We start from the raw sequence: 43322 nt of genomic DNA on the forward strand, positions 1-43322 counted from the left end.
CTGCTCGACAGTCCAAGCTTAACCGCAAGTCGTCCTGGTTCCCTGCGCCTCGGCTCACTGTCGAATCATATCAAGCTGCCACTAATCCCTGAAGGTAGTCTCAGCAGCTTGCAGGCAGAGGCCGCAGCCGAAATACTTTGTTCATTCAGACAATTTAATCATTTCACGCCTGAAATATTGAACAATCTGCTCGAATGTATCGCTGAACAGAGATCATCCTTCCTCCTCTATTGGTTTAAACATTATGCCCGCCTGCCTGGAGCTCAAAAGCCATTAATCATCCTGATGAATATTCTCCCTGATTTTGCGGAACTCATGAGACAACTCGAAAATCCCATACGTGACGAGCTCCTCTCCAGGATCATTAACGCGCGTTTTAAGAACAAACTGCCTGATATACAGCACCCCGCCTCTTTGACGGGCTTATACAGCGGGGTTCATCTGGATCACTGTATTCACTTATACCTGCACCGAAATCAAAAAGAACCAGCGCTGGTTCAGTTTATTGGCGAGCTCATCTATTCCCTGAAGCAAAGAGAAGCTAAATTGACCAATCAGAGTATGCAACTATTACTCAGCCTCTATGAAGATAATCATTTTGACTCTCTCAAAGAATCAATTATTGAGATTACAAGAACCTATCGCTATAGCAACACCGTTTTTTCAGACTGCTCAATTTTCTATGAAGATGGACGAATTAATACCAAAAGAATGCTTGAGCCTGTTTGGCTTAAAGCAAAAAGCCAAGGCACAACAGCATCCAGCCCAGCCCAAAGACTTTGGCAAACCAGTAATCTCCCTGCAACAGAAACTACAGAAAGCGAATTCCAATCGCCTTGGGAAAATAAGACCTTATTAAGCGCAATTAGTCAGACTGAAGAAACCATCAGTTTTTTAAGTTATTTTCTGATTCATTTCCATGGCAAGCCAGAAATGCTGCAATTATTTCTGGAAGATTATCTGGACTCTCATCCTCAAAGCAAGATTCTATCAGATCAGCAAGCGCTGCTCGAAAAAGTCAGCTGGCTGTTAACACAGCCTGACTTAAATAAAGAGACAGGCAATGTGTTGTTCAACTGTCTGATTAATTACCCGCAGTTGTTAAATAACCGAATTAAATTTCATTTGCTCTGTTTTAATGCGGAAAAATACTTACAAATTCCAGGAATGCAGAAAAAATATGATGAGCTGGTTCAATTTTGTAAAGAAATGAAACCTTTCGCTAAAGCCAACCCCGAGGTTGAGGCTCATCTTCAATGCGCAAAACAGGAAGCAAAGTTTGAACGCAAATTAATGACTAAATCAGGATGGCTCTTATCGTTCCGATTATGGTGCAGGCGGTCATTTTTCTACGGTTGGGAAGGCTGGTTCAAACCGAGGGCACCCCGTTATGTGCTCCCATTTGAAAATCCAGTAGATTCATCCCGCTTTAGCTATCAGAAAATGGATGTCCTTGCTGAAGGTTCAGTCTTACCCAAGGATCTGGAGCAATTGCTGAAGCATAGCCGTCAGGACGTCTCACCGAGGAGCCTGAACGCCTTATACGAAGCATTGCGCCTGTTTGAATGGCAGTCTTTGCCATCCAATGAACTGGACCTGCGTGAGCAGATTGAAAAAACTTACCAGAAACTAGGCGCTCTAATGCCTGACAATCCAAAAATAGAGCGCTGGCTAACTAATCATAAGGAATTATTCATTGGCAATCGTCATCAATTACTTTGCTTGTATATACAAAATAATCAATTGGACGCTATGCAATCAATACTGGAACAGGAAAATGAGCTTTCCTCATTCGGCCCTGTGATCAGCCAGTTAAACCTTGTGCAGGATGTAACCCATAAAACAAGCTCAGGTGATCAACCAGCGCCGGTAAGGAGTTTCAGTCAGTCACGTTCTGGCAATCATTTGTTTGGCTCGGGTTCTTCTTTGCCGGCTATGGGTGATAATCTCCCAGCCACCGCAGATTTCGCCTTAAGCTGAGAGCGAAGTTTGATGCTAAGAATATTAATCACGAGGCCGGAGAGCACGAATAAAGCGGCCTTTATTTTCCAATCCTGAAAAGGCTCATCCAGGAACAAGGAAGAGCTAATCATTCCCACAACAGGGACCAGTAAAGTGTAGGGTACAATGACCGCAATGGGATAACGGCTTAATAGCCAGTTCCAAAGCCCATAGCCCACCCAGGTCGATACATAGACGATATAAAGTAATGAACCCAATCCTTTCCAGCTGAGATGATTGAGGGTATTTCCCAATGAATGAATGCCGTCAAAAGCCAGGGCCAGGATGAGCATGGGGATAAAGGCAACAAAACTGCCCCATACCACAACCGCCATCATATTCACTTTAGGACCTTTTTTGATAATTAAATTACCCAATCCCCAGGACGCGGCAGCACCGAGTAAACATAGAAATCCCCCCAGGGAGACTTGACTGTCAAAGTGCAAGGCAACCATGCCAATTCCAATAAACGATACCAGCGCCCCAATTATTTGCCAAATTCCCGGTTTTTCTTTAATAATCAGGAAGGCAAACAACATGCTGAAGAAAACCTGAGTCTGGATGATTAAGGAGGCCATTCCAGGCGTCATTCCCATATACATGCCTACAAAGAAAAAGGAGAACTGCAGAGCAAAGGTAATCAGCCCATAAGAAATAATAGAGCGCAGTGGAATGGCAGGCGGCCTGATGAAGAAAATCGCGGGTATACTGGCAAGCCCAAAGCGAAGCGCACAAAGCATGAGCGGGGAAATTTCCTGCAACCCCAGTTTGACAAAAAGAAAGTTGACTCCCCAAACTACGACAACTACAAGCGTAAATAACAAATGTAATGCAGGCATTTTTGGCTGTTCAAAGGCATTTAAAGAATCATTCTAGCTCAAATACTTTAGTTTGTACCTGTGAGTATATTTTTTTTTCAAATTTATTACATATAGCCCCATGTTGAAAACAAGGTAACTCTCCAGATTGTGGACTTTAATTCAATCAAATCGTCTCAACGTCATCCTGAACGCAGTGAAGGATCTCCTGAAGCTGGCTCAGCTCTAAGCAGTTTGAGATCTTCGCTACGCTCAGGATGACGTCTCAGGGGAGTTACAAAATAAGTCCTAAACCTGATCCTTCAGTTTCCAACGCTTATGCAGCCACAACCATTGTGCCGGATTGGCGAGAATTATTTTTTCCAAAGCCTGATTGTATGCCAAAGTATTTTGATAAAGTGATTCCTGGGTATTGCCATGATCCTGCCAGACGATAGGCTCATAGAACTCCAGAACATGCTTGCCATTCGGCAAACGATAACCAGCAGCCGGAACTACCGGAACGCCTGTATGGCGGGCAAAACTGGCCAGGCTGCGATAGGTTCCTGCCTTTTTTCCAAAAAATTCGGCAGCAATCCCATCCCGATTCACCAGCGACGCATGCTGATCCAATACAAAAATGACCGCATGGTTATTATCCAGGGCATCACAGACCTGCTGTAATGAATTCTTTTTAGGAATAACGTTCAATCCGGCACGGTAATATCTGCCAAACAGAATTCGCTCAATGGTTTTATTACCCAAGGTGCGTCGAATAAAATGAAATTGTCCCTGAAATTCCTGGAAATTAAGGATCCCACCAAGCGGCGCAAATTCCCAATTGCCAAAATGACCCGTTAAAACCAGCACCCCCTTTCCCTCACCGGCAACGGCCAGCATGCGCTCATGCCCTCTGACCTCTACACATTCCCTGAGTCTTTTCTGACTCATAAAGCGTAATTGCAGGCCTTCCTTAATTGAAAGCAGCAGATGCGAATAGAATGCCTTTGCCAGGTGCTGTTTTTCAGAAATGCTTAATTGCTCGCCATAAACCTGATCAATATTGGCCATTACTACCGCTTTCCGATAGGGAAAGTATCTGAACATTAAACGGCCTAAACGAGTCGTCGGCAAGTTATTGATTGTATGCGCTGATTCAGTCACAGGATTTAATCACCACGCAAGCATTCATACTGGCAAAGCCACGGTTGATGATCAGCGCAGTGCGCTGATTCGCAAACTCCCGCGTACTTGCGCTTAAGTTTAACTCAGCACACTGAGCGGCTGTCTCGGTCAGATTGGCAATACCAGGAATGCATTTTTCAGTAATCGCCCTGGTCGTTAAAACCGTATCCAGCAAGCCGGAGGCGGTCAGGGTATGTCCCATTGCCCATTTATAGGCAGTTACCGGAACAGGCGCTCCCTGAACCAGTTCCTGAATGGCAAATGCTTCACTCAGGTCAGATTTGGCATTGCCATTTCCATGAGCCACAATTAAATCGATATCAGCAGCACTCAGATTACAGGATATCAACGCTTGCTGCAGTAAGCTGGCAAGTGACGCCCCCTCTGCTTCGAGGGAAAACAGTCCTGCAGCCTCAGTGGAGGCCAGCCCGCCTGCGACTTCAGCCAGGCATACCGCACCACGCGCCCTCGCACTTTCTTCACTTTCAAGAATTAACGCGGTAGCGCCTTCCGCTAATACGGTGCCGTCATGTTCTTTATCAAAGGGCTTCAGATGACGCTCACTTAAAACACCCAGCTGGTTATAATAGAACAAGGCCTGCGGCTCAACACCGGCGTCATAGGCCACCACGACCGCTCTATCAGCCTGACCTTGCTGTATTGAATGATAGGCCTCAATCAAAGCCTGGATTCCGCCTGCCGCATGGTTGGTTATATTATGGTTCGGGCCTTTAAAGCCGTAGGTAATTCCTGAATAAGCGAGCACATTGTTTGGCAGTATGCGTAAGAGCCACATCGGATGGACTTCATTAAACAATTGTGCGGCGAATTCCTGCATATTGCCTTCTGACTTGGCAAGTAAGGGCAGAAAATCATACTGCTGGAAATATTTGTTTCCTGGCGAGCCCACAAAAACAGCAGTTTGCTCATTGAAGTGCTCAGCAGATTCGAGACTATCCCGATAGTCAATCATGCCGCTATGCTTAATCGCCTCCACAGCAGCATGAATGCCCATTGCATCATGTCTGGATATCACCTTCATTAATTTGCGATCAGGTAAGGCTCGGCCGGGTTGGAAATCTTTCAGCTCGCCGCCTAAACGAGCGGGCCACGAAGACAAGTCCCACTGGCGAATTTCTTCAATTCCTGTTTCGCCAGCTAAAATAGCATTCCAGGTTTTATCAAGGGTTTCACCGCAGGCGGTCAATGCACTCAGACCGGTTATAAAAACCCGTTTTTTTTCGTTATTCATGAACAGATCCGCCAAACTCAGGATGTTTAAATAAAAGACAACTATTGGAACCACCAAATCCAAATGAATTGGACAACACAACGCCAAGAGACTTCTCGCGAGGGCCATCACTTACATAATCCAGATCACAATCCGGATCCTGAGTGGTTAAATTGGCCGTCATGGGAACTTGTCCATGCTGTATGGCAAGTACGGATAATGCAGCTTCAAGCGCCCCTGCCGCAGCAATCAGGTGTCCGGTCTGGCTTTTGGTTGAACTGACAGGCAGGCTATAAGCTCTTTCTTTGAAAACAGCTTTAATCGCATTGGTTTCACTAAGATCGTTCATCTTGGTAGACGTACCGTGTGCATTAATATAATCCACATCGCGGGCTGTTACGCCAGCATCAGCTAATGCGCGTTCAATTGCCTGGCGGGCTCCATCACCATTTGGGTGAGAGTCTGTAATCCGGTAAGAGCTGAGCGAATTGCCTTCTCCGGCGAGTTCCGCGTAAATCCTGGCACCTCTGGCCTTCGCTCTGTTCCAATCCTCAAGGATAAGAAACGCGGCACCTTCACCAAGTACAAAGCCATTGCGAGTGCCATCAAAAGGCCTGCTGGCAGTTGCAGGATGCTCATTATAGGTAGACAAAGCCCCCAGAAGACAGAAACTGGATAAGCCCAAAGGATTAATCATCGAATCAAAACCACCGGCCAGCATATAATCGGCCTCACCTCGACGCAGTACCTGTAATGCCAGGCCAAGCGCCTGGCCTCCAGAAGCACAGGCAGTATGAACTGAATTCGCATAGCCTTTGATTCCAAATTGCTGAATCAAAAGAGAAAGCCCTGAGTTGGAGGTGGTTTTTCCAAAATCTGTCAGCTTATAGAAATCCTGCGTATTTTTGTTTAGCTCTGTCCAGTTGATATTTCCATCAGCAGCACAGGCTTTCTGGAAGCGTTGCAAGTATTCAAATTCAGCAGTCATCATACCGCTGCCAGTGACTACTCCCCAGCGCGCTGCAGTGTCAGCCTGCGGTTGAATTCCAGCATCAGCAAACGCCTGTCGCGCCGCCTCCAGTGCAAAGCGGGTAAATGACATCGCAAACCGGGTATCTTTGCTGCGCAGTGATTCGCAAAGCTCAAAGGATTTTACTTCGGCAGCGATATGTGCTGGAAATCCGGAGGCGTCAAATTGTTGAATTGTACTAATTCCCGACTGACCCGCCATTAGATTTTGCCATGTGGAACTCACATCGTTTCCCAATGGGGAAACAATGCCCAATCCGGTAATCGCTACTCGTTTTTTAGACATATTAATTTACCTTTCGCTGCCAAACCATTTCAAGAACACAGACCCTTTTCCCCTCAACTTCACTGCGGAAAACAAGTACCAGCTGCTCTTCATCCTGTTTTTTTAACTGAAGCAGGCATATCACAGTATCGCCAGGATGCACAAAATCATTCATCTTGATTTTACGGAGTTCTTTAATTTTGAATTGATTCAATAATCCCATTCGCTCAATGAAATACCTTGCCAAATGGATTTTACACTCCAGCAAGACGGTCATTGGTAGTACTGGATTGCGGGGAAAATGATCAGGGAACCAGGGAGCTGCTCTGGTAATGCGCTTCTCAGCAGTCAACGCCAGACCAGGTTCTTCCTTCAACACGCGGTCAAAAGTCATCGGATAGGCAATCGGTTGCCGAGTCGCATGAAAGAGACTCTCTTCAATAGCCTTGCTGCCAGCATTCCAGTCACCGGGGCGATTAATTTCAGCAAACTGTTCTCTTACCTCTTGTTCGGCAATAAACTCTCTCATAGGCAGCAATGGGCCCAAAGCGCCATCCACTGTAAACACCAGGTCATCATCCACACGTGCAAGGCTGTGATATTGAACTGCAGTATCATCCAGCGAGTCGATAAAAGACTCGAGATACAGGGTTTCTCCAAGATAGGCTGGACGATGCAGGCTGGCACTGGCAACTACCCCGGCAACCGGCCGATTGGCAAAGCCCTGGGTATGCATGACATTCCAGGCAGCAAGCTGCCCCAGGGTTTCGCCTATAAATGAAGCAGGAAACACAAAGCGTCCATTTTCATCTTGTTGTAAGTAGCCATCATCAGCAGTAATATGTTTTATACCGCGAATGAATTCACCCGGCGATAAGTGCAAGATCCTGTCGACAAATAGAAAACGCATCAGGCTACAGATTCGCTGGTTTTTTGTTCTTGTACTGCACTGACAACCAATTTGCAGAACGTTTCAACAGTAAATAACATTGGAATTTCATTTACTTTCATGTTCGCCTTGAAATGCTGGGCAGGAACTTCACTTAAATAATTTTTCAATGCCTGCATTCCCTTGACACTTAAGACACCGCCTTTCTCAAACTCGTCTTCAGGCAAGTCTCCCCGTGCGTTTTTTTCCAGTTGACCACGCGGAATCTTAATACCGAATTCCTTTTCCAACTGAAATACCAAATCGAGGAAGTCAATTGATTCTGCACCCAAATCGGCAATTAAACGGCTGTCAAGTGCAACATCTTCTTCATCAATAACCAATACATCAGCGATAATTTCCCGAACCTTGGGGTAAACGCTTTCTACATTCATACTTATTCCTCAGCAGTCTTCTAGCTTACAAATTTCAGGATTATAACATAAAATTTTCGCAATCAGCTACGAAATTGACGAAGCTCGGAGCTATCAGATAAATTTTACCTTTAAAGCCCAGGCTCCTCTAATCAACCGACCTTGCTGTAGCCCGCATCAACAAATAATGTATGCGCATTGATCATTTGTGCTTCAGGCAGACAGAGAAGATAAACCGCATTCGCCACATCCTCTGTCGTCAGAGGCCTGGAAGCCAGGGAATGAGCCTGATATTCATCAAGAAGTTGCTCACGGTTTGGAAAATGTTTCAGTGCATCGGTGTCCACTACCCCAGCGGAGACGGTGTTAACCGTTACCTCATACTCAGCCATTTCCAGACTCAGGGAGCGGACTAAGGCTTCCAGGGCAGCCTTTGAAGCACCAATAAAGGCATAATTAGGTATCGCACGATGAGCACCAAGGCTTGACAATGCAATTACCCGACCGCCGCGCTGCATCAGCTCACGTCCTTCAGACACTAAATGATTGAGGGCCAGAGCATTGGTTTCCATACACCAGCGCCAGTGTTTTGTAGACATTTTTAAGGCGGGTTTCAATACACCGCTGGCCGCATTACTAATCAGAAAATCAAGTTTGTCAAAATGCTCACGAAAAATTGCAAACATGTCCTTTACCGAGGCGTGATCAGCGACGTTCGCCTGAATGGCACAGGCTTTTCTCCCTAATGACTTAATCTCTTCAACGAGCTCCAGGGCTTCATCCGAACTGTTGTAATATACAATTGCTATATCACTACCCGATTTTGCCAATTTCAGGGCACAGGCTTTGCCAATACCTCTGGCACCGCCAGTAATTAGAGCAACTCGATCGCGAAACACTAAGGACATATTCAATTTCCCAAATATAAAAAATACGCAAGCTACCCTGATTAATGAATACTGTCAATCGTTCAAAGGGCTTGTGTCAAGGGCATCAAATTTGTACCATCTGTGCTTTGTAATCATTGGCTTTGTCCGAATGAACTATTCTCTGCCTAAAACTGTTGTTCCCATTGCCATGCTGTTTTCTTTTCGCATGCTTGGTCTTTTCATGCTCATTCCTGTATTTTCTGTTCTCGCAGTTCAATTGTCCGGAGCCACAGCGAGCCTGATTGGAATTGCTTTGGGCAGCTACGGATTAAGTCAGGGTATTTTGCAAATTCCCTTCGGCCTCCTTTCAGATCGCTATGGCAGAAAGCGTATGATTACTATTGGCCTGATTTTATTTGCCGCAGGCAGCCTCTGGGGCGCATTGACCCACTCTATTTTTGGAATGATTGGAGCACGCATTGTACAGGGTATGGGCGCTATCGGCAGCGTGCTGATTGCCTTGCTGGCTGACCTGACTGAAGATAAGGATCGTACCAAAGCCATGGCCATTTTAGGATTAACCATTGGCACCTCCTTTATTGCAGCAATGATAATAAGTCCCGTACTTACCCATCACTATGGGCTTTCGAGTATCTTCTATCTGACCTTTGTTTTATCGCTGCTTGGCTTGATATTTCTTTATACTATTGTTCCTTCTCCTGAACAGGAACGCTTTCATGCAGAAAGCGAAACCAATCCCCAATTGCTGCGTACTGTACTGAGAGATACCCGATTACAGCGCTTAAACGCCGGTATTTTTTTTCAACATCTGGTTTTAACCTCCACGTTCTATGTGGTCCCCATGCTTTTAAAAGCACAAATACAGCTAGGTAATCTAAGCCAGCAATGGCATTTTTATTTACCGGTATTACTTTTATCCTTTATTGTCATGCTTCCCTTCATTTATATTGCAGAGCGCATGAAAAAAATGCGTTTAATCTTTCTGACAGCAGTAAGCCTCACAGCCCTGGCACAGCTCTTGCTGGCAGTTGTTCCATCAACGCTTCTCGCATTGTTTATTCTGATTTTTATTTACTTTGTCGCCTTTAATATTCTTGAAGCGTCATTACCATCGATCATTTCCCGTCAGGCGAGTAAAAGCAATAAAGGCACTGCAATGGGTGTTTATTCAACCAGCCAGTTTCTAGGAATTTTTGCCGGTGGCTTGCTGTCCGGTCTTAGCTATCAGTATGTCGGGATTACAGGTTTATTCATTATGAATACTATATACAGCCTGATTTGGCTTCTTATTAGCTGGCCCATGAATGACATTAGTGCAAAATAGTGAAATTCAAAGCCGTACATGTATCATAAAAAAGCTGATTTCAAGGGCAAAGATCAAAACTCTTTAATGGCAGTAAGGAATTGCCCTGATCTCGATAAGCGGAAGATCAACTCACTGAAGCTCTATGAATTGTTGGCTTAAATTCGTTATAATCCTTTCCTCACTCGCAAGAACCTCAGGAGAAATGTAGAAATGGCACGTGGAATTAATAAAGTTATATTAATAGGCAATATTGGCGGTGATCCCGATGTTCGATATATGCCCAATGGAAACGCGGTAACTACCTTATCAGTGGCGACCAGTGAAGCATGGAAAGATAAACAAACTGGTGATAAACAGGAACGCACCGAATGGCATCGCGTAGTCTGTTTTAATAAACTGGGCGAAATCGCCGGTGAATACCTTCGTAAAGGCTCAAAAGTCTATGTGGAAGGCAGCCTGCGCACCAGAAAATGGCAGGATCAACAAGGCCAGGATCGCTATACTACCGAAATAGTAGCCAATGACATTCAAATGCTTGACGGCAAAGGCAGTGCCCCCTCTAACTACGGTGATATGCCACAGCAGGCACCTGCTCAACAAGGAATGGGAAAGCCGCAGATGAGCCCTGCTGCTCATAATGCCTTTGACGAACTGGATGACGATATCCCGTTTTAGAGAGCACTGGAGTGAACCTGCAAACTGTTAAAAAAAGCCCATATCAATGGGCTTTTTTTTCATGAGAAGAACCAGTATCGTTGATATAGAGAATGCCAGATTAATTATCAACAGATTGAATCAATTATGAAATATATTCCAATAAGCGTCCTGTTTTTTATTTTATTCTTTGCCGGTGCGTCCTTCTCCTCTCAAAACAATTCCCCACTTCATCTGGAATCGCAGACCATAGCCTCCATCCATGAGAGCATTCAAAATAAGCAATTTTCTTGCCTGCAGCTAGTAAGCGCCTATATTGAGCGCATTAAAAAATATGATTTAAGTGTCAATGGTCACGCACCTATTAATGCCTGGACTGAAATTAATCCTTCCGTTCTAACGCAGGCACAGCAGTTGGATTTGATTTTCGAAAAAACTGGCCGAATGTCAGGAGCACTTCACTGTATCCCCATAATTTTAAAAGATAATATCGATTCATTCGATACGACTACCACCTCTGGCTCTTACGCTCTATTAGGTAGTCAGCCCGTACATGATGCTTTTCTGGTAGAGAAATTGCGAGGGGCGGGAGCCATTATCCTTGGCAAAGGAGGGATGGATGAGTTTGCCTGGGGGATGTTTGGAATCAGCAGTCGCAGTGGAAGAATCGGGAATGTTTTTGATACCAGTAAGAATCCCGGGGGCTCTAGTGGCGGGCCAGCAGCTGCTGTCAGTGCGAGCTTTGCCTTGCTTGCTATTGGCACTGATAATAGCGGCTCGGTCAGAATTCCAGCTGCTTTCCATGGTTTAGCAGGGCTTCGTCCAAGCACCGGATTAATTAGCCAACACGGTATTTTCCCTATGGGCAATCTGGATGGAACAGCTGGTCCTATTGCACGTACCGTACAGGACCTGGCAATTTTACTGGATGTTATCGCTCAACCCGACTCCAGGGATCCAAAAACAATGAATATTCCCAGAGTAAAAACCTATACCGCGTTTCTCAATAAGAAGGGCTTGGCTAATAAACGAATTGCTGTTGTACGTAATGTTAATGGCCTTGATCCATTCAATAAAATGCCAGCGAGTATCAACAGGATAATAAAGAATGCTACTGCAAATATGCAGCAAATGGGCGCAACCATCGTTGATATTAATCTACCAGCTTTCAATAATGATCGTCAGAATAATCAGGCCGGAGAGATTCAGGATATAGACGCATATCTTGCCTCTTTTCCATCAACCAGAGAAAGTTTTCGTGACCTCTGCCAATCCAATCGCACAAGAAATTTCGGCTCAATCAAAGATTGTCTACACTTTATGGCAAGCATGGCCGGCAACTCAAGTAGTTCATATCAACGGGCTTTAACTATTTTTGCCCGGAACAGAGCCTATATACAAAACGTAATGGATCTAAACCATTTGGATGCTCTACTAATGCCCATTACTAGTCAAGGAACCGCCACCTACGATGCCATGACAGTGAATACCTGGCGTGCGCCGATCCCATCCAATGCCGGCTTGCCCTCAATTAGTATCAATGTTGGATATAGCAATGATTTACATATGCCTGTTGGAGTTGAACTAATTAGCAGGCAATTTCAGGAAGGGACTCTGATAGAAATGGCGTATGCTTATGAAAGTCAGACCTCCAGAATTTCGCCAACGATGCCAGAAGAAAATCCGGCTGTATCCAGGCTTTCAATCCCGGAATTAAACAATTTATTTACTTTATTAGGCAAAAACGCTTACGAAGAAATACTCATAAACAAAAAGAACACAGCAAGTGTAAGTGAATTAACTGCTGAAAAATTCAGAAAAATCACAGTCGACACGATTGACAGCGTGAAAGGATTCCCTCATGGGTAACTCAGGCTTTTGGCAAACATAATTAATTGCCCTAATTTACCAGGCATGGTTACTCGCAAAGCAGGAGCCTACACTAAGATCAGACTTGCATTCTCGGTAAAAACAGGTTATGACATGGAACCAGAGTCAAGCCAGAAGTTCTACCACTGATAGACTTTAATCAGGAGAGATACACTTAGAACATAGGATGAGCCAGCCCCTGTATTTCCTGTGGTTCTACTGCAATAGAATTACTTAATTAATCCGAGCAGGAGGCCATATGCCAAAGAGTTTTCTCAGTTTTTTTTGTATAGCGAATAGCAGATCCAATAGAGGAGAATCATCTGAACCGGTTCGTTCTCCATTAGCTGATCATATTTACTTTCCGGATGTTGCTTATAAGGGTCATCCTTTTATCTGGAAATATAATCGACATAACAATACAGCTACCACCGACCTTAAACTCCTGGGTACCGAGGAATATGCTAAAGAGGATCTGTATCGTTATTTATGTCATCATAAGGCAGATATAACCGTAACAGAGACACGCGCAATCATTAATGATGTAAAGCTGCTTCGAGTTAAATATCCGGCAATTTCAATATATGGAAAAACAAGCACTGCGCATCGCAACGCCCCCGCAGAAAAAGAATCTACTCAGGTTGAGCGCAGGCGAAGCTCTGAAGAAATTTATTTCCCTTCAATTTCCATGAATGGAAATCCGTATTTATGGTACTTTTACCGCAGTCGCAATATTGCCATTTGGACTGGCACACTAGTTAATGGAACTGAAAGGTATGATCACGAGGAACTGAGAAGTAAACTCATGGTAATTCCCGGGATAACGACGGAAAACGAAGAAATCGCAGTTACGAATGTTTATGACTTCTCAATCAGGCATTCATTGAAATATCATGACGATGAGGCCGCTTTAGCGGAAGAAAATAATTGGGCAAATGCTTTAATCTGAATATTGCTAGTCGGTACAAATAAAAAAGCCCACATCTGTGGGCTTTTTTATTTAATGGACCTATTCTTCGTTTTGAGCAGGTCTATCGACAAACTCAACAATGGCCATTGGTGCATTATCGCCTGCACGGAAACCACATTTAAGAACGCGCACATAGCCGCCTGGGCGTTTGTTAAATCTTGGCCCCAGGATAGTAAATAATTTACCTACTGCCTCTTTTGATCTTAAGCGATTGAAGACATGTCGTCGTGAAGCAACTGAATCTTTTTTACTAACAGTAATAAGAGGTTCAATATACTTACGGAGTTCTTTTGCCTTAGGTAAGGTAGTTTTAATAACCTCATGCTCAATCAGAGAATTGCACATGTTAGAAAACATTGCCTTTCTATGGCTACTTGTACGGCTGAAACTTCGGCCTGAATTACGGTGACGCATTTGATAAGACTCCTATTAATCGCCTAGATTAGCTGGCGGCCAATTTTCTAATTTCATTCCCAAAGATAAAGAACGTGATGCTAAAACATCCTTTATTTCAGTTAAGGATTTCTTTCCTAAATTAGGGGTTTTCAAGAGTTCATTTTCAGTTTTTTGAACCAAATCCCCAATATAATATATATTCTCTGCTTTCAAACAATTTGCTGATCTGACAGTCAACTCCAGATCATCAACTGGTCTTAATAGAATAGGATCAAAATCATTTCTTTCTTTGTTATCAGCTCTTGATTCCTCGAACTTCATATCGACAAAAGCATGTAATTGACGCTGCAGGATAGAAGCTGAAATACGAATAGCATCTTCAGGATCCAATGTTCCATTGGTTTGTAAATCAATGGTTAGCTTATCAAGGTCAGTACGGTTTTCAACACGAGCACTATCCACAAAATAAGCGACTTTCACTACAGGAGAAAAGGAATTGTCAATCTTCAATTTACCTACAGATTTACGCTCCAGATCATTCTCATAGTCACGAACAAATGAGTCAGTGGAATGAAAACCAACACCACGCTCTACTTTAAGCGTCATATCGAGTTTGCCATTCTCGTTCAAAGTGGCAATGACCAAATCCGGATTAACAATTTCCTGCCCTTGATTCAGTTGAATGTCACCTGCAGTAACTACACAAGGACCTTCTTTTACAAGGCTTAAAGTGGCTTCATTACCGGAGGCAACTTTAATAGCCACTTGCTTCAAATTAAGCAGTATGTCAACAACATCTTCCTGTACACCTTCAATAGTACTGTATTCATGCAGAACACCAGCAATCGATACTTCAGTGATTGCCCATCCTGGCATAGAAGACAAAAGAATTCTTCTTAACGCATTACCCAGTGTATGGCCATAACCGCGCTCGAGAGGCTCAAGTACGATTCGTGAACGATTGATTGAATCAGTTTGCACCTTAAGCACTGTTGGCGTCAGCATTTCGTTTATTTCAGTATACATTCAGCTATGTCTCCGAGCTTACTTAGAGTAAAGTTCAACAACCAGATTAACGTTAAAATCAGATGATATATCATTTAACGTAGGTGCAGATGTAAATGTACCTTTCATTGAACCAGAGTCAGCAGTTAACCAATCACAAGGAGCACGTTGTTCGGATAAAGCGATAGCTGCTTTGATACGACCTTGTTCCCTTGCTTTTTGTCTAACTTCAACTTTATCACCAGCACTCAAAATGAATGATGGAATATTTACCAGTTGGCCATTCACCAGAATAGCTTTATGAGCAACAAGTTGTCTGGCTTCAGCTCTAGTGCTGGCAAAACCTAATCTGTAAACAACATTGTCCAATCGGCTCTCAAGAAGAACCATCAGATTTTCACCGGTAGAGCCTTTCATGCGAGCAGCTTTTTTATAGTAGTTTCTAAACTGACGTTCGAGAATACCATAATAAGTTCTGATTTTTTGCTTTTCGTCTAACTGCAGACCATAGTCACTCAAGCGACCTTTTTTGTCACCATGCTGGCCAGGTTTCTTTTCAGAACGGCATTTGGATTTAAAATCACGAACACCACTTTTTAATAATAGATCAGTGCCTCTTCGTCTTGACAATTTGCACTTTGGGCCTAATTTTCTTGCCATTAGTTACTCCTGAATCTTATACACGACGTTTCTTGGGAGGTTTACACCCATTATGGGGTATCCCTGTAACATCAGTAATTTCAACAATTTTGAAATCCTGAGAGATCAGCTCTCGAATCGTTGACTCACGTCCTGGGCCAGGGCCATGAACGAATACTGCAACAGATTTCATACCATATTCTTTTGCAACAGCAGAGGCACGTTCAGTAGCAACCTGTGCAGCATAAGGAGTGCTTTTACGCGATCCACGGAAACCAGAGCCGCCTGACGTTGCCCAGCATAGAGCGTTACCCTGTCTGTCAGTAAAAGTAACAATTGTGTTATTAAAAGAAGCATGAACGTGCACAATGCCATCGGAAACCACACGTTTTACTTTTTTTCTTGTCTTTTGCTGCTTAGCTTTATTTGTAGCCATCTTACTATCCTGAATTATTAATTACTTGTGCCTTTGCGTCGACCTTTACGGGTTCTAGCATTGGTTTTAGTTCGTTGTCCACGCAGAGGGAGTCCACGTCGATGTCTGAGTCCTCGATAACATCCGAGATCCATCAATCGCTTGATATTCATGGAAACAACTCGACGCAGGTCACCTTCCACAGTCATTTTAGCAATTTCGGTACGCAAAGCTTCAAGCTTCTCTTCAGGAACCTGAAATACTTTAGTGGACTCTTCAATACCCACTGTTTTACACAAATGTTTAGAAGTTGTTTTACCTATACCAAAGATTGATGTCAGTGCAATCACTATATGTTTGTTATCTGGTATATTTACACCTGCAATACGAGCCATTAATTTCTCCGTATGTTTACTTTGCTCTGCCGGAAAGGGACAGAAGAATACTATTTTATTGGATTAAAATCAAGCAAGATTAACCTTGCTTTTGTTTATGTCTAGCATCTTTACATATAACTTTGACATTTCCATGACGCTTAATAATTTTGCAGTTACGGCAAATACGCTTAACTGATGCTCTAACTTTCATTCATAACTCCGAGTAATAATCATAAAAGACCAGGTAATTTAGTACCTTTAAAATTGGCCTTTTTCATCAGTGAATCATATTGTTGAGTCATTAAGTGCGCCTGAACCTGTGCGACAAAGTCCATAATCACAACAACGATGATTAAAAGTGAAGTTCCGCCAAAATAGAAGGGTACATGCCAGGTGTACATTAATATCTGTGGCAGCAAGCATACCAGTACCAGGTAAATAGCGCCAATTAATGTTAGCCGGGTCATTACCGAATCAATATATTTTGTCGTTTGCTCACCAGGTCTAATGCCTGGAATATAAGCACCTGACTTTTTCAAATTATCAGCTGTATCTTTAGGGTTGAACACCAAAGCAGCATAGAAAAAGGCAAAAAACAGAATCGCTACCGCATAGACGATCAGATATAAAGGCTGACCGGGCGATAAAGCCATTCCAATATCAGCCAACCAGTCCATTCCTTTTCCTTTAGCAAAAAACTGTGCAAGTGTCGCAGGCAGCAGAATTATGCTGGAAGCAAAAATAGGCGGAATGACTCCAGACATATTTATTTTTAACGGCAAATGACTGGTCTGTGCGGCATATACTTTGCGACCCTGAGTACGTTGAGCATAGTTAACTCTGATACGCCTTTGAGCTCGTTCCATGAATACAACAAACCCGGTTACACAAACTACGATTAATGCAATCAAAATCAGACTCAAGGCCTGCATTTGTCCCTCTTTGACCTGCTGGAACACAGATGCAATTGCATTAGGCATACTGGAGACTATTCCAGAGAAAATGATAAGAGATATACCATTCCCGACGCCCTTTTCAGTTATTTGTTCACCTAGCCACATCAAAAACATTGTACCAGTAACTAATGTGACAACAGCCGTAAAATAAAATGTAAAATCAGCATGCAAAGCAATGTGCTGTCCAGCTAACCATCGAGCCATACCTAATGATTGAAAAACTGATAATAACAATGTCAGGTAGCGCGTGTATTGGTTGATTTTACGACGCCCTTGTTCACCTTCTTTCTTCAACTGCTCCAACTTGGGAGAAACGACTGAAAAAAGCTGAATAATAATCGATGCGGAAATATAAGGCATTATACCAATAGCGAATACAGTAACTCGGGATAATGCCCCACCAGAAAACATATTAAAAAGGCCAAAAATAGTATTTTGTTGTTCGCCGAAAAAATTGGCCAGTTTCTGTGGATCAAGTCCAGGTACAGGTATATGCGCACCTAAACGGTAAACAAGGATCCCAAGAATGACAAAAAATATTCTGGTCTTTAATTCAGTCAACCCACTTTTGGGTTGACCTGCTATTTGCTTCCGGTTTTTCATAATTAGTCTTCTATACTTCCACCAGCCTGTTCAATCATTGCACGGGCTCCTTTGGTCACAGGAATCCCTTTCAGTTTGACAGCAACACTGATCTCACCAGAAAGAATCACTTTAACGTTTTTAACAGCTGTATTAATCAGTCGGTGCCGACGCAAAGTATCCATATCAATGATTTCTTCTTCAATGGAAGCAAGTTCACTAAGTGTGATTTGATCATTGTACTTGCCTATACGAGATTTGAAACCCATTTTTGGCAAACGTCTTTGAATAGGCATCTGACCGCCTTCAAAGTTGATCTTGTGGTAACCACCAGCACGGGCCTTCTGCCCTTTATGGCCTTTTCCGCTTGTCTTACCAAGACCAGAACCAATACCACGGCCTAAGCGTTGCTTTGGACGTTTTGAACCTGGATCAGGCGAAAGTGTATTTAATTTCATTAGGCACACTCCTCTACACGTAACAAGTAGTGAACAGTATTCACAAGACCGCGGATCGCTGGAATATCCTGATGAATAACAGAACTATTTAATTTACCCAGGCCTAATTGTTTTACAATCAGAATATGCTTGGGCTTTCTACCTATTGTACTTTTTACCAAAGTAATTTTAATTTTTTTGCTCATGATTAGCCTGCCATCACTTCTTCAACAGTTTTACCGCGTTTAGCAGCGACATAATCTGGAGTTCCAATATTTGACAAAGCACCGATAGTTGCTCTGACGATGTTGCTTGGGTTAGTTGAACCAATACTTTTAGCAAGAATGTTTTGGACACCCAGTACTTCGAGAACAGCTCTCATTGCACCACCAGCAATAATTCCGGTACCTTCACTGGCTGGTTTCATGAATACCTTGGATGCACCATAGCTCCAGGTAATTTCGTGATGAATTGTATTTCCAGCCAATGGAATATACGTCATATTCTTACGTGCTTGTTCCATTGCTTTCTGAATAGCAATCGGCACTTCACGGGCTTTACCGCGTCCGTAACCAACTTTGCCCTTACCGTCGCCAATGACGACAAGTACAGCAAAACCGAATACTCGTCCACCTTTTACTACTTTCGCTGTTCGGGTCACAGAGACTAGTTTCTCTTGATACCCTTCAGTCATTTTGGATTCTTCAAATGCCATCACTGTTCCTTAAAAATTCAAACCAGCTTCACGGGCACCATCAGCAAGTGCCTTAACGCGGCCATGATATTTGTACCCAGAGCGGTCAAATGCAACATCGGTAATTTGATGTGCCTTAGCTCGTTCGCCAAGTAGTTTTCCTACCATTGTCGCCTGCTCAACTTTAGTACCTTTAATAGAACCTCTTGCTTCTTTATCAACTGTGGAACAGGAAGCCACTACACGGTCACCATTTTCACCGGGTACTATAATCTGAGCATAGATATGTGTAGTACTACGATAAACCACAAGGCGTGGACGACCGCAATACTTTTGTCTTGCTTTTGTTTTGGCTCCGCGTCTTACACGTGCATTAATCTTACTCATAATTTAAACCCTATTTTTTCTTGGCTTCTTTACGCGCAATTTGTTCACCAGCATATTTCACACCTTTTCCTTTGTAGGGCTCTGGTGGTCTGAATGCACGAATTTCAGAAGCAACCTGACCTAATAATTGTCTATCAATTCCCTTAATGATGATCGTAGTGTTGTTTGGACATTCAACAGTCACACCAGTAGGCAATTCATATTCTATGGGATGGGAATATCCCAATGATAAGCTGACAGACTTTCCGCTAGCTTGCGCTCTGTATCCAACACCAACGAGTTCCAGGGTAACGGAAAACCCATCAGTTACACCTTTAACCATATTGTTTAGAAGCGCACGGACTGTACCTGCCTGCGCCCAGGCATTAGGGTCATTAGAGGCTGGGCTAAAAGTGATTTTAGCATCATCTCTTGTAATAGATACAAGCTTATTGACATGTTGTGTCAATTCACCTTTTGGACCTTTAACAGTCATTTCATTTTTTGATAAAGTTAGCTCCACATTTGCAGGTAACTGTATCGGAGCTTTTGCTACTCTTGACATATTATTCCTCGCAAAAATTAAGCTACTTCACAAAGCACTTCACCGCCAACACGATTATTTTTGGCAGCGATGTGAGTCATTACACCTTTTGAAGTTGATAAAATGGCAATACCAAAACCAGGAATTGATGACAACTCATTAAAAGGTTTGTAAACACGTAAGCCAGGTCTGCTAATACGTAAAATACGCTCGATAACAGGACGGCCGTGATAATATTTTAATTTGACTGTAAGAGTCTTGTGATTATTCTCTTCAGCTTGTACTGAGTAATCGAGAATGTAACCTTCCTCTTTCAATACGCGAGCGATTTCTTCCTTCAACTTTGATGAGTTGAGGGTTACGCTCTGATGCTTAGCCAGTTGACCATTTCTAATTCTCGTCAACATGTCAGCAATAGGATCATGCATACTCACACTTATTCTCCATAGAACCTTTGTTTACCAGCTGGACTTTCTACCACCGGTGACGTTTCCAGCAACTAATTGTTGACGCAGACAAATTCTGCACAAGCCAAATTTCCGATAGACTGCATGAGGGCGCCCACACTGCTGGCAACGCTTGTTCTGTCTAACTGGATTTGAATTAACAGGTAATTTAGCAAGTTGAGCCTGAGCGTCCATAATAACATCAAAATCATTAGATGATTTGATCAGAACTTTGAGCTCACTACGCTTTTCTCTATATTTATTTACAAGCTTTGAACGCTTTCTTTCTCGTTCGAGCATTGATGTTTTGGCCACAGTAAATACCCTTCTTAATGTTTGTCTCTGTCTTTTAATGGCAAGTTGAATGCTTCTAGCAAAGCCCTTGCTTCCTCATTCGTTTTAGCACTTGTAGTAATACAAATATCTAAGCCACGGATCCCGTCAGTTTTATCAAAATCAATCTCGGGGAAAACGATTTGTTCATGAATTCCCAGGCTATAGTTGCCTGTTCCATCGAAAGATTTGGGGTTAAGACCGCGGAAGTCTCTTACACGTGGCAAGGTAATGGTGATTAAACGATCAAGAAACTCATACATTTTTTGTTTTCTTAACGTCACTTTGCATCCAATAGGCCATCCTTCGCGGATCTTGAAGCCTGCAATAGATTTTTTTGCTTTAGTAATAACTGGCTTCTGGCCTGTAATCAGAGTCATGTCATCGACTGCATGATTCATAATTTTCTTATCGCCAACCGCTTCGCCAACACCCATATTTACTGTTATTTTAAGGATCCTGGGAACTTCCATTACGCTTTTATAGCCGAATTTCTTCATCAATGATTCGACTACATTCGATTTGTAGTGCTCTTTAAGTCTTGCCATTTCAATCACCCTGACTAAACAATATCAACTAATTCATTGTTTGATTTAAAATATCTGACTTTCTGATTCTTGCCATTCTTATCAATAAGCTTGAAACCAACTTTGTCAGCCTTTTTGGTTTGAGGATTGTACATAGCTACATTAGAGATATTAAAGGGTGCCTCTGTTGATACTATGCCGCCTGGCTGATTAATCTGCGGGTTCGGCTTTACATGCTTTTTAATCATGTTTGCCCCTTCAACCACAACGGCCACACCTAAAACCTTTTTTACTTTGCCAATATGGCCTTTACTCTTACCAGTGATAACAATTACTGTATCGCCTGATCGGATGCGCTTCATAATTAATCCCTCTTACAATACTTCTGCTGCAAGAGAGATGATTTTCATGAATCGCTCTCTCAATTCGCGTGTTACTGGACCAAAGATACGAGTCCCAATAGGCTCGTTTTGATTATTTAATAGCACTGCAGCATTGCCATCAAAACGAATCAACGAACCATCATCACGGCGGACACCTTGGCTGGTTCTAACGACAACAGCCTTCATCACCGCACCTTTCTTAACTTTACTTCGAGGTATTGCATCTTTAATGCTCACTTTGATGACATCTCCTACTCTCGCATAGCGACGATGAGATCCACCTAGCACTTTGATACACATTACCTTGCGCGCTCCGCTATTATCAGCTACATCGAGCACTGTCTGCATTTGTATCATTCTACTCTCCAGCTCTAATTTCGACCAGAAAAAGGCTGCTGATTATACCAGCCTAATTGGAATTTTAAAAGTCATTGCAAACGAATCAGGAAATAACTTCAACCAATTCCCAGCATTTTGTCTTAGAAAGAGGTCTTGTCTCTCTAATTCTGACTGTATCCCCAATTTTGCAAACCTGCTGTTCATCATGAGCATGGAGCTTTGTTCTGCGCTTCATGATTTTACCATATTTAGGATGCTTAACTGTTCTCTCTACTAATACAACAATGGTTTTTTGCATTTTGTCACTAACAACTCGTCCAACCATTATTCTTGCATTTGATTCACTATTCGACATGACTCTTTCCAACCTTTTCAGTCATAACTGTTTTTACTCTAGCAATAGTCTTTCTAACCAGACTAACCAGGTGTGTTTTTTCAAGAGAACCACTTGCTCTTTTCATACGCAAATTGAATTGCTCTTTTCGTAACTGGAGTAATTCCTCACTTAATTCCTTGATAGACAAGTTTCTCAATTCATTTAAAGTTTTCATTACATCACCTTACGTTCTTCAAACATTACCTTAAAAGGTAATTTGGCTTTTGCCAAATTGAAAGCTTCTAATGCCAGCTCTCTGGATACCCCTTCCATCTCAAACAGGATCTTTCCTGGTTGGATTTGAGCCACCCAATATTCAACACTACCTTTACCTTTACCTTGACGAACTTCAAGAGGTTTTTGTGTAATTGGTTTATCTGGGAATACACGAATCCAAATTTTTCCGCCCCGTTTAATATGGCGTGTCATGGCACGACGAGCCGCTTCAATTTGTCGAGCAGTCAAGCGACCCCGTTCAACCGCTTTTAGACCAAACTCTCCGAAGCTAACATTGGAGCCACGTTGGGCAAGACCACGGTTGCGGCCTTTCATTTGTTTACGATATTTAGTACGTTTTGGCTGTAGCATGATTATAAATCCTCACTCATTTACTGCTGTCAGCGTTACGATTCTTTTGCGGAAGAACTTCTCCCTTAAAGATCCAAACCTTAACACCGATGATACCGTAAGTTGTTTTGGCTTCAGCAGTACCATAATCAATGTCAGCACGGAATGTATGTAAAGGAACACGTCCTTCACGGTACCATTCACTTCGAGCAATTTCAGCGCCACCTAGTCGACCGCTGACACAAATTTTGATCCCTTTAGCGCCTGATTTCATTGCAGAAGTAACTGCACGTTTCATTGCTCTTCTGAACATAACACGTTGCTCGAGCTGCTGTGCAATACCTTCAGCCACCAGAGTAGAATCAAGTTCCGGTTTCTTAACTTCTTCGATATTAAGGTGTACTGGAACGCCTAACTTGGAAGAAATCTCGCTTCGCAGACCTTCTATACCGCCACCTTTCTTTCCGATAAGGATACCTGGTCTAGCTGTATGAATCGTGACTACTGCATTATTTGCAGGTCTTTCGATCTGGATACGGCTAATCGCTGCGGCATACAACTTCTTTTTCAGATCTTTTCTTAAATTAATATCTTCATTCAGGAGTTGTGCGTAATTTTTGCTGGCATACCATTTTGAATTCCAGCTTTTTACTATGCCCAAACGGATACCAATAGGATTTACTTTTTGTCCCATTCTATTATACCTCGTCAGATACTTTAATTGTAATGTGGCAAGTACGTTTGGATATACGATTCGCACGTCCTTTGGCACGAGCTCTGATACGCTTCAGTGTAGATGCTTCATCAACACAGACAACGCCTACATGCAGCTCATCGATATCTGCACCATTATTATTTTCTGCGTTTGCAATGGCTGATTCCAAAACTTTGAGCATCAGAAATGCTCCTTTTTTTGGTGTAAAACGTAAAATATCGAGCGCTTTTGATACGCTCACTTTACGAATCATGTCTGCGACTAACCGGGCTTTCTGTGCAGAAAGGGGCGCATTTTTTAATTTTGCAGTAACTTCCATCATTGCCTCTACTTACCTTTAGCCTTTCTGTCACCAGAATGGCCTTTGAATGTGCGGGTCATAGCGAATTCGCCCAATTTATGGCCAACCATGTTATCAGTGATAAACACTGGAACATGATCTTTCCCGTTATGGACAGCGATAGTTAAATCTATCATGTCAGGGGTAATGGTTGAGCGTCGTGACCAGGTTTTAATTGGTTTTTTAGACTTTGCATCAATTGCTGCTTTAACTTTGACAAGCAGATGTGGATCAATGTGTGGACCCTTTCTTATCGAGCGTGGCACGTTAATATCCTCTTAGCTAATTATTTCTTTTTACGAGATCTGACAATGAATCTATCAGTTCGTTTATTACTGCGTGTCTTATAACCTTTTGTCGGCACGCCCCAAGGAGTCACTGGATGTCTTCCGCCAGAAGTACGGCCTTCACCACCACCATGTGGGTGATCAACAGGGTTCATCGCAACCCCACGTACAGTGGGTCGGATTCCTCGCCAACGCTTGGCTCCTGCCTTACCTAAAGCACGAAGACTATGTTCGCTATTGCTAACTTCACCAATAACTGCTCTGCAAGTGGCCAATACTTTTCGCATTTCACCAGAGCGCAGTTTTAAAGTAGCATAAGCGCCTTCTTTAGCAACAATTTGTCCGCCACATCCAGCACTACGTAAGAACTGAGCACCTTTTCCAGGTTTTAATTCAACACAGTGGATAGTTGTACCAACCGGAATATTTCTTAATGGTAAAGCATTGCCCACACTGATAGGAGAATCTTCACCACTAACAACAGTTGCGCCAGCTTCTAATTGAGCAGGTGCAATAATGTACCGCCGTTCGCCATCTTTGTAAACAAGTAATGCAATTAAAGCAGATCGATTCGGATCATATTCGATGCGCTCAACTCGAGCTTCGATACCATCTTTATTGCGTTTGAAGTCAATTATACGATATTTACTGCGAACACCACCACCAATGTGTCGAACAGTAATACGTCCCTGGTTGTTTCTTCCACCAGTCTTGTTTAACTTTTCAACCAGAGCAGCGTGAGGTTGTCCTTTATGGATATGATGGTGTACAACCTTTAATTCACCGCGCTTTCCGGGTGACGTTGGTTTTGATTTTAATAATGCCATCGTCGTCTACCTTATTCTTTTACGCTAAAATCGATATCATAGTTTTCGTGTAAAGAAACAAACGCTTTTTTCCAGTCGCTTCTTTTACCAGCTAACTGGCGAAAACGCTTGGACTTGCCTTTGACATTCATTACAGAAACATTTTTGACTTTAACATTAAACAATTCCTCTACTGCTCTTTTAATCTCGTTTTTGGTGGCAGTTTTGAGAACTTTGAAAGTAAATTGCTTGTATTTTTCAGCCATCACAGTTGCTTTTTCAGATGTGTGTGGCTCTCTTAATACCATTAGTAAACGTTCTGCGTTCATTGTAGCAACTCCTCAATGCTTTTAAGTGCTTCACCTGTGATTAGTACTTTTTCAAAGCGCAGTAAACTCACGGGGTCAACTGAAGCAACGTCGCAAATGTCGAAATCAATCAGATTGCGTGAACCCAGGTACTCGTTTTCGCCAACTTCATGCATAATGATTAAAGCATTTGTCAAATCATACTCTTTCATCTTGACAATAAAGTCTTTGGTCTTGTTAGAACTGCATTGAAAGTCACTAACGACAATCAGATTCTCATTACGGATAAGCTCAGATAAGATGCTTCTTATAGCGCGCTTATACATTTTTTTGTTTAGCTTTTGGCTATAATCACGTTTCTTTGATGCAAACGTAACCCCACCCGAACGCCAAATTGGGCTGCGGATTGTACCAGCGCGTGCACGGCCAGTACCTTTTTGTCTCCAAGGCTTTCTACCGCCTCCACTCACTTCAGATCGGGTTTTCTGGGCACTGTTTCCACTGCGAGCATTATTCATAAAAGTGACTACAGCTTGATGAATTAAGCCTTCGTTGTAGTTATAATCGAACACTTGCTCATTTACACTTAATGAAGTGTTGGTATCTTTAGTAATAAGTTCCATTATTGATCCCCTGCTTTGATCTTAACTGCGGGTCGTACTTCGACTCTGGCTCCAGGGAATCCAGGAATAGCACCCTTTATCAACAGTAGATTTCGTTCAGCATCAACTCTAACCAACTCAAGGTTTTGAGTAGTGCATCTGACATTACCCATATGGCCGGCCATTTTCTTACCTTTGAACACTCGTCCTGGCGTTTGGTTCTGACCAATTGATCCAGGAACACGATGCGAAACAGAGTTACCGTGTGTTGCATCTTGCGTTCTGAAATTATGTCGTTTTACGGTACCAGCAAAGCCTTTACCCTTTGATGTACCTGTCACATCGACATATTGACCGGGAGTAAAAATTTCGGCTACTGAAATAGTCTGCCCAGCAGAAAAGCCATCAAGAGAAGTGACTCGGAATTCTCCGATCATATCTCCAGCTTCTATCTGAGCTTTTGCAAAATGACCAGTAAGCGCTTTGTTTACACGGCTTGCCTTTTTTTCACCGCCTGTTATTTGTACAGCCATATAGCCGTCAGATTCAAGCGTTTTAAGTTGAGATACACGATTTGGCGCAATTTCTATTACTGAAACAGGAATTGACTGCCCTTCTTCAGTAAAGATACGTGTCATACCAACTTTTCTGCCAATTAACCCTATCATTGTAATACCTCGTTAGTATTCCTATCTGGAACGTTATTCGTCATCCAGACTTATCTGAACATCGACACCAGCAGCCAAGTCCAGCTTCATTAATGCATCTACTGTTTTTTCAGTGGGGTGCACTATCACAACCAGGCGTTTATGGGTGCGTAACTCATACTGATCTCTAGCATCTTTGTTAACATGAGGAGAAATCAATACAGTAAATTTCTCTTTTTTAATTGGCAGTGGTATTGGCCCACGGATTTGTGCGCCAGTACGTTTTGCCGTTTCAACTATTTCACGTGTTGACGAATCAATCAAACGATGGTCAAACGATTTTAAACGAATTTTAATATTTTGATTACTCATTTTACTCACTCGATGATTTTAGCCACGACACCGGCACCAACAGTACGACCGCCTTCGCGAATAGCAAAGCGCAGACCTTCATCCATTGCAATCGGTGAATGCAGACTGACAGTCATTTGAACGTTGTCGCCTGGCATTACCATTTCAATTCCTTGTGGCAGTTCACAAGAACCTGTTACGTCTGTCGTTCTGAAGTAAAACTGAGGACGGTAACCATTGAAAAATGGAGTGTGACGGCCACCTTCATCTTTTGAAAGCACGTATACTTCGGCTTCAAATTTGGTGTGAGGCTTGATTGTACCAGGTTTTGCCAGTACTTGTCCTCTTTCTACGTCGTCTCGTTTCGTTCCTCGTAACAACACCCCTACGTTATCTCCTGCACGACCTTCGTCAAGCAGTTTACGGAACATTTCAACACCAGTACATGTGGTCTTTTGAGTATCGCGAATACCAACAATCTCAACTTCCTCACCTACTTTAACAATTCCGCTTTCAACACGGCCAGTTACTACTGTTCCACGGCCAGAAATTGAGAATACGTCTTCAATCGGTAATAAGAATGCTTTATCAATGTTACGAACTGGTTCTGGAATATAGGAGTCCATTGTCTCAACCAGTTTCTCAATCGCTGCAACACCGATATCACTTGTGTCGCCTTCCAGAGCTTTCAGCGCTGAACCAACAACAATTGGAATGTCATCACCAGGAAATTCATAGCTGCTCAGCAGGTCACGAACTTCCATCTCAACCAGTTCTAACAACTCCGCATCATCAACCATATCCGCTTTATTCAGGAATACTACAATGTATGGTACACCAACCTGGCGGGATAACAGAATATGCTCGCGAGTTTGAGGCATTGGACCATCAGCTGCTGATACTACCAGAATCGCTCCGTCCATCTGCGCAGCACCGGTAATCATGTTCTTGACATAGTCCGCGTGTCCTGGGCAATCTACGTGTGCGTAGTGGCGGTTTGCTGATTCATACTCAACATGCGCTGTAGAAATTGTAATTCCACGCTCACGCTCTTCAGGGGCTGCGTCAATCTGATCATACGCTTTCGCTGTACCACCAAATTTTTTCGCCATAATCGTTGTTATAGCTGCAGTCAGTGTGGTTTTACCGTGGTCAACGTGACCAATCGTGCCTACATTTACGTGCGGCTTCTTTCGCTCAAACTTTTCCTTCGCCATTTTCAAATAACCTCATTAACTTTTATTGTTTCTTAATAATCGCTTCAGCAATATTCATTGGTGCTTCCGCATACTTAGCGAACTCCATTGAATAGGTAGCTCGACCTTGTGTCGCGGAACGCACATCTGTGGCATACCCAAACATTTCTGCTAATGGAACTTCCGCACGAATTACCTTTCCTGCAGGAGAATCTTCCATACCCTGAACCATGCCTCTCCGGCGGTTCAAGTCTCCCATGACATCCCCCATATACTCTTCAGGGGTTACAACTTCCACACTCATTATTGGCTCAAGAAGCACGGGTTTTGCTTTTTGAGCACCTTGTCTAAAGCCCAGTGAGCCAGCAATTTTGAATGCCATTTCACTTGAATCCACTTCGTGGAATGAACCATCGAAAAGTGTGACTTTGACATCTACTACAGGGTAACCAGCAATAACACCATTTTGCATCTGCTCCTGAATTCCCTTATCTACAGCAGGAATGTATTCTTTTGGAATAACACCCCCAACAATAGCATTGACGAACTCATAGCCTGAACCTGGTTGTTGCGGCTCGATCTTCAACCATACGTGACCATATTGTCCACGGCCACCAGACTGACGAACAAATTTGCCTTCCTGCTCCACCACTGCTTTAATCGTTTCACGATAAGCAACCTGCGGTTTACCCACATTGGCTTCGACATTGAACTCCCGCTTCATACGGTCCACGATAATCTCGAGGTGTAACTCACCCATCCCCTCGATAATTGTTTGACCTGATTCTTCATCAGTATGAACACGGAAGGAAGGATCTTCCTGTGCTAGTTTACCTAAAGCTATTGACATTTTTTCCTGGTCAGCTTTGGTTCTAGGCTCCACTGCTACAGCTATTACGGGATCTGGGAAATCCATTCTTTCCAACGTAACAACATGATCTATGTCGCAAAGTGTATCGCCAGTTGTAACTGTCTTTAAACCAACAGCAGCAGCAATATCGCCAGCTTTAACTTCTTTTATCTCTTCTCTTGAGTTGGCATGCATTTGCAAAAGGCGGCCTATCCGCTCTTTTTTCCCTTTCACGGGATTATAAATGGTATCTCCACTTTTTAATACCCCTGAGTAGGTACGAAAATAGGTCAGCGTGCCCACAAAAGGATCAGTGGCAATTTTAAATGCTAACGCTGAAAATGGCTCATCATAAGATGTTTTACGATGCAGCTCATTTCCGTACTCATCAACGCCTTTAATATCAGGGATATCAATAGGTGAAGGTAAATAATCAACCACACCATCCAGAACTGCTTGAACACCCTTGTTCTTAAAGGCTGAACCGCAGAACACTGGTACAACTTCATTACTCACCGTTCGTTTACGAATGGCATGCTTAATTTCATCTTCTGTAAGCTCTTCGCCTTCCAGATATTTTTCCATCAGCTCTTCAGACGCTTCAGCTGCCGCTTCAATAATTAACGCTCGATACTCTTCACATTGCTTCATCATCTCTGCTGGGATATTCTGATAAACAAAAGACATACCTTTACTTTCTTCATCCCAGTGAATTGCTTTCATTTTGACAAGGTCAACAACTCCAATGAAAGCATCTTCCGCGCCAATTGGCATTTGGACTACTACAGGATTGGACCCAAGACGTTGTTTAATCTGAGCTACAACCCGGAGAAAATTTGCTCCCATCCTGTCCATTTTGTTTACAAAAACAATGCGTGGAACACCGTACTTATCAGACTGCCTCCACACTGTCTCAGATTGGGGCTCAACTCCTGAAACCGCATCGAACACAACGATAGCACCATCAAGAACTCGCAATGAACGCTCTACTTCGATCATGAAGTCAACGTGCCCTGGGGTATCAATAATATTGATACGGTGTCGTGGAAATTGCTTATCCATTCCTTCCCAGTAGCAAGTCGTAGCAGCAGAGGTAATTGTAATACCGCGCTCCTGCTCCTGAACCATCCAGTCCATTGTTGCAGCGCCATCATGTACTTCACCCATTTTATGCGACATTCCAGTGTAGAAAAGAACACGTTCGGTCGTGGTCGTTTTCCCTGCATCGACATGGGCAGCAATGCCGATATTTCTGTAAAGTTCTAATGGAGTAGACACGGAGTTTTCTCTCTCTGTTAATTCCAGCGAAAATGCGCAAAGGCCTGGTTAGCTTTAGCCATCCTATGAGTATCTTCACGTTTTTTAACTGCAGAGCCTTTACTTTCAAAAGCATCTAACAACTCACCTGCCAAACGCAGCATCATTCCCTTTTCGCCACGAGATCTGGCAGCCTGGACAATCCAGCGCATTCCTAATGCAATGCTTCTATCAGTACGCACTTCAACCGGAACCTGATAAGTAGCGCCACCGACACGTCTTGATCGTACTTCAACACTTGGACGAACATTATCAAGCGCTTGCTCAAAGTATTGCAGTACAGTCGTTGAGCCGCCTACGCTTCCGGCCTCACCTGACTCGTCTTCGCTCTTACGATTTTTCTTGACGCGCTCATGTAGTACGTCCAGGGCATCATAAACAATTTTCTCAGCAATGGATTTTTTTCCACTGATCATTAATACGTTGATGAATTTTGCCAACAGCTCACTATGATGCTTAGGATCAGGCAGAATTTCACGTTTGGGGACTTCTCTTCTTCTTGGCATGTCAAATTCCTACAATCAGATTATTTTTTATCTTTCGGCTTTTTAGTTCCGTATTTAGAACGACCTTGTTTACGATCATTAACACCTGATGTATCAAGGCTGCCACGCACTGTGTGATAACGAACACCAGGTAAGTCTTTAACCCGGCCGCCACGAATCAGAACCACGGAGTGTTCCTGTAAGTTGTGCCCTTCCCCACCAATGTAGGAGGTCACTTCAAAGCCGTTAGTCAATCGAACACGAGCCACCTTACGCATAGCTGAGTTAGGCTTTTTAGGTGTGGTTGTGTATACACGTGTACAAACACCTCGGCGCTGTGGACATGATTCCAAAGCAGGGACGTTACTTTTCTTTTTAGCGTCCACTCGAGGCTTTCTTACTAACTGATTAATAGTAGCCATTTATTATTAACTCCGAACTATCTCTTTTATAGTGATTTCGTATGCATAAGGAGGCCGGATTCTATTATAGTTTCAGCGGATTTGTCAAGACTTATCCACTGAAACTCCAAGCCCGGATCAATGATCATGGTTATCTGCATTAAGTGCTTCACTCAATGCATGCTCCACGTCACTGGCAGTTACCGTATGCGAGATGTGCTCAGAACCAGCTGTCTTTGCACGTTTTGCCTTGCGGCCTTGATGATAGGCATAACCTGTTCCCGCAGGAATCAGTCGACCAACCATCACGTTTTCTTTCAAGCCTCTTAAATCATCTACTTTTCCGCTAACAGCCGCTTCCGTCAACACACGCGTTGTCTCTTGGAAGGACGCAGCTGAAATAAATGATTCAGTTGCAAGAGAGGCTTTGGTGATACCTAATAAAATAGGTATTCCCATAGCAACTTGTTTCCCGTCTGCTTGCAATTTGTCATTTTCCTGCAACATGATGCTTTCTTCTACCTGTTCACCTACCAGGAATTTGGAATCACCAGAAAATGTTATCACTCGCTTACGAAGCATTTGTCTAACAATTGTCTCGATATGTTTATCGTTAATTTTCACACCCTGTAAACGGTATACATCCTGTACTTCATTAACGATATAATTTGCAAGGGCACCAACACCCAGTAAACGAAGTATGTCATGCGGGTTCAATGGTCCCTCTGCAATTACTTCACCTCGCTCGACATGCTCCCCTTCAAACACGGAGATATGACGCCATTTAGGTATCAATTCTTCATGGAAATTACTTTCAGAAGCTGTGATGATCAAGCGACGCTTACCTTTAGTTTCCTTACCAAAATTGACCAATCCGGACGTTTCTGCCATGACAGCTGCGTCTTTTGGTTTTCTGGCTTCAAACAAGTCAGCAACACGCGGTAAACCCCCGGTGATGTCGCGGGTTTTAGATCGTTCCTGTGGTATACGAGCGATAACATCCCCTACACCTACCAGACTGCCATCTTCAAAATTAATAATTGCATCAACCGGTAAGTAGTATTGAGCAGGCACATTCGTACCAGCCAGATAAATCTCATCACCGTCATCAGAAACCAATTTGACCATCGGTCTTAAATCGCGGCCTGCAGCACTTCTTTGTTTAGCGTCAATGACCACGATGTTACTTAAGCCAGTTAACTCGTCAGTCTGACGGTTCATAGTCAAACCTTCAATAAGATCGATGAACTTCAAACGACCGCTAACCTCGGAAATTACTGGATGGGTATGCGGGTCCCAGGTAGCAATAATTTCGCCAGCCTCTGCTGCCTTGTTATCATGAACAGTCAGTACCGCACCGTAAGGCAGCTTATAACGCTCACGTTCCCGTCCGAAATCATCAACAATTGACACTTCCCCTGAACGCGAAACAGCAACCAGATTTTTATTTTCGTGCGTCACCGTTTTGATGTTATGGAGTCGAATAACCCCTTTATTCTTAATTTGAATATTATTGGCAGCGGTTGCTCTGGATGCAGCTCCCCCGATGTGGAAGGTTCTCATCGTCAACTGCGTACCCGGCTCACCAATTGATTGAGCTGCAATGATACCAACAGCTTCTCCGGTGTTAACAAGATGTCCTCTGGCTAAATCACGGCCATAACATTTGGCACATAAACCAAAGCGAGTTTCACAGGTAATCGGTGAACGTACCAGAACCTGGTCAATACCATAACGTTCCAGCTTCTCAACCCAATCTTCATCAAGTAAAGTTCCCGCTGTAACAATTGCATCATTCTGATTGGGAATAAATACATCTTTAGCCACAACACGACCTAATACACGTTCGTGCAATGGCTCTACAATGTCACCACCTTCAATTAAAGGCTGCATCAAAATGCCGTTTTCAGTTCCGCAATCAATTTCGGTAATAACAACGTCCTGCGCAACATCCACTAGTCGACGTGTTAAATAACCAGAATTTGCTGTTTTTAACGCAGTATCAGCAAGACCTTTACGAGCTCCGTGAGTCGAAATAAAGTACTGGAATACGTTTAAGCCTTCCCGGAAATTTGCAGTAATAGGCGTTTCAATAATTGAGCCATCTGGCGCCGCCATCAGACCCCGCATACCAGCAAGCTGTCTTATCTGTGCCGCAGAACCCCGTGCACCAGAGTCAGCCATCATAAAGATTGGATTAAATGACTCTTGTCTTACTTTCTTACCGGTTCTATCGGTTACTTCTTCTGTTGCGATTCTCGCCATCATCGACTTGGCTACCATTTCATTGGTTCTTGACCAAATATCGATAACCTTATTATAACGCTCACCATTGGTTACCAGACCGGAACGGAACTGGGATTCAATTTCACGAACCTCATTGTCTGCCTGTGCGATAATATCTGCCTTATCTTCAGGGATTTCCATATCTTCAATACCAATGGACGCACCTGCACGTGTTGCATATTTAAAGCCGGTATACATCAACTGGTCAGCAAAAATGACGGTTTCTTTCAAACCGAATTTTCGGTAGCAGGTATCCACTACTCTTGAAATGGCCTTTTTTGTCATCGGTCTGTTAATGACAGTGAACGACATTCCTTTCGGCAATATATCTGAAAGAATGGCTCGACCAACCGTTGTATCGACCAATTGATATTGCCCTTCTTTATCTTCCGAAGGCATACGAATTTTAACTTTGGCATGAATATCAACATAGCCAGCTTCATAAAAGTTTTGTGCATCTTGCGGGCTGGCGAAAACTTTGCCTTCGCCTTTGGCATTGAGCCGCTCACGTGTTAAATAGTAAAGCCCAAGTACCACGTCCTGACTGGGAACAATGATTGGCTCACCACTCGCAGGAGAAAGGATATTATTCGTAGACATCATCAACGAACGAGCCTCCAGCTGTGCCTCAAGAGTAAGAGGTACGTGAACAGCCATCTGGTCACCGTCAAAGTCAGCGTTGTATGCTGTACAGACTAATGGGTGAAGCTGAATTGCCTTACCTTCGATTAATACAGGTTCAAAGGCCTGAATACCTAAACGGTGTAAGGTCGGTGCGCGATTAAGAAGAATCGGATGCTCGCGAATGACATCATCCAGAATATCCCATACAATCGGCTCTTCCCGCTCTACCATTTTCTTAGCGGCTTTAATCGTGGTTGCCAGGCCACGGAATTCTAATTTACTGAAGATAAACGGCTTGAATAACTCCAAGGCCATTTTCTTTGGCAATCCGCATTGATGAAGTCTGAGTGTAGGACCCACAACAATTACTGAACGACCAGAGTAGTCAACACGCTTACCAAGCAGATTCTGACGGAAACGGCCTTGCTTGCCTTTAATCATATCGGCAAGTGATTTTAATGGTCGTTTGTTAGTTCCTGTAATTGCACGTCCGCGTCTGCCATTATCAAGCAATGCATCTACAGACTCCTGAAGCATACGCTTTTCATTACGCACAATGATGTCAGGAGCATTAAGATCGAGAAGGCGCTTCAGGCGATTGTTTCTGTTAATAACGCGTCGATACAGATCGTTTAAGTCTGAAGTAGCAAAACGGCCGCCATCGAGAGGAACCAAGGGGCGCAGGTCTGGAGGTAATACAGGAAGTACATCCATGATCATCCATTCGGGTTTATTTCCTGACTCATAAAATGCTTCAAGTAATTTCAACCGTTTGGTAATTTTCTTGATCTTGGTTTCGGAATTGGTTGTCGGCAATTCTTCTCGAAGGTTTCTGATCTCTTCTTCAAGGTCGATTTGACGAAGCAGGTCGCGAATCGCTTCAGCACCCATTCGAGCGTCAAACTCATCACCATACTCTTCCATCGCCTCGAGATAGGTTTCATCATTCAGCAGTTGACCACGCTCAAGTTCGGTCATGCCTGGCTCGACTACAACAAACGCTTCAAAATAAAGAACTCTTTCAATATCACGCAGCGTCATATCAAGCAGTAATCCAATACGGGAAGGTAAGGATTTAAGAAACCAGATATGGGCAACCGGACTAGCCAGTTCAATATGGCCCATTCGCTCACGACGTACTTTTGCAAGCGCCAACTCGACACCGCATTTTTCGCAAATAACACCACGGTGTTTCAAACGTTTATATTTGCCACAGAGACATTCGTAATCTTTTACTGGGCCAAACGTTTTGGCACAAAATAATCCATCACGCTCAGGCTTGAAAGTCCGGTAGTTAATTGTCTCCGGCTTTTTCACCTCTCCGTAGGACCATGAACGAATCAGGTCAGGCGATGCTAATGCGATTTTAATTGCATCAAATTCTTCACTTTGACCCTGTTGTTTGAGAATACCAAGCAAATCACTCATTACTGGTGGTTTTCTTATCGGGTTGTTGCTTAGATCAGCCAAGTCTATGTCTCCAAAAAAATTATTAGTGAGAATTTATACGATTATTTATTAATCGTGGTTCAATTCTATATCTATACCTAATGCACGAATTTCTTTTAGTAAAACATTGAATGATTCAGGCATTCCAGGATCCATGCGATGATCCCCATCAACAATATTCTTATAAATCTTGGTTCGTCCGCCAACATCATCCGATTTAACAGTCAACATTTCCTGAAGTGTGTACGCGGCACCATAAGCCTCAAGCGCCCATACCTCCATCTCTCCAAAACGCTGACCACCGAATTGAGCTTTACCACCTAATGGTTGTTGTGTAACCAGACTGTAGGAACCTGTAGAACGCGCATGCATCTTGTCGTCAACAAGATGGTTCAACTTCAACATATACATATAGCCTACAGTTACTGGATTGTCGAATTCCTTACCAGTTCGTCCATCAATCAGAATGGTTTTGCCATCGGGCCGCAAACCAGCCAGCTCCAGCATAGACTTGATTTCTTTTTCTGTTGCTCCATCAAATACCGGAGTAGCCATAGGTACTCCTGCGCGCAGATTATCAGCCAGAATACGAATCTCATCATCATTCAAAGCATCGAGATTAACTCTTTCCATGCTGTCATGATTGTAAATTTTGTTCAGGAAAGTGCGTAACTCGGCAACTTGCTGATTGGCCTCCAGCATATTGGCGATTCGGTCGCCTAAACCCTTGGCGGCCAGGCCAAGATGCGTTTCCAGAACCTGTCCAATGTTCATACGTGAAGGAACACCCAATGGGTTCAGTACGATATCAACCGCAGTACCATCGGCCATGTAAGGCATGTCTTCAACGGGCACCACAATCGAGATTACCCCTTTATTCCCGTGACGTCCTGCCATCTTGTCGCCAGGTTGAATACGGCGTTTGACAGCAAGATAGACCTTAACAATCTTTAATACTCCAGGTGCTAAATCATCGCCCTGAATAATTTTCTTACGGTTATCATTAAAACGCTTTTCCATCTCTTTACCGAGCATCTCAAGCTGCTTGGATAACTGCTCAAGTTGCTGCGACGCAACATCTTCATCGATACGGATATCAAACCATTTTTCTCTGGGAATAGAATTTAAATAGTCAGCGGTAATCGCGCTACCCGGCTTAACACTTCCTGGGCCGCCAGTTGCATTTTTATCAATGAGCAGATTATACATACGATGATAAATATCTTCTTCACGAATCCGTCTTTCATCGATAAGGTCTTTACGAACCCTTGCCAAATGCTCATCTTCAATGCTTTTAGCTCTGTCATCTTTTTCCAGACCATCACGGGTGAACACCTGAACGTCAATAACAGTACCGTTCATTCCTGAGGGAACTCGTAAGGAAGAGTCTTTTACATCTGAAGCCTTCTCACCAAATATCGCTCTAAGCAGTTTTTCTTCTGGCGTTAATTGTGTTTCGCCTTTTGGTGTCACTTTACCAACAAGAATATCACCCGCTCCTACTTCAGCTCCGATATACACAATTCCAGATTGATCCAGATTTGCTAAAGCAGATTCACCTACGTTAGGAATATCAGCCGTTATCTCTTCTGTGCCAAGCTTGGTGTCACGAGCGATACAAGTTAATTCCTCGATATGAATGGTTGTGAATCGATCTTCCTGTACAATTCTTTCTGAAATCAGAATAGAGTCTTCAAAGTTGTAGCCGTTCCAGGGCATAAATGCGACAAGCAGATTTTGTCCCAGGGCCAACTCTCCCATATCGGTACATGGACCATCAGCAAGTATATCTCCTCGCTGAATCAGATCGCCTTTGGAAACGATTGGCCTCTGATTGATACAGGTATCCTGATTAGAACGGAAATATTTAGTCAGGTTATAAATGTCTACACCCGCTTCACCAGCCGTTGTTTCATCATCGTTAACTCTAACCACAATACGTGAAGCATCAACCAAATCAATTATACCACCACGTTTGGCAACTACAGACACTCCAGAGTCAGAAGCTACCGTTCTTTCCATTCCGGTACCTACCAGCGGCTTTTCGGAACGAAGAGTAGGAACCGCCTGACGTTGCATGTTGGAACCCATCAATGCGCGGTTCGCATCGTCATGTTCAAGGAAAGGAATCAATGAGGCCGCAACAGAAACGATTTGCTTTGGTGACACATCCATATAATTAATTTTATCAGGTGTAGTCAGTGAAAACTCATTCTGATGTCTGCATGGAACGAGATCAGCCAGAATGGTTCCGTTTTCATCTACTGGTACACTGGACTGTGCAATGTACTGATCCACTTCTTCAATTGCAGAAAGGTATTCAATATCATCGGTAACTCGACCGTCAATTACTTTTCTGCAAGGTGTCTCAATAAACCCATAATCATTTGTTCTTGCGTAAACTGACAATGAGTTAATCAAACCAATGTTTGGACCTTCAGGTGTTTCAATCGGACAGACGCGACCATAATGAGTAGTGTGAACGTCACGGACTTCAAAGCCTGCTCGCTCACGGGTAAGTCCACCTGGGCCAAGTGCTGAAACACGGCGTTTATGGGTCACTCCCGATAAGGGGTTAACCTGATCCATAAATTGCGATAACTGACTAGATCCGAAAAATTCTTTAATAGCAGCAGATACAGGCTTGGCATTGATTAAGTCCTGAGGCATAAGATTTTCAGACTCGACAAGACTTAAGCGTTCCTTGACAGCGCGCTCGACACGAACCAGACCCACACGGAATTGATTCTCTGCCATTTCACCTACACTTCGTACGCGACGATTGCCCAAATGGTCGATATCGTCAACCATGCCAATTCCATTACGTATGTCAATAAGTGTTTTAATTACCGCCAGAATATCTTCTTTTGTCAGAATACCTAGTCCAGTATCTTCTTTTCTTCCAACCCGACGGTTAAACTTCATTCGACCAACAGCAGACAGATCATAACGGTCCTCTGCGAAGAATAAGTTCTTAAATAATGCTTCGGCGGCTTCTTTAGTTGGCGGCTCGCCTGGGCGCATCATGCGATAAATTTCAACCAGCGCTTCCAGTTGACTCGTAGTTGGATCAACTTTTAGTGTATCTGATATATACGAACCATGATCGAGGTCATTTGTATAAATTAATTCAAAGCTTAAAATGCCCTGTTCTGCTAATTGATCAAGCAGTTGATCAGTGACTTCATCGTTGGCCTGAGCAAGCATTTCACCTGTACTCGTATCAATGACATTTTTTGCCAGGGTTTTGCCAATCAGATAATCTCTTGGAACAACCAGGTCCTGCATGTTGCTCTTTTCCATCAACTTGATGTGACGAGCTGTTATGCGGCGACCTTGTTCAACAATTATTTCACCACTATCAGGCAGTTTAATATCAAAGGAAGCGATTTCACCTCTTAATCTGGACGGTACCAGATTGATATGAAACTCTCCGTTTCGTAATTGGCAGATGGTGGATTCAAAAAATTCAGATAATATTTCTTCTATTTCAAAACCTAGCGCACGCAATAGAATTGTAACTGGCAGCTTGCGGCGGCGATCAATACGGACAAATACACAGTCCTTGGGATCAAATTCAAAATCAAGCCAGGAACCACGGTATGGTATAATTCGCGCAGAGTATAAAAGTTTACCTGATGAGTGCGTTTTGCCACGATCGTGCTCAAATATAACGCCAGGTGAACGATGTAACTGGGAAACGACAACCCGTTCGGTTCCGTTTACCACAAATGTACCGACATCGGTCATTAAGGGAATTTCACCCATAAATACGTCTTGTTCGCGAATGTCTTTAATTGGTTTTGGTTCGCCAGCTGCATCTTTGTCGAGTACTACAAGTCGAATCTTTACTCGTAGAGGAGCAGAATAAGTTAATCCTCGCATTTTACATTCTTTAACATCAAATGCCGGCTCACCCAACTTGTAACTTACATACTCAAGACGCGCATTTCCTGAAAAACTTACAATGGGGAATACAGATGCAAATGCAGCATGCAGGCCAGTTTTCTGTTGTATATTGGCCTTTGAATTGGCATCAAGAAAATCGGTGTATGACTTTAGCTGAATATCAAGAAGGTTGGGGATTTCCATCTTGTCAGACTGCCTCCCAAAGCTTTTGCGAAATCTTTTTTTCTCAGCATGTGAATAGTGTTGAGCTTCTGCAATTGCCATGGTAGTTCCTCTGTAAAATTATTGAGATAATCAAACGCACAAACCCAGCCATGTAAACATGGCCGGGTTATCTAAAACCAAATCAATGGTATTACTTAACTTCGATTGAAGCACCAGCTTCTTCAAGCTCTTTCTTGATAGTAGCAGCTTCGTCTTTAGAAACACCTTCTTTAACAGTAGAAGGAGCGCCTTCAACGAGGTCTTTTGCTTCTTTCAGACCCAGACCAGTGATACCACGGATAACTTTAATAACGCCTACTTTGTTAGAACCGAAACTTGTCATAACAACATCGAATTCAGTTTTTTCTTCAACAGCGGCAGCAGCGGCAGCTGGAGCAGCTACAGCAACAGCAGCAGCGGCAGCAGAAACGTTGAATTTTTTCTCCATTTCTTCGATTAAGTCTACAATTTCCATCACGGTCATGTTAGAGATAGTTTCTAAGATCTCATTTTTTGAAACAGCCATTACTAGCTCCTAAGTTTAAAATTAATAAATGTGGTTATTTTGTATCTTTAATTGCAGCAATAGTCCTAACCAATTTGGCATGAGGTTCTGCAAGTGTACGTACAAATTTTTCGACTGGCGCTTTCATCACATACATCAGCTTAGCTAATGCTTCATCACGTGTCGGCAGACTTGCTACGGCTTCCAGATGTTCTGCACCGTATACTTTTCCACCTACAGATAATGCTTTGATTTCAAGCTTATCAAATGTTTTGGCAAATTCCTTTAGCAATCTAGCTGCATCACTTGGTGCTTCAAGTGACAAAGCAATAAATAAAGGACCAACCAATTTGTCGTTCAGACAGGCAAACTCCGTTTTCTCGAAAGCACGTCGAGTTAATGTGTTTCTTACTACTCGTAAGTAAACATTGGATTTGCGTGCTTCAGAACGCAATTGGGTCATTTGATTAACAGTCAAACCACGATAATCCGCAACAACAGCAGATATAGCCTTTGAAGCAACTTCACTCACTTCGTCGACTACCGCTTTTTTTGCAGCTAATGTTATCGTCACGTTAATGACCTCCTAAGTTGATCAAATCAATAAATCGATTTGACAGTTATGGTGGCCGTCTCAGAGAGATCCCGGAGCCGGTTCACCGTCTGCGCAGGGTATTAAGCTTTCGCACCTGCGGTCTTCGACGGCATTGAACCTAGTCTATGCCGTGAAAGCTTTTAAAAGGGCGTTTATATTACACGGGTAATGATGCAATATCAATAGGCAATCCAGGTCCCATTGTAGATGATAATGTAATCTTTTTCAGATAAACGCCTTTTGAAGAAGCGGGCTTCGCCTTCTTAAGATCAACAATCAGCGCGCTTATGTTTTCGATTATATCGTCAGCGCTGAAATCTAACTTACCGACTGTACAATGAATAATTCCATTTTTATCAGTACGGTAACGAACCTGACCTGACTTCGCATCGGAAACAGCCGCTTCGACGTTAGTGGTTACTGTGCCAACTTTTGGATTTGGCATAAGTCCACGCGGACCGAGGATTTGGCCTAACTGACCAACGATTCGCATCGCATCTGGAGTTGCAATTACGACATCAAAATCCATCTCTCCAGCTTTAACTTTTTCAGCCAGATCTTCAAAACCAACAATATCCGCACCAGCATTCTTAGCTTTAGTTGCATTGTCGCCCTGCGCAAATACAGCTACTCGAACTGTTTTGCCAGTTCCCTTGGGCAGGTTGGTTGAGGTTCTGACTACCTGGTCTGATTTTCTGGGATCTACACCCAGGTTAACACTAATATCAATGCTTTCTCTGAAATTTTTACTTGCAAATTTCTTTAAGAGTTCAATTGCTTCGTGAGCGTTATAGTAGTGGTTAGGTTTAACATTTTCACGAATTTGTTGTATTTTTTTGCTTAACTTTGCCATGATCTGTCCCCTTATTCCACGCCTTCAACTTCTACGCCCATGCTTCTTGCTGTACCTGCGATAGTACGAACAGCAGCATCCAAACTGGCAGCAGTCAGATCAGGTTCTTTAGTTTTGGCAATTTCTTCAAGTTGTTCACGATTCAGGCGGCCAACTTTATTGGTGTTTGGTTTTCCGCTACCACTGGCAATACCAGCTTTCTTCTTGATTAGTACAGAAGCAGGAGGCGTTTTGGTAATAAACGTAAAACTGCGATCACTATATACAGTAATGACAACTGGAGTTGGCAAGCCTGGTTCCATATTCTGTGTAGCCGCATTAAATGCCTTACAGAATTCCATGATGTTCACACCGCGCTGACCTAATGCAGGGCCGACTGGTGGACTTGGATTTGCTTTACCCGCAGGTATTTGTAGCTTTACATAAGCTTCGACTTTTTTTGCCATTATTTACTCCTATGTGGGTCAACGCTAACACTAATTCGGCATTAGCTCCCCGGTTGGTGTTATCAGGTTTTTTCGACCTGGCTAAACTCAAGCTCGACAGGTGTAGAGCGTCCAAAGATCAGAACGGCCACTCTTAATTTGTTTTTCTCATAGTTAACTTCTTCTACCACACCATTGAAATCAACAAACGGACCTTCTTTGACGCGAACTACTTCACCTGGTTCGAACAGGATTTTGGGTTTCGGCTTGGTCACGCCATCTTCAACCCTTTGCAAGATAGCTCTTGCTTCTTTATCTGAAATTGGTGTCGGCTTTTGGTTGGCATCCCCTTTTGCAGTGCCACCAAGGAAACCAAGGACTCGAGGTATTGCTCGAATCATATGCCACGTGGAATCCTCCATAACCATGTTAACTAAAACATAACCTGGAAAAAACTTTCTTGTGCTCTTACGCTTCTGTCCGGCGCGCATTTCTACGACTTCTTCGGAAGGAACAACTACTTCGCCAATTTTTTCTTCAAGATTTTGATGAAGTGCGCGTGCTTTTATCTCACGCATAACGAAATTTTCATAGCCTGAATAGGCATGAACTACATACCACTGTTTTGATTTCTGTTCTTCCACTATTGTCAGCCCAAATGTGTTATTTTTGCGATTGCCCACATCATTATTGAATCAATTCCCCAGAGAATAAATCCAGTTGCTGCAACCATGATCATAACTATTGAGGTAGTTTGCACAGTTTCTTGACGTGTAGGCCAAACTACTTTTTGAAGTTCAATTTTTGCTTCCTGTGCGAATGCAAAAACTTGCTGTCCTTTATTGGTAAAAAAACCTATTACGAATATGCTAACTAGCCAACCAATCCAAATCATAACTTTGATTGGAGATGAAACAGTATAGTAATAAGTACAAAAAAAGGCTGCTATAGTTACTAACAGCATTCCTGTCCATAAAACAATTTCTTTAACGCTTAGGTTTGTTTTCATCACAATCACGCTTTTGGTAGTTGGCAGGCCAGGAGGGAATCGAACCCCCAACCTGCGGTTTTGGAGACCGCCGCTCTGCCAATTGAGCTACTGGCCTAACTCCTTACTTCTTGGTGTGAGAACTATTGTTCTCACACCATTTTACTCTTTACTCGATAATTTTTGCTACGACACCGGCACCGACAGTACGACCGCCTTCGCGAATAGCAAAGCGCAGACCTTCATCCATTGCAATCGGTGAATGCAGACTGACAGTCATTTGAACGTTGTCGCCTGG

52 protein-coding genes, 1 tRNA gene and 1 pseudogene (1 of these 54 only partly in view) are annotated in these 43322 nt (G+C 43.1%); 5 read left to right on the plus strand and 49 right to left on the minus strand.

What is annotated here, in order from left to right:
* Positions 1–1980, plus strand: the 3' end of a protein-coding gene (locus E1O89_RS11990) for a hypothetical protein (protein WP_133140369.1). Its footprint begins 6492 nt before the window's first position; the window shows 1980 of its 8472 coding nt (coding positions 6493–8472); its start codon lies beyond the left edge, outside the window; its stop codon occupies positions 1978–1980.
* Here E1O89_RS11990 and E1O89_RS11995 read toward each other — a convergent pair.
* The 7 genes from E1O89_RS11995 to fabL all read right to left on the minus strand — a co-directional run bounded on the left by E1O89_RS11995 (position 1902) and on the right by fabL (position 8718).
* Positions 1902–2840, minus strand: coding sequence for an EamA family transporter (locus tag E1O89_RS11995; protein WP_133140370.1), 939 nt, complete (start codon positions 2838–2840; stop codon positions 1902–1904). The genes E1O89_RS11990 and E1O89_RS11995 overlap by 79 nt on opposite strands.
* A 267-nt stretch (positions 2841–3107) precedes the next feature.
* Entirely contained in the window at positions 3108–3962 is an 855-nt protein-coding gene (locus tag E1O89_RS12000; RefSeq protein ID WP_133140371.1) for a lysophospholipid acyltransferase family protein, read from the minus strand.
* Positions 3955–5235 (minus strand): beta-ketoacyl-[acyl-carrier-protein] synthase family protein, encoded by a 1281-nt coding sequence (locus tag E1O89_RS12005; RefSeq protein WP_133140372.1) that lies wholly within the window; start codon positions 5233–5235, stop codon positions 3955–3957. The genes E1O89_RS12000 and E1O89_RS12005 overlap by 8 nt, the downstream gene beginning before the upstream one ends.
* On the minus strand, positions 5228–6529 hold the full coding sequence (locus tag E1O89_RS12010) for a beta-ketoacyl-[acyl-carrier-protein] synthase family protein (protein WP_133140373.1): 1302 nt from the start codon (positions 6527–6529) through the stop codon (positions 5228–5230). Before E1O89_RS12010 ends, E1O89_RS12005 begins: the two co-directional genes overlap by 8 nt.
* A 1-nt stretch (position 6530) precedes the next feature.
* Positions 6531–7418, minus strand: coding sequence for a 3-hydroxyacyl-ACP dehydratase FabZ family protein (locus E1O89_RS12015; RefSeq protein WP_133140374.1), 888 nt, complete (start codon positions 7416–7418; stop codon positions 6531–6533).
* On the minus strand, positions 7418–7831 hold the full coding sequence (locus E1O89_RS12020; protein ID WP_058507962.1) for an acyl carrier protein: 414 nt from the start codon (positions 7829–7831) through the stop codon (positions 7418–7420). Before E1O89_RS12020 ends, E1O89_RS12015 begins: the two co-directional genes overlap by 1 nt.
* Before the next feature lie 131 nt (positions 7832–7962).
* Positions 7963–8718 (minus strand): enoyl-[acyl-carrier-protein] reductase FabL, encoded by a 756-nt coding sequence (gene fabL / locus E1O89_RS12025; RefSeq protein WP_133140375.1) that lies wholly within the window; start codon positions 8716–8718, stop codon positions 7963–7965.
* A gap of 130 nt (positions 8719–8848) precedes the next feature.
* Between fabL and E1O89_RS12030 the strand changes: the two genes are divergently transcribed.
* The 4 genes from E1O89_RS12030 to E1O89_RS12045 all read left to right on the plus strand — a co-directional run bounded on the left by E1O89_RS12030 (position 8849) and on the right by E1O89_RS12045 (position 13478).
* On the plus strand, positions 8849–10024 hold the full coding sequence (locus tag E1O89_RS12030; RefSeq protein WP_133140376.1) for an MFS transporter: 1176 nt from the start codon (positions 8849–8851) through the stop codon (positions 10022–10024).
* 192 nt (positions 10025–10216) lie between these two features.
* Positions 10217–10681: a single-stranded DNA-binding protein gene (gene ssb, locus E1O89_RS12035; RefSeq protein ID WP_112220487.1), complete on the plus strand. Its 465-nt coding sequence runs from the start codon at positions 10217–10219 to the stop codon at positions 10679–10681.
* A gap of 126 nt (positions 10682–10807) precedes the next feature.
* Positions 10808–12529: an amidase gene (locus E1O89_RS12040; RefSeq protein ID WP_133140377.1), complete on the plus strand. Its 1722-nt coding sequence runs from the start codon at positions 10808–10810 to the stop codon at positions 12527–12529.
* Between the two features lie 259 nt (positions 12530–12788).
* The gene (locus tag E1O89_RS12045) at positions 12789–13478 is read left to right on the plus strand and encodes a hypothetical protein (RefSeq protein WP_133140378.1); all 690 of its coding nucleotides are present in this window, start codon (positions 12789–12791) and stop codon (positions 13476–13478) included.
* A gap of 60 nt (positions 13479–13538) precedes the next feature.
* On the opposite strand, the gene rplQ is transcribed toward E1O89_RS12045, so the two are convergent.
* The 42 genes and pseudogenes from rplQ to tuf (E1O89_RS12255) form a co-directional block, all read right to left on the minus strand.
* On the minus strand, positions 13539–13913 hold the full coding sequence (gene rplQ, locus E1O89_RS12050; RefSeq protein ID WP_058507957.1) for a 50S ribosomal protein L17: 375 nt from the start codon (positions 13911–13913) through the stop codon (positions 13539–13541).
* A gap of 15 nt (positions 13914–13928) precedes the next feature.
* Positions 13929–14921 carry a DNA-directed RNA polymerase subunit alpha gene (locus tag E1O89_RS12055; RefSeq protein WP_058507956.1) on the minus strand — a complete coding sequence of 331 codons (993 nt, stop codon included), beginning with the start codon at positions 14919–14921 and terminating at the stop codon, positions 13929–13931.
* Positions 14922–14939: 18 nt separating this feature from the next.
* Positions 14940–15560 (minus strand): 30S ribosomal protein S4, encoded by a 621-nt coding sequence (rpsD, locus tag E1O89_RS12060; RefSeq protein WP_133140379.1) that lies wholly within the window; start codon positions 15558–15560, stop codon positions 14940–14942.
* A 16-nt stretch (positions 15561–15576) separates the two neighbouring features.
* Positions 15577–15975 (minus strand): 30S ribosomal protein S11, encoded by a 399-nt coding sequence (gene rpsK, locus E1O89_RS12065; RefSeq protein ID WP_058507954.1) that lies wholly within the window; start codon positions 15973–15975, stop codon positions 15577–15579.
* Between the two features lie 17 nt (positions 15976–15992).
* A complete protein-coding gene (gene rpsM, locus E1O89_RS12070) occupies positions 15993–16349 on the minus strand; it encodes a 30S ribosomal protein S13 (RefSeq protein WP_058507953.1) in 357 nt (118 codons plus the stop codon).
* Between the two features lie 79 nt (positions 16350–16428).
* Entirely contained in the window at positions 16429–16542 is a 114-nt protein-coding gene (rpmJ, locus tag E1O89_RS12075; RefSeq protein ID WP_083499241.1) for a 50S ribosomal protein L36, read from the minus strand.
* A gap of 19 nt (positions 16543–16561) precedes the next feature.
* On the minus strand, positions 16562–17890 hold the full coding sequence (secY, locus tag E1O89_RS12080) for a preprotein translocase subunit SecY (protein WP_112220490.1): 1329 nt from the start codon (positions 17888–17890) through the stop codon (positions 16562–16564).
* Between the two features lie 2 nt (positions 17891–17892).
* Positions 17893–18327, minus strand: a complete 435-nt coding sequence (rplO, locus tag E1O89_RS12085; RefSeq protein WP_112220491.1) for a 50S ribosomal protein L15 — start codon at positions 18325–18327, stop codon at positions 17893–17895.
* Positions 18327–18512, minus strand: a complete 186-nt coding sequence (rpmD, locus tag E1O89_RS12090; protein WP_058507950.1) for a 50S ribosomal protein L30 — start codon at positions 18510–18512, stop codon at positions 18327–18329. The genes rplO and rpmD overlap by 1 nt, the downstream gene beginning before the upstream one ends.
* A gap of 2 nt (positions 18513–18514) precedes the next feature.
* A complete protein-coding gene (gene rpsE / locus E1O89_RS12095) occupies positions 18515–19021 on the minus strand; it encodes a 30S ribosomal protein S5 (protein ID WP_058507949.1) in 507 nt (168 codons plus the stop codon).
* Between the two features lie 9 nt (positions 19022–19030).
* Positions 19031–19387, minus strand: a complete 357-nt coding sequence (rplR, locus tag E1O89_RS12100; protein WP_058507948.1) for a 50S ribosomal protein L18 — start codon at positions 19385–19387, stop codon at positions 19031–19033.
* A 10-nt stretch (positions 19388–19397) separates the two neighbouring features.
* Positions 19398–19931, minus strand: a complete 534-nt coding sequence (rplF, locus tag E1O89_RS12105; protein ID WP_058507947.1) for a 50S ribosomal protein L6 — start codon at positions 19929–19931, stop codon at positions 19398–19400.
* Between the two features lie 17 nt (positions 19932–19948).
* Complete coding sequence (rpsH, locus tag E1O89_RS12110; protein ID WP_112220492.1) at positions 19949–20344, minus strand: 30S ribosomal protein S8; 396 nt, start codon at positions 20342–20344, stop codon at positions 19949–19951.
* Between the two features lie 24 nt (positions 20345–20368).
* A complete protein-coding gene (gene rpsN / locus E1O89_RS12115; protein ID WP_058507945.1) occupies positions 20369–20671 on the minus strand; it encodes a 30S ribosomal protein S14 in 303 nt (100 codons plus the stop codon).
* A 14-nt stretch (positions 20672–20685) separates the two neighbouring features.
* Complete coding sequence (gene rplE / locus E1O89_RS12120) at positions 20686–21237, minus strand: 50S ribosomal protein L5 (protein ID WP_112220493.1); 552 nt, start codon at positions 21235–21237, stop codon at positions 20686–20688.
* Between the two features lie 14 nt (positions 21238–21251).
* Entirely contained in the window at positions 21252–21581 is a 330-nt protein-coding gene (gene rplX, locus E1O89_RS12125) for a 50S ribosomal protein L24 (protein WP_233013022.1), read from the minus strand.
* Positions 21582–21590: 9 nt separating this feature from the next.
* Positions 21591–21956: a 50S ribosomal protein L14 gene (gene rplN / locus E1O89_RS12130; protein ID WP_028388517.1), complete on the minus strand. Its 366-nt coding sequence runs from the start codon at positions 21954–21956 to the stop codon at positions 21591–21593.
* A gap of 85 nt (positions 21957–22041) precedes the next feature.
* Positions 22042–22293: a 30S ribosomal protein S17 gene (gene rpsQ, locus E1O89_RS12135; RefSeq protein ID WP_058507942.1), complete on the minus strand. Its 252-nt coding sequence runs from the start codon at positions 22291–22293 to the stop codon at positions 22042–22044.
* Positions 22283–22489: a 50S ribosomal protein L29 gene (rpmC, locus tag E1O89_RS12140; RefSeq protein WP_112220494.1), complete on the minus strand. Its 207-nt coding sequence runs from the start codon at positions 22487–22489 to the stop codon at positions 22283–22285. Before rpmC ends, rpsQ begins: the two co-directional genes overlap by 11 nt.
* Positions 22489–22902, minus strand: coding sequence for a 50S ribosomal protein L16 (rplP, locus tag E1O89_RS12145; protein ID WP_058507940.1), 414 nt, complete (start codon positions 22900–22902; stop codon positions 22489–22491). The genes rpmC and rplP overlap by 1 nt, the downstream gene beginning before the upstream one ends.
* Before the next feature lie 16 nt (positions 22903–22918).
* A complete protein-coding gene (gene rpsC, locus E1O89_RS12150; protein ID WP_058507939.1) occupies positions 22919–23575 on the minus strand; it encodes a 30S ribosomal protein S3 in 657 nt (218 codons plus the stop codon).
* A gap of 4 nt (positions 23576–23579) precedes the next feature.
* The gene (rplV, locus tag E1O89_RS12155) at positions 23580–23915 is read right to left on the minus strand and encodes a 50S ribosomal protein L22 (protein ID WP_112220506.1); all 336 of its coding nucleotides are present in this window, start codon (positions 23913–23915) and stop codon (positions 23580–23582) included.
* 8 nt (positions 23916–23923) lie between these two features.
* Positions 23924–24202 carry a 30S ribosomal protein S19 gene (gene rpsS / locus E1O89_RS12160; RefSeq protein ID WP_058507937.1) on the minus strand — a complete coding sequence of 93 codons (279 nt, stop codon included), beginning with the start codon at positions 24200–24202 and terminating at the stop codon, positions 23924–23926.
* Positions 24203–24222: 20 nt separating this feature from the next.
* Positions 24223–25050, minus strand: a complete 828-nt coding sequence (gene rplB, locus E1O89_RS12165; protein WP_112220495.1) for a 50S ribosomal protein L2 — start codon at positions 25048–25050, stop codon at positions 24223–24225.
* Between the two features lie 11 nt (positions 25051–25061).
* Positions 25062–25358, minus strand: coding sequence for a 50S ribosomal protein L23 (gene rplW / locus E1O89_RS12170; RefSeq protein ID WP_112220496.1), 297 nt, complete (start codon positions 25356–25358; stop codon positions 25062–25064).
* The gene (rplD, locus tag E1O89_RS12175) at positions 25355–25960 is read right to left on the minus strand and encodes a 50S ribosomal protein L4 (protein WP_112220497.1); all 606 of its coding nucleotides are present in this window, start codon (positions 25958–25960) and stop codon (positions 25355–25357) included. Before rplD ends, rplW begins: the two co-directional genes overlap by 4 nt.
* Positions 25960–26607 (minus strand): 50S ribosomal protein L3, encoded by a 648-nt coding sequence (gene rplC, locus E1O89_RS12180; RefSeq protein ID WP_058507933.1) that lies wholly within the window; start codon positions 26605–26607, stop codon positions 25960–25962. The genes rplD and rplC overlap by 1 nt, the downstream gene beginning before the upstream one ends.
* Positions 26608–26640: 33 nt before the next feature.
* Positions 26641–26958, minus strand: coding sequence for a 30S ribosomal protein S10 (gene rpsJ / locus E1O89_RS12185; RefSeq protein ID WP_058507932.1), 318 nt, complete (start codon positions 26956–26958; stop codon positions 26641–26643).
* A gap of 5 nt (positions 26959–26963) precedes the next feature.
* Positions 26964–28154 (minus strand): elongation factor Tu, encoded by a 1191-nt coding sequence (tuf, locus tag E1O89_RS12190; protein ID WP_112220499.1) that lies wholly within the window; start codon positions 28152–28154, stop codon positions 26964–26966.
* A 22-nt stretch (positions 28155–28176) separates the two neighbouring features.
* A complete protein-coding gene (gene fusA / locus E1O89_RS12195; protein ID WP_112220500.1) occupies positions 28177–30261 on the minus strand; it encodes an elongation factor G in 2085 nt (694 codons plus the stop codon).
* A 17-nt stretch (positions 30262–30278) separates the two neighbouring features.
* Entirely contained in the window at positions 30279–30806 is a 528-nt protein-coding gene (rpsG, locus tag E1O89_RS12200; protein WP_112220501.1) for a 30S ribosomal protein S7, read from the minus strand.
* A gap of 20 nt (positions 30807–30826) precedes the next feature.
* Positions 30827–31207: a 30S ribosomal protein S12 gene (rpsL, locus tag E1O89_RS12205; RefSeq protein WP_045098305.1), complete on the minus strand. Its 381-nt coding sequence runs from the start codon at positions 31205–31207 to the stop codon at positions 30827–30829.
* A 117-nt stretch (positions 31208–31324) separates the two neighbouring features.
* On the minus strand, positions 31325–35524 hold the full coding sequence (gene rpoC, locus E1O89_RS12210; protein ID WP_165483148.1) for a DNA-directed RNA polymerase subunit beta': 4200 nt from the start codon (positions 35522–35524) through the stop codon (positions 31325–31327).
* 90 nt (positions 35525–35614) lie between these two features.
* Positions 35615–39718 (minus strand): DNA-directed RNA polymerase subunit beta, encoded by a 4104-nt coding sequence (rpoB, locus tag E1O89_RS12215; RefSeq protein ID WP_133140381.1) that lies wholly within the window; start codon positions 39716–39718, stop codon positions 35615–35617.
* 91 nt (positions 39719–39809) lie between these two features.
* On the minus strand, positions 39810–40184 hold the full coding sequence (gene rplL / locus E1O89_RS12220; protein ID WP_058508192.1) for a 50S ribosomal protein L7/L12: 375 nt from the start codon (positions 40182–40184) through the stop codon (positions 39810–39812).
* A gap of 34 nt (positions 40185–40218) precedes the next feature.
* Positions 40219–40737, minus strand: coding sequence for a 50S ribosomal protein L10 (gene rplJ, locus E1O89_RS12225; RefSeq protein ID WP_112220503.1), 519 nt, complete (start codon positions 40735–40737; stop codon positions 40219–40221).
* A gap of 178 nt (positions 40738–40915) precedes the next feature.
* Positions 40916–41611 carry a 50S ribosomal protein L1 gene (gene rplA / locus E1O89_RS12230; RefSeq protein WP_112220504.1) on the minus strand — a complete coding sequence of 232 codons (696 nt, stop codon included), beginning with the start codon at positions 41609–41611 and terminating at the stop codon, positions 40916–40918.
* A gap of 11 nt (positions 41612–41622) precedes the next feature.
* Positions 41623–42057 carry a 50S ribosomal protein L11 gene (rplK, locus tag E1O89_RS12235; RefSeq protein WP_058508189.1) on the minus strand — a complete coding sequence of 145 codons (435 nt, stop codon included), beginning with the start codon at positions 42055–42057 and terminating at the stop codon, positions 41623–41625.
* Between the two features lie 62 nt (positions 42058–42119).
* Complete coding sequence (nusG, locus tag E1O89_RS12240; protein WP_187347039.1) at positions 42120–42683, minus strand: transcription termination/antitermination protein NusG; 564 nt, start codon at positions 42681–42683, stop codon at positions 42120–42122.
* Positions 42684–42685: 2 nt separating this feature from the next.
* Entirely contained in the window at positions 42686–43045 is a 360-nt protein-coding gene (gene secE, locus E1O89_RS12245; protein WP_058508188.1) for a preprotein translocase subunit SecE, read from the minus strand.
* A gap of 21 nt (positions 43046–43066) precedes the next feature.
* Positions 43067–43142: transfer RNA gene (locus E1O89_RS12250), tRNA-Trp, on the minus strand.
* 51 nt (positions 43143–43193) lie between these two features.
* Positions 43194–43322 (minus strand): annotated as a pseudogene (gene tuf / locus E1O89_RS12255) (elongation factor Tu); the annotation flags it as partial.

It is taken from the genome of Legionella genomosp. 1, assembly GCF_900640215.1.
GTDB lineage: Bacteria > Pseudomonadota > Gammaproteobacteria > Legionellales > Legionellaceae > Legionella_C > Legionella_C quinlivanii_A.

Coding starts and splice junctions, on each gene's coding strand:
- rpmD (WP_058507950.1), bottom strand. CDS start 18,512: ATGAGCAAAAAAATTAAAATTACTTTGGTAAAAAGTACAATAGGTAGA.
- rplC (WP_058507933.1), bottom strand. CDS start 26,607: ATGATAGGGTTAATTGGCAGAAAAGTTGGTATGACACGTATCTTTACT.
- E1O89_RS12040 (WP_133140377.1), top strand. CDS start 10,808: ATGAAATATATTCCAATAAGCGTCCTGTTTTTTATTTTATTCTTTGCC.
- rpsQ (WP_058507942.1), bottom strand. CDS start 22,293: ATGTCGAATAGTGAATCAAATGCAAGAATAATGGTTGGACGAGTTGTT.
- rpsD (WP_133140379.1), bottom strand. CDS start 15,560: ATGGCAAGAAAATTAGGCCCAAAGTGCAAATTGTCAAGACGAAGAGGC.
- rpsK (WP_058507954.1), bottom strand. CDS start 15,975: ATGGCTACAAATAAAGCTAAGCAGCAAAAGACAAGAAAAAAAGTAAAA.
- E1O89_RS11995 (WP_133140370.1), bottom strand. CDS start 2,840: ATGCCTGCATTACATTTGTTATTTACGCTTGTAGTTGTCGTAGTTTGG.
- rplQ (WP_058507957.1), bottom strand. CDS start 13,913: ATGCGTCACCGTAATTCAGGCCGAAGTTTCAGCCGTACAAGTAGCCAT.
- rpoC (WP_165483148.1), bottom strand. CDS start 35,524: ATGAGTGATTTGCTTGGTATTCTCAAACAACAGGGTCAAAGTGAAGAA.
- rpmJ (WP_083499241.1), bottom strand. CDS start 16,542: ATGAAAGTTAGAGCATCAGTTAAGCGTATTTGCCGTAACTGCAAAATT.
- rplA (WP_112220504.1), bottom strand. CDS start 41,611: ATGGCAAAGTTAAGCAAAAAAATACAACAAATTCGTGAAAATGTTAAA.
- rplE (WP_112220493.1), bottom strand. CDS start 21,237: ATGGCAAGACTTAAAGAGCACTACAAATCGAATGTAGTCGAATCATTG.
- rplP (WP_058507940.1), bottom strand. CDS start 22,902: ATGCTACAGCCAAAACGTACTAAATATCGTAAACAAATGAAAGGCCGC.
- E1O89_RS12010 (WP_133140373.1), bottom strand. CDS start 6,529: ATGTCTAAAAAACGAGTAGCGATTACCGGATTGGGCATTGTTTCCCCA.
- rplL (WP_058508192.1), bottom strand. CDS start 40,184: ATGGCTGTTTCAAAAAATGAGATCTTAGAAACTATCTCTAACATGACC.
- rpoB (WP_133140381.1), bottom strand. CDS start 39,718: ATGGCAATTGCAGAAGCTCAACACTATTCACATGCTGAGAAAAAAAGA.
- fabL (WP_133140375.1), bottom strand. CDS start 8,718: ATGTCCTTAGTGTTTCGCGATCGAGTTGCTCTAATTACTGGCGGTGCC.
- rplR (WP_058507948.1), bottom strand. CDS start 19,387: ATGAGTAAGATTAATGCACGTGTAAGACGCGGAGCCAAAACAAAAGCA.
- rplW (WP_112220496.1), bottom strand. CDS start 25,358: ATGAACGCAGAACGTTTACTAATGGTATTAAGAGAGCCACACACATCT.
- ssb (WP_112220487.1), top strand. CDS start 10,217: ATGGCACGTGGAATTAATAAAGTTATATTAATAGGCAATATTGGCGGT.
- rplB (WP_112220495.1), bottom strand. CDS start 25,050: ATGGCATTATTAAAATCAAAACCAACGTCACCCGGAAAGCGCGGTGAA.
- rpsG (WP_112220501.1), bottom strand. CDS start 30,806: ATGCCAAGAAGAAGAGAAGTCCCCAAACGTGAAATTCTGCCTGATCCT.
- rpmC (WP_112220494.1), bottom strand. CDS start 22,489: ATGAAAACTTTAAATGAATTGAGAAACTTGTCTATCAAGGAATTAAGT.
- E1O89_RS12030 (WP_133140376.1), top strand. CDS start 8,849: ATGAACTATTCTCTGCCTAAAACTGTTGTTCCCATTGCCATGCTGTTT.
- rplD (WP_112220497.1), bottom strand. CDS start 25,960: ATGGAACTTATTACTAAAGATACCAACACTTCATTAAGTGTAAATGAG.
- E1O89_RS12045 (WP_133140378.1), top strand. CDS start 12,789: ATGCCAAAGAGTTTTCTCAGTTTTTTTTGTATAGCGAATAGCAGATCC.
- rpsC (WP_058507939.1), bottom strand. CDS start 23,575: ATGGGACAAAAAGTAAATCCTATTGGTATCCGTTTGGGCATAGTAAAA.
- rpsE (WP_058507949.1), bottom strand. CDS start 19,021: ATGGCATTTGAAGAATCCAAAATGACTGAAGGGTATCAAGAGAAACTA.
- E1O89_RS12020 (WP_058507962.1), bottom strand. CDS start 7,831: ATGAATGTAGAAAGCGTTTACCCCAAGGTTCGGGAAATTATCGCTGAT.
- rpsL (WP_045098305.1), bottom strand. CDS start 31,207: ATGGCTACTATTAATCAGTTAGTAAGAAAGCCTCGAGTGGACGCTAAA.
- secE (WP_058508188.1), bottom strand. CDS start 43,045: ATGAAAACAAACCTAAGCGTTAAAGAAATTGTTTTATGGACAGGAATG.
- rpsM (WP_058507953.1), bottom strand. CDS start 16,349: ATGGCTCGTATTGCAGGTGTAAATATACCAGATAACAAACATATAGTG.
- tuf (WP_112220499.1), bottom strand. CDS start 28,154: ATGGCGAAGGAAAAGTTTGAGCGAAAGAAGCCGCACGTAAATGTAGGC.
- rplO (WP_112220491.1), bottom strand. CDS start 18,327: ATGAAATTAAATACACTTTCGCCTGATCCAGGTTCAAAACGTCCAAAG.
- rplV (WP_112220506.1), bottom strand. CDS start 23,915: ATGGAAGTTACTGCAAAATTAAAAAATGCGCCCCTTTCTGCACAGAAA.
- E1O89_RS12005 (WP_133140372.1), bottom strand. CDS start 5,235: ATGAATAACGAAAAAAAACGGGTTTTTATAACCGGTCTGAGTGCATTG.
- rplN (WP_028388517.1), bottom strand. CDS start 21,956: ATGATACAAATGCAGACAGTGCTCGATGTAGCTGATAATAGCGGAGCG.
- rplK (WP_058508189.1), bottom strand. CDS start 42,057: ATGGCAAAAAAAGTCGAAGCTTATGTAAAGCTACAAATACCTGCGGGT.
- E1O89_RS12015 (WP_133140374.1), bottom strand. CDS start 7,418: ATGCGTTTTCTATTTGTCGACAGGATCTTGCACTTATCGCCGGGTGAA.
- rpsJ (WP_058507932.1), bottom strand. CDS start 26,958: ATGAGTAATCAAAATATTAAAATTCGTTTAAAATCGTTTGACCATCGT.
- rplF (WP_058507947.1), bottom strand. CDS start 19,931: ATGTCAAGAGTAGCAAAAGCTCCGATACAGTTACCTGCAAATGTGGAG.
- secY (WP_112220490.1), bottom strand. CDS start 17,890: ATGAAAAACCGGAAGCAAATAGCAGGTCAACCCAAAAGTGGGTTGACT.
- E1O89_RS12055 (WP_058507956.1), bottom strand. CDS start 14,921: ATGTATACTGAAATAAACGAAATGCTGACGCCAACAGTGCTTAAGGTG.